This is a genomic window from Acetobacterium sp. (genome assembly GCF_036508315.1).
Taxonomy (GTDB): Bacteria; Bacillota; Clostridia; order Eubacteriales; family Eubacteriaceae; genus Acetobacterium.
This window is the reverse complement of the sequence record NZ_DATCHP010000008.1, coordinates 1-50,358: the sequence shown is the minus strand read 5'-3', so window position 1 is coordinate 50,358 and position 50,358 is coordinate 1. Positions and strand designations below refer to the sequence as shown.

The window sequence follows — 50,358 nt, the reverse complement described above, 5'->3', positions numbered from 1 at the left end:
CTGTTTAATGGTTGAAATCTTCACCTTTTGAGAATCATAGGAAACCGTGGCTTTTTCCGTGGCATAATTCACTGATGCCTTTGACACCCCGTCAATTTTACCAATGGCCTTTTCAACCCTTGCGGCACAGGCAGCACAGGTCATGCCTCCAATGGGTATGGTGACTTCATTTTTCGCTGTTTCTTCCAGAATGCCATACCCAGCTTTAATGATGGCTTCATTGATTTTGAGTCTGGAAACTTTCTCCTCGTCATATTCAACTGACAGCTTTTCTGTGGCAAAATTTACCGATGCATTTAACACGCCGTCAATTTTACCCACAGTTCTGTCAATCCGAGCGGCACAGGCAGCACAGGTCATACCGGTTATTTTGATTGTTTCTTTCTTCATAGAACCTTACCCACCCTTTCGAATCGAATTTACCTCTTCTTTGATAGTATACCCTTTTTGAGTTTATCTAACTAGACTATTGTTATTTTGGCAGCGTAACACTAAAGCAACTGCCTTGGCTTAAATGGCTTTTCACCTCAACCGCCCCACCATGGGCCGTGACAATGGACTTAACAATAGCAAGACCGATACCTGATCCGCCGGTCATACGGTTACGAGATTTATCCGCACGATAGAAGCGCTCAAAAATAAATGGGAGTTCATCTTCTGGAATACCAATGCCGTTATCTTTAATCCCAATCTTTACAGACTTCTCTGTTTCTGAAATGCTGATATGTATCTCTCCGCCATCAGGCGTGTATTTCACAGCATTGGAAATAAGATTAATGAACACCTGGCTTATTCTGTCTTTATCAGCAAAGATATCTGCACTATTGCTATCAATTGACAACTTCAGATTTTTTTTGCCGATATCAGCTTCAAAATTATTAACTGCTTTTTCTGCAATCTCTGTCAGATTAATCTTAGTTTTATCAAGCTTCAAGTTTTCACTTTCAACCTTTTCAAGGCTTTCCATATCCTGTACCATTTTACCGATGCGCAATATTTCATCATGGCAACTTTGAAGCCGTTCAGTGGTAGGTTCCCACACCCCCTCGATCATTGCCTCAATATGGGTTCCGATAGATGTAAGAGGGGTGCGCAATTCATGAGCGACATCAGCCGTCAGCCTTTTTCTTAATGTTTCCTGTTTTCCCAGAGAATCAGCTAATTGGTTAATTGAAACCATGAGCTCATCCAATTCTTTGGTATTTGAATTTTCTTTAATCCGAACGCTATAATCTCCGTCTGAAATCTGTTTAGTAGCACTGACGGTTTTCAATATAGGTCGGCTGAGACGCTTGGCCAAAAAAGCACCAATCACAACTGAAAACACAAGCGAGAAAATGCCAATTCCCAGAAGAATCAAGTTCAATGCACTTAAAAATTGAAAATCATTCTCACTTAGAAAATATGGCCCAAAATACCCGATGTTGACCGTTCCGATGACTGCATTATTTTTTGTGATATCAATGGTTTTAGATGTAAACTCACCATTTGCCTGGGGGTACTTTGTCTCCATTCGTTGAACAATATCATTTGTGACCTGGGAACACGTTGCCATATCACAGGTTTCAGCATCCCAGATGGTTCCCTTTTCCAAGTCATCGACCTTGATGATATACCCGTCGTACAGGGCGTTCATACCAATGGTATGAACAAAGTTCACATCCCAGGTTTTTGTGTTGACATCATATTGCTGACTGAGGCTATTGGCTATTTCCAGAGTCCTATGCTCTTGTTGACTCGCAAGATAACTGGTAAATTGTTTTTCAATAAAGAAATTTGACAACAGACTTATTAATGCAACCGTCAGCAGCATCACCAGGGCAATGGTCAGAGTCAGCTTTGTTCTTAAACTATATTTCATTTAATCGCCACCTAATATTTTATCTTCATCATCAACGATAAGCACTCTTTTATATCTTTCATATCTCTCACTTCTTTAAATTTGTTTATAGAGTTTAAACGCTTTTAACCTAAGTGCATTAGTGCTTACCGACAGCGAAATGACAATGGCTGTTTTCTGGGCAATTCCCATAAGCTTTTTAATGGCTTCGGAGGTTTTACCTTTGGATACCGCTTCCAGGGTATTTTCCAAGAAGTATCAGTGTAATAATAACACCGGCTGTTTTGAAATACAACTCTTTTGTAGCACAAGCAGAACATGTTATTCCCTTTATTTTGATTATTTCTTTCTTCATAAAACCTCTTCCACCCTTTCGAATCGAATTTATTGTCCCCCATTTTGGCACATGCTGCAGCCATTTCCGGCAGCCGAACCTGCATTATTGGAATATTCACTGATATCCTGACCGGTGATATTATTGATATCATCAACCACAGTAATGGTGCTTGTCACCATACCCATCCAGCAGGAATAGGTAATCGTGCCTGACGAATTCGGAGTAAACTCAATCACATTTTCACCAACGTTGAGTTTTTGATTTACAGCATAATCATTGATCACCATTGTATTATTGCAGCTATTGATGTCGCCATTTTTCGCGGTGATCGTCCACCTAAGCGGTACGCCCTTTTGCACAACAATCGGAGAATACTGTCCACCATCCAGTGTTGTTGTAACTGTTTGAGTCGTGCCCTCTGAGCTTGCCTTTGGAACTGCGTCCAGATTGGCAGCAGCATTATTTCCCGATGCCGCCTTTGTTGATTGGGCATTACCACTGGTTTGTGCACTTGTTATATTTGAATTAGCGGCATAGGGTCCCATCATTCCCGAACTTCTGCCAAACCCAAAAAATAAAGCAATTGCAATAACGCAAATGACTAAAATGCCGCCAACAATATAAACTGATTTATGCATCTTTCACCTCTTCCTTGATAGCAAACCTTTTTTCATCTTATTTGCTAAACAACTGTTATTTTGCTTTTTATCATACCCATCCAACAGCTAAAGGGTACTGTTCCGGTTTCGGTTGGAGTAAACTCAATAATGTTGTCCCCGGCAACCAATTTCTTTTCAATATTGTATTTAGGAACGAGAATCTGGTTGTTGCATCCATTGATGTCACTGGCATCCGCCTTGATAATCCACTTTACCGGTATCCCTACTTTTACAGTGATTGGTTCATAACTGTTTGGACTAAGCTTGGAGGTTACTGTTTGAACACCATCACTTAATACTGGAGCAGAATCGCTTTGGGAAACTCCAACCGCTGTTGGCGTTCCACTGGAAGCTGCGGCACCAAAAGCTAATGTAGGAAGGCCGATACCCGACAAACTCATTCCATTGCTAAACATAAACACGCCTAATATCAGAACTAACACAGCACTTGCGGTCATCATTTTACTGGTGAATTTTTTGCTTAGCAGTGAACTGATTGCTCCCAATCCAAACATCAGAGGTACCGTGCCCAAGCTAAATAATAGCATGGCTATAGCACCTTGTAATGGATCCCCGGTGGAAAGAGCATAGAGCTGCATAGCCTGTAATGGGCCACATGGCATGAGTCCATTTAACAGCCCTACATAAAGTGGGCTGTTACTTTTTTTCTGATCGTTTATCTTCCGGGCAAAAATCTTTGGCATTCTCAGGTTAAACTTCCGAAGCCATGGGAACAAGTTGAGCATATTAAGGGCCATGATCACCATGAATACCCCTGCAATGATTGCAACAAACCCCTTTGCTGTACCGGAAAACCCTACTACTGACCCTAAAGCTCCTACAATACCACCGACAATTGTATAGGAGATAACTCTTCCTGAATTATACAAAATACCCGGTCTTATGTTCGAACATTTTTTACCGTTTTTATTGGTTGTATTAGCATCTGGTACACATTGGGATAGGTTAATCCCACCACACATAGCAACACAATGAATGGATGTGAGTATCCCAATTAAAAATAATGCCCCATAGCCCAGACCCTGTTTTGCCTCTGGGAATGAGTTAAAAATATTAAAACCGCCAAAGTGATTAATGATCATGTATGCAGCAAAAATAATAAAGACAATCCCTAGAATTTCAGTTATTTTTGATTTCTTGCTGATTTCCTTATCTTTTTGCTTCTGTCCCATATTCTTCACTTTGTAATCAAGTTTCTCAATAATTTCCACAATAGTTGCCAAACTAATTACATCCGCATCAAATGCAAACTTCACCTGAGAACGAGTATAACTCGCAGTTGCGCTGATGATACCATCGGTTTTTTTAAGCTTGTTTTCAATGCGGTATTCGCAGTTTACACATGTCATTCCATTGATGAACAGTGTCTTTGTAATAGTCTTTGGTTCCATTTGAAAACCTCCCGTCAATTCCTGTCTGTAGTTATAGTAACAGTTAGTTTTGTAGAACTTATGGAGGTGAAAATTATTTTTGAATAATTCATTGCAAAATAAAATAAGATTAACGAATAAAAACGAAGTTTTATTCATTAATCTTATTGATATCTCTCAAATTAAATTTATTAGTCCAATGCTATCTTAGCGATAGCTTGCTTTAAATCTGCAATTATATCTGAAACATCTTCAATTCCCAGGCTAAACCTGAAAAAGCCGTGATGAAACTCGTCAGGATACAGATATTGTCTTTCATCATTTTCTCCCAGATATACAATTAAACTTTCATCGTGTCCCAGTGAAACAGCCGATGTAACAATTCTTAAATGACTGACAAACTCATTGCAGATATTTTGATCCGCCTTTAAACCAAATGACAATACCCCTCCGTAACCTTCATTCATTTGCTCTTTCGCAATGTCGTGTCCCTTATTGCTCTGCAAACCGGGGTATGCCACAAAACTCACGCATTCAAGATTTTCCAAAAATTTAGCAACAGTCATTGCATTTTCGTTGTGCTGTTTCATTCGAAGAGGAAAGGTCACAGCCCCTCTCATAATTAACCAGGCATTAAAGGGACTGATAGTTCCACCAAGATTCACCTGGGATTGAAAACGAATCTCGTCCAGGGATTCCTTTTTTCCTGCGATGGCGCCTCCCATGGCATCTCCATGCCCGTTAATAAATTTTGTAAGACTTTCAACTGAGAAGTCAGCTCCCAGTTCAATGGGTCTTTGGTTATAGGGAGAAGCAAAGGTATTATCTACTGATAAAAGTGAACCATTGTCGTGAGCCAGTTTTGCAATTGCTTTAATATCTGAGATTGCAATGGTCGGATTTCCCGGGGTTTCAATATGAATTAGTTTTGTATTGGGCCTGACTGCAGCTTTTACAGCTTCCAAATCGGTTGTATCGATGATTGTTGTTTCTACTTTAAATTTATTATTCAACAATTCATTTAGAAGCCGATAGGCAGCCACATAAGTTACATTAGAAAAAACCACATGATCCCCTGTCTCTAAGAGGGCAAAGAATAATCCTGAAAGGGCAGCCACCCCCGATGCTAATACAATGCAATCTTCACTTCCTTCAAATGAAGCAATTTTTTCCTCTAAATACTTTTGGTTTGTTCCACCATTTCTTGTATATAAACTTCTATCTGAACTACTCCAATTAATATCTGTTGGATCATAGGGTAATTCATAACTGTTTGCCATTGTTATCGGCCGCTTAATTGCACCTGAATCTTTATCCACATCATTTCCTGTATGTACTGCTCTCGTTTGAAAGCCAAATTCACTGCCATATTTTCGTTCGCCCACTGTCTGGATCCTCCTATGCTGTAGAATTATGTATCAACCTTAATATAATAATTGCATATAATACATATATGCATACTATATTAAGGCTTGTTCATGAAATAGTCAATAGACTAACGACTAATCTTTTGAATCCATTAATTCATACGGATGAAACATTAATTTTGTTTTATCATATAATTTACATATGTATTATATGTATTAAGTATTGCAAAAAGATATTCATACTGGTATAATTACTATTCATATGATATTACTATGTATTGATCGGAGGTGACCCCATGGCCCATCAAATTAATTGCAGTTTTTGATTTTTATAATTGTTAGCACATTGACTTGCTATGCACTTGTTCAAATCAAAACATCTGCATAAATTAAAAGAATTGATAGGAAATTGTGAAATCCATAAACACAAGTGTAAATCGCTTTGATGTCAGTTTTCATAAACAATTTTATAACGTATAGGCGAACAGTTCAACGAACTGTCCGACGTATAGTGGAAAAATTGTTTCATGTAAAACAGACAGCGAAGCTCACAGTACTTTCGCAATTACCTAAAAGAATGGAAATTGAAAGGAAATAAAAATGAATACTAAACGAATTATTGGTCTTATTGCGCTTTTAAGCATCTTACTGTTGGCTTTTACCGGTTGTTCTTCAAAAACTGCCGATGCCGATACTAAAAAAGCATTAAAAGTTGGTGTGTGTGCAGGTCCTTACGGTGATATGTTTAAAGAGGCGATTCAACCTTCCCTTGAAGCTAAAGGTTATGCAGTAGAGATAATCGAATTTTCAGACTATGTTCAGCCAAATAAAGCTCTGGCAGCTGGAGAAATTGATGTTAACATGTTCCAGCATTCAACTTACCTGAAGAACTTTTCTAAAGAAAATAGCTTAGATCTAACCGCTATAACAGAAATTCCTACTGCGGGAATGGGTATTTTCTCTGAAAAATATAAGTCGATTGATGCCATTGAAGACGGTGCAATTATTGCCATTCCAAATGATCCAACCAATTTATCAAGAGCCATCCGAATACTTGCTCAAACAAACATCATCACCATCGACCCGGCAGTTGATCCTACAAAGGCAACACAGTACACTCTTTCAAGCAATCCCAAGAATCTTCAATTCACTGAAATTGAAGCGCCCCAGCTTCCCAGAAGTCTGGACAGTGTAGGCATTGCGATTATTAATGGCAACTATGCTATAAGCGCAGGACTAAAACTTTCAGATGCAATTTATAACGAGAAAATTGCTGACGGCTATGTCAATGTCATTGCCGTTAAAACCGCTGATAAGAATTCTCAATTTGCTAATGATATTGTCGAAGTGGTTAAATCGGATGCTTTTAAAAGCGTCATCGAGGATCCATCGAAACAATATGTTTCATTCCAAAAACCAGCAAATTATTAAAATTCCCTTAAGAATCGGTTGTTCCTTTAAATCCAACCGATTCTTAACACAAAATCCATTCTGGAAAAGGATGTACCAATGATAGAATTCAAAAATGTATCCGTTAACTTCAAACTGGACAAAAAAACCTTTGATGCTGTAAATAACGTCAGTTTCAGAATCAATAAAGGAGAAATATTCGGAATCGCCGGTTCAAGCGGCGCTGGTAAAAGCACTCTTCTTCGCACCGTAAATCTACTCCAGCAAATTACAAAAGGCAATGTATTCGTTGACGGGGATAATATAACCTGCATTAAAGGCAATCAGCTAAGAATTCTCCGAAGAAACATCGGCATGATCTTTCAGCATTTTAATCTTGCCGGCAATCTGACAGTTTATCAAAACATCGCCTTTGTTTTAAAGGCTGCCGGCAAAACAAAAAAAGAAACGGATAGTCGGGTAAAAGAATTACTGGATTTAGTCAATTTAACAGAAAAAATAAATGTGTATCCTTCAAAACTTTCCGGTGGAGAAAAACAACGGGTGGCCATTGCAAGAGCACTTGCAAATGATGCGAAGATTTTGCTTTGCGATGAGCCAACATCCGCACTTGATGTCGAAACAACATCATCAATCTTAAAGCTTTTGAAAGAATTGAATAAAAAATTCGAGATTACGATCATCATTATCACTCATGAACTTGATGTTATTAAAAGTGTCTGTTCAAGGTGTGCCATTATGAACAAAGGTGATGTTGTTGAAATTGGGGATGTATACGAAATTTTCACTAAACCTCAACATGATTTTACCAGACAATTGATCAGCCACACCTTTAATTTTAATTTACCTGATGATATTATTGAAAATATGCAGGGACCCATCATCAAGCTTACATTTCAGGGTGATAATGCCAATAATCCAATCTTGTCCTATGCTGCCAATACGTTTCAAATAGGTTTCAATATTCTTCTTGGTAAAGTTGAGTATATAAACGATTTACCCCTTGGCGTTATCTATGTTCATTTAATTGGCGAAGAGGAAGTTTTAAAACTGGCAATTGAATACCTTGCCGAAAATACAGCAAATTTGGAGGTACTATACAATGGGATTTGATTTAAAATCCGCACTTATCCTAACCTTTGGACAAACAATGCAAATGGTTGTCATCTCCCTGGTTGCGTCAGTGATTATTGGCGGTGGAATCGGACTTTTACTCTTTCTAACGTCCAACAATCTCTTCATCAAAAATAAAATTGTCAATCAGATTGTCGGAGTCATCATTAATATAACCCGTTCCATTCCGTTTTTAATCCTTCTCGTATTGATGATTCCAGTATCAAAAGCCATTGTACGTACATCAATCGGACCAAACGCTGTGGTTATTCCGCTTGCGATTGCTGCCATTGCTTTTTTTGCAAGACTTTCCGAGGCATCCTTTTCAGATGTTGATCATGGCATATTGGAAGCAGCCATTGCGTCTGGGGCAAGTAAATTTTCAATTGTATTAAAAATTCTTATGCCTGAAGCCTTACCATCCTTGATTAAAAATATTACCGTGACCGCTGTTTCATTAATCGGGTTTTCCGCAATGGCAGGTACGGTTGGCGGCGGCGGCCTTGGGGACCTTGCAATTCGCTATGGTTACCAACGGTATGAACCTGCAGTTATGCTGATCTGTGTGGTGGTACTTGTCTTACTCGTACAATTCTTCCAGATCATTGGTGATGTATCAGCCAAGAAACTTGATAAAAACAACTATTAACAGTATTTAAAAGAATAGAGGCTAAATTTATGATTGAAATAAGATGGCATGGACGTGGTGGTCAGGGCGCATTTACTGCTGCTAAAATTTTAGGAGCAGCTGCAGTAATGGATAGTAAATTTTCATTAGCTTTTCCTTCCTTTGGTCCAGAGCGCAGAGGAGCACCCATTTCGGCATTTAATAAAATTGATTCTAAACCTATTATCAACCGCAGTGTAATCAGAACCTGTGATTACATGATTTTTCTGGATGATAGTTTGTTTGATGTCAGTTATTTGGATGATCTTAAAAAAGACGGCATGGTGCTCATTAATACTCCCTTAAATGAGAAGTACAGTGATTTTCCCCAAATTACTGCAATCGACGCAAATAAAATTGCAATTGAAATAATAAACAGACCTATCTGTAACACGGCAATGCTTGGAGCCTTGGCCCATTTCTCAGATGATGTTTCTTTTTCTTCTATCCAATCATCAATTGACTTGTATTTATCAAAGACCAACCCGGCCAAAAATCATCTCATTTTTGAAAAGGCCTATGATTACTTTAAGGAGGTGCAAAAATGAGTAAACCCTATTTACGAAAATATGAAAAACCGAAAAACATATCTGATTATCCTTTAGGCACATCCTATGAAGCAGGATTTTTAGTCACTAAAAATGACGGATGGCGAAGCAGTCGCCCTATTATTACCGATGAATGTAGCGTCTGTCTACAGTGTTATATGTATTGTCCTGATGGAGTCATTTACAAAACAGAAACGGGTATTGATATTGATTATGCCTTTTGTAAGGGTTGTGGCATCTGTGAAAAAATATGCCCTAAAAAAGCAATAAAGATGGAGGTGGAAAAATAATGTCAAAGGAATTTTTATCAGGCAATGATGCTTTTGCAGAAGGTGTAAGATTAGCCCGGCCGCAAGTCATTTCTGTTTATCCAATCACACCTCAGACAACGGTGGTGGAACGCCTTTCTGAAATGGTGGAAGATAAAAGTTTAAACTGTGAGCTTATTCATGTTGAATCTGAACATTCAGCCTTATCATGTGCTATTGGTGCCAGTGCAATGGGCGCAAGAACTTTTACTGCCACTTCTTCCCAGGGACTTTTATACATGGCAGAATGCCTGCAATATGCCAGCGGTGGTCGATTTCCCATTGTTATGATGAACGCCAATCGCTCAACTGCCCTACCCTGGAATATTTATGGCGATCAGCGTGATTCCCTTTCACAGCTTGACAGCGGCTGGATCCAAGTGTATGTGGAGGATGCCCAGGAAAGCCTTGATATGGCCCTTCAAAGTTTTCTTATTGCAGAAAACCCATTGGTATCCACTCCGGTTATGGTGAACTTAGACGGATTTTTACTGACCCATACTTATGAAACAGTGGAAATTCCAAGTCAAGCAGATGCCGATCGGTTTTTACCATCCTTTCAAACAGAAAACAAAATGAGTTTGGATCATCCCAAAAATTTAGGGTTTACCGTTGGCCCTGATGATAATCAGGAATTCAAGTATATTCAACACAGAGCTATGCTGGAAAGCAAGCGTATTATTGCCGAAACGGATGAAAAGTTTGGGGGAATATTTGGCCGACGCTACGGTGGACTCACGAAGGGTTACTTAATTGATGATGCGGACTACATTTTAATTACACTTGGCAGCATTACAGGGCTTTGCCGTGAGGTAGCCGATGAGCTGCGCTCTAAGGGTGAAAAAGTTGGTGTTTTAAAGCTTCGGTTTCTCAGACCTTTTCCTTTAGATGAACTTGCTGCTGCTCTTAAAAATGCAAAGGCTATTGGCGTATTGGAAAAAGACATTTCATTTGGCTATGAGGGAACCGTTTATACCAATGTAAACTCTGTGATTGCCCAAAACGGCTTGTGTTTGCAGACCTATAATTTTATTGCTGGTCTTGGCGGCCGGGATATTACCAAAGATAATATCAAAGAAATGTTCGATCAACTTAAAACAGGCGGCGACCGAGTGAATTTTATTGGAATGGGGGTGAACATTAATGAGTGATAAAATAACAGCTAAAACGATTACCGACAGCGAATTTTTTTATGGTCATAAAGCATGTGCCGGCTGCGGTGGCAGCCTGGCCGTACGAATGGCCCTTAAAACCCTTGGAGAAAGGGCTATTTCAGTACTTCCGGCTGGATGTATGTCAGCGGTAGGATTTAATTTTCCTCATTTATGTTTTAGCAATAACTCGATTATTTCCACCTTTGCAGGAACAGCTTCCATGCTCACCGGTGTTGAAGCCGGAGCAAGAGCACTTGGAATAAAAGATTTTAAAGCAGTGGGACTGGCTGGTGACGGCGGCACGGCGGATATTGGGATTCAGGCGTTATCCGGAGCAATCGATCGCAACGACGATATTATTTACATTTGCTATGACAATGAAGCGTATATGAACACCGGGATTCAAAAAAGCGGCCTGACACCTTTTGGCGCCAAAACAACCACCACCCCAACCGGTGAAAATATCCATGGCAATATCCGCCCTAAAAAGAATATGTTTGATATTGTAGCCGCTCATGGAATTCCCTATGCCGCTACAGCAAGCATCGGTGATATTGGGGATTTTATAAATAAGGTTCAAAAGGCATCTGAAATTAAGGGAACCTCTTACATTCATGTCATTGCGCCCTGTCCTATTGGTTGGGGAATCAATGTCAGTGAAACCATCGAAATCTCAAGAAAAATGATTGATTGTGGTTTGTGGTATTTAGCAGAATATGAGGATGGAGAGTTTAAATTAAACAAAAATCCTAAGGAATTTACATCAGTAAAGGATTATTTGCTTTCCCAGGGCAGATTCAAGCATTTGACGGATACCGACATTGAAATAATAGTGGCCCAAAGAGATGAAAAATGGAATCGCATACGAAAAAACTGGATTAAAAAATAGGAGAAATGATATGATTGAAAAGAAATTCTGGGATGAAAAAATTGAAACCATGCCCCGATTGAAACTGGAAGACCTACAGAAAAAAGAACTAAGAGAAATGCTTGAGTTTGCATATAACAATTCACCTTATTACAAAGAAGCCTTTGATAAAGTTTCTTTAACACCTAAAGATTTTAAAGAATTAAGGGATCTCGAAAAATTTCCTTTTACCAGTAAGGCAACTGAAAGAGAACGCCAGGGAAATGGCGGACTTTTAGGAGATATGATTGCGGTGACTGAAGATGATGTGGTCTTTGTCTCGGCTTCAAGTGGCTCTACCGGCGTGCCAACCCTCAGTCCTTTTACCAAAGAAGATTTTGATGACTGGCAGGATGTTGAAAGCCGATTGTTTTATGGCGCCGGCATGAGAAAAACCGACCGATACGTTCATGCTCTGAATTTTTCTTTATTTGTAGGCGGACCTGATGTTATCGGCGCACAAAATTTAGGCGCATTATGCATTTGGGCAGGAACGGTTGCCTCTGAAAGGTTGCTCTTTATATTAAAGGAGTTTCAGCCCACAATCATTTGGACGACTCCGTCCTATGCCCTGTATCTTGGAGAAACTGCTCTTAAAAACGGTATTGACCCTGCAAAGGATTTAGCGATCAATAAAATTATTGTAGCCGGAGAACCTGGTGGCTCAATTGATACGACAAGAGCAGCCATTGAAAAAGTTTGGGGCGCGGATCTCTATGATTTCTTTGGCTTATCGGATATTTTCGGTGCCTGTGCCGGCATGTGCGAAGCAAAAAATGGTCTGCATATTGCTGAAGACCATATTTTGGTTGAAGTCCTTGATGTGGAAACCCTGAAACCTGTTGCAGATGGTTTACGCGGTGAATTAGTCTATACAACCCTTCGAAAAAAGGCAAGACCAATGATTCGTTTCCGCAGCGGGGATATTGGCTTTGTCAATCGCGATCAATGTTCCTGCGGCAGAACCCATACCAGAATTAATATTGTCGGTAGACTTGACGATATGTTTATTGTGTCCGGCGTCAATGTTTTCCCCAGTGATATTGAATTTGTGATCAGAGGAATCAAGGGGATTACCGGAGAATATTTAATCCGGTTGTATGAACAGAATCATTCCGTTAAATACAGAATCGAAATTGAAAAATCTGACGGGAGTAACGAAGCCGATGAAAGCATAAAAGAAAGAGTTTCATCATTACTTAAAACACGTTTAGGTGTAAAGCCCGGTGAAGTGGTAATATTAAAGGATGGCGAATTGGAGCGGGCAACACATAAGGCAACCCGGTTAATTGATGAAAGAACGCTTATTTATGAGATTTAAGGAAGGTTATTTATGCAACCATTAAGTAATAGAACAAATAATTTTACCGACTCTGTCATCAGAAGAATGACGAGAATATCCAATCAATTCAATGCGGTTAATTTATCCCAGGGGTTTCCAGACTTTGATCCTCCCAAAGAGATACTTAAAGCATTGGAGCAAACAGCACATCATGGTCCCCATCAATATTCCATTACATCGGGTGCCCAAAATTTTAGAGAGGCTCTTTCCCAAAAGCAGTCAAAATATATGGGAAGAAAAATTGACCCCGATTCTGAAATTGTTGTTACCTGTGGCAGTACCGAAGCCATGATGGCAGCTATGCTGACTGTTGCAAATCCCGGTGACAAGGTCATCGTATTTTCACCATTTTATGAAAACTATGGGGCCGATGCTATTTTATCAGGGGCCATACCACTTTATGTGCCCCTTCATCCACCAGCGTTTAACTTTAATACCGATGAACTCGAAACAGCCTTTAAGCAAAATCCAAAGGCGATTATTTTGTGTAACCCATCCAACCCAACCGGAAAAGTATTTACCCGGGATGAACTCACGATCATTGCGAATTTAGCAGAAAAATATGATACCTATGTTATAACGGATGAAGTTTATGAGCATATTGTCTATGAGCCTTATGAACACATCTATTTTGCATCTTTGCCAAATATGTTTGAGCGAACCATTTCCTGCAGCTCTCTATCAAAAACATATTCAATAACCGGCTGGCGTTTAGGCTATATTATAGCACCGGCACGTATTATCGATGTTGCAAAAAAGGTCCATGATTTTTTAACTGTGGGTGCAGCGGCGCCACTTCAGGAGGCAGCCATTACCGGACTAAAATTTGGAGATGATTATTATACCGCCTTACGAAAGACCTATACACAAAAGCGTGATCTGTTTTTAAAGGGTCTGAATAACATTGGCCTGCCCTATACAACACCACAAGGTGCTTATTATGTTATGATCGATATTTCAGAATATAAAACAGATGATGACCTGACTTTCTGTACCTGGCTTGCAGAGCACGTTGGTGTTGGTGCCGTTCCCGGTTCAACTTTTTTCAGGGAGAATGTCAATCATTTAATTCGACTCCATTTTGCTAAAAAAGAAGAGACCTTAAATGAAGCTCTTAACCGGCTATCCGATATACGCAAAAAATGGAACAGCAACTCCTATTAGAAAGAAACCTTCTAATCCTTGATCTTATCTTTAAGAAGTTGATAATTTAGTTGAATTCCATACTATTGCCATAGTATAATTATGGTATACTATGGCAATTGCGAAAGTACTGTGAGCTTTGCTGTCTAGTTTACATGAAACAATTTTTTCACTATACGGCGCACAGTTCGTTGAACTGTTCGCCTATACGTTACAAAATTATTTATGAAAACTGACATCAAAGCAATTTACGTTTGTGTTTGTAAATTTCGCAAATACCTAGCATACTTTTTTTATATGGAGGTTTATCATGTACAATGATACCGTGCTCGACCACTTTGCCAACCCCAGGAATGTTGGCGATATAACCGATGCTGATGGCATCGGAAACGCAGGAAATCCTGTTGATGGCGATAAAGTTACAATTTATATTAAAGTTAATAATAAAACATTGGCTGATGTTCGATTTAAAACCTTTGGATGTGGTGCTGCCATAGCGGCCAGCAGTATGCTCACCGTTCTTGCCATAGGGAAATCTTTAGAGGAAGGCATGAACATAACCAATGATGATGTTGCCAATGCTTTGGGAGGTCTTCCACCGGAAAAACTCTTGTGCTCAAATATAGCAGCAGACGCCCTTCATGCAGCAATCAATGATTATCTGAATAAAAATAAGGTCGGCTCTTCTGAATCTGAGAATATTTCAGAAAAAGCACCCGGAAATTTTCCGGATACAACTGAAACAAATTATGAAGCAATGAATAAAAACCAGATCCAACGGTATTTGCGTCATATTATTATGCCCAAGATAAGCGGCCCAGGCCAAAAGAAACTCCTGGAAACCCGTGTTTTAATCCGTTCACAATCGGTAAGTGCATGTGATGTACTTCTGACTTATATGACTGCATCCGGTATCGGACATATACATTGTTTGCTGGAAAATAAACTTGGATGGGATTCTTTATTTTCACACGTCCATGATCTGAACCCGGATATTACTATTGAGCTTGTCGAAACCACTGATGTACCTGTGGATTTTAACATCATCATTGGAGATTTTGATTTTGCAACCCGAATGAACGACAACCTTATTCAGTCGCTTTCTCATGAATTTATACCAACATTCATTTCAGTTGTTTGTCCCTGGCAAGGTTATGTGAACTGTTGCAGTGATGCCAATTCAATGAAAGACTTTTTAGCTGAGGTTTCAAAAAAACATGTCCCTGCCGAAACTATCCCTGATCAGGAGTGTTTTGAGCAATCCGGCTTGTCCATGTCCACTGCTTTTTTGGGAGCATTTTTGGCAATCGAGCTCATAAAAGCACGGCTTAATATCGGTCAGCCACTAACTGAACCCTTTTATTTTAATTTATGGGAAATGTTATTTATCAATAATTTTTCTGGTTCTGAAGGTAGCTTTCACAATTCACAGTATTCATTTGAACATTTAAAAGACTCATTAATCCAGGCAAAAGTATTAGTTGTCGGTACCGGCGGACTTGGTTGTCCGGCTGCTTTATCTCTGGCTAGAGCTGGCATCGGAACCATTGGACTCATTGATTATGATCATGTAGAACTCAGTAATTTAAACCGGCAAATACTTCATACAACATCTAAAATTGGGTTGCCCAAAGTTGAATCAGCCAAACAAAGACTGAAACAGATTAATCCTAATTTGAATATTGAGCTCTATCCAGTGGCATTTTCCAAGGAGAACGCACTTGAAATCATCAATGATTATGACATTATTATTGATGGCCTTGACAACCTTCCAACCCGTTACTTGTTAAATGATGCCTGCTTCTTTGGGAAAAAACCGCTGATTGAAGCAGGAGCTCTGGCCTTTTTCGGTCAGTTAACAACCATTGTTTCCGGTGACGGCCCTTGTTACCGATGTATTTTCCCAGAATCAACAACATCCAAACCTGCTTTAGGTTGCTCCGAAATCGGTGTTCTAGGCCCTGTTCCAGGGCTAATGGGTGTGCTTCAGTCCGTTGAAGCGCTAAAAATTGTTATGGGTTTTAATTCCCGGTTAAAGGGAGAACTGTTAATGTATGATGCCTTGGAAACAGATCTTGAAATTGCCAAGTTTCGGAAAAATAGCAGCTGCAAATTATGTGGTGAGCATCCCAGTATTTTAGAACTTGGTGAGTACACTTTCGTTTGTGAGGATAAAAAAGACAGATAATTATTTTTTAATATTTTAAAGCCCCGGAATCGCTTCCGGGGCTTTAATTGTATTAGGTAGTTGCGAAATTCATAAATACAACCGTAAATTGCTTTGATGTCAGTTTTCATAAACAAACATCGAAGCTCACAGTACTTTGGCAATTGCTTACTTTAATCATACATGTTTTTGCTGAAATATCGATCGCCTCGATCAGGAAAAATCGTTACAATATTTCCGGCATCGATTTTCTCCGCAATCTTTAGTGCAGCAAATAGAGCTGCGCCAGAGGAGGCACCTGCAATGATACCCTCTTTTTTGGCCAGCAACCTGGCCATTTCAAAGGCATCATTGTCCTTTATTTTTATCACGTCATCCACCAGGGACATATCCATGGTATTCGCGATGAAATCATTACCTATGCCTTCAATATCATAGCAACCGGCAATACCACCGCCCATGATTGAACCCATCGGATCAGCAAGCACACCTTTTATTTTCGGATTTTTCTCTTTCAAATAACGTAGCACACCGGTATATGTTCCACCACTTCCGGCACCTACAACCACATAATCTATTTTGCCTTCAAGATCATTGTATATTTCCGGTCCGGTTGTTTCATAATGGGCTAAGGGATTGGAAGGATTATCGAATTGGGCCAAAGACATTGAATTTGGAATTGTTTTAAGTAATTCCTGTGCTTTAGCTGTGGCACCAAGCATTCCCAGATCCCGGGGTGTACTGACAATTTCCGCACCAAAAGCACGCATAAGGGTTAGCTTTTCAGCCGAAAATTTAGTTGGCACGACAAAGATAACTCTGTAACCTTTATTAATAGCAGCAAGGGCAACACCAAGTCCGGTATTGCCTGCGGTTCCTTCAATGATCGTGTACCCTGGCTTAAGCAGCCCTTTTTCCTCGGCATCTTTGATCATATAAACACCGATTCTGTCTTTTACGCTTCCGCCGGGATTCCATAATTCCAACTTTGCAAAAATGTTAATATTATCTTTTATTCCGAGATTATTAAGTTTAACCATGGGAGTATTCCCAATTAATTCTCTAATATCATTATAATAAGCCACTTTCTATGCCTCATAGCTCTTTAAAAAAGCCTGTTCTAAATCTGCTAAAATATCATTCTTGTTTTCTATTCCAACTGAAATTCTAATCAGGTTTTCAACAATGCCAACTTTTTGCCGAATTTCAAAGGGTATGCAAGCATGTGTCATACTGGACGGATGACATATAAGCGATTCAACCCCGCCTAAACTCTCAGCTAAAGTAACAAAATCCAGAGACTCAAAAAATTTGTTGATATTATATTTCTCACCAAGTTCAAAAGAAAGCATTCCACCCGGGCCGCTTGCCTGTTTTTTATTGATTTCATATCCCTGACTCTCTGGCAGACCAGGGTAATATATGGCCTTTACAGCACTATTCGTTTTTAAATGCTCGGCAATAAAGGTTGCGTTTTCGATGTGTCTGTCCATTCTAACACCAAGGGTTTTAATTCCCCGAATCAATAAAAAACTGTCAAATGGCTGCAAAACGCCTCCGGTTGCATTTTGAATAAACCCTAATCTTTCGGCTAACTCGTCACTATTCACAACCGCAAGTCCGGCGACTAAATCACTATGGCCACCAAGATATTTTGTTGCGCTATGAACGACAATGTCAGCTCCAAGAGAAATGGGTCGCTGTAAATATGGGGTCATAAATGTATTATCAACAATGGTTAGAATATTATGCTTTTTCCCGATTAATGCCACTTCTTTAAGATCCGTAATCGTTAAAATCGGATTTGCCGGGCTTTCTATGAAAATCGCTTTGACATTTTCGTCAATGCTTTTCTCGAGCAGATCTAAATCTGATGTTTCAATAATTTCATAGGTAATACCGAAATTATTAAATACCTGGTCAAGCACCCGAAAAGTTCCACCATAGACGTTGCTGGAAATAATAATTTTATCCCCGGTTTTAAAAAGACTGAGCACTGCTGTGGTTGCTGCCATTCCGGATGCAAAAGCAAATCCGGCAACGCCACCCTCTAAATCAGAAATTAAAGATTCCAATGCCGCTCTTGTGGGGTTTCCGGTTCTTGAATATTCATACCCCCTGTCTTTACCCAAGCCATCTTGTTTATACGTTGATGTTTGAAAGATCGGTATATTCACTGCACCGGTATTTTCATCGCCATCAATCCCACCGTGTATTAATTTAGAATCAATATTACTATAATTACTCATTTTTTTCACTCCTTAATTAACTTTATTTATATCATACTAAATAGATATGATTTATATAAATAATATCATCGCAATAAATATTTGTCAAACTATTCTGTCATTAAGAGATGACTTCTTAGAGCTCTAAAACCGCTTGTGTCATCGCTTTTATGTTAACAAGAGGCGTCGATGTGCTAAGGCCGCAGGCCGGAGCGATAATATTTGTTTTATCATTCAAAAGTCTTTCAGTCATTGTTACAATTTTATTTGGATTGCTGAATTCAAGAGCAATTGTGCTTACATTGCCCATTGTCACTGCTTCTGGAATTTGCAATTTAATATTTTTCAAACTGACAAAAGCATCAACACTTATGGCATCTGCCCGAATCAAGGCAACTTTTTTTATAACAGGATCCATTTTTCCGCAAATATGAACAATCACAGGTTTTCCAAGATCGTGAACCGCATCGATAATCTTATTAAGATAGGGCACGGCATACTCTTCAAACATTTTCGGGCCTAAAATCTCCCCTGTGGCTGTAGGGTCGGCAATTGATATTGCGGTTGCCCCTCCTTCAATCATAAGCCTGGCATACTCAATTAAGTGATCACTCACATAGTTAATCACTTTGTGTGAATTCAGCCTATCTTTTCGAAGCTGTTTTAAAAACTGCATCGGGTCAACCAGGGAGGCACTGGTACTAATCGGTCCGGTTATGCTGCCAATGGTCGGGATATCCGAATATTGTTGCGAAAGATAACTAATTGACTGTGTAATAGCTATCACCCGATTATTTTTTCCCATTACCGAAACCGGTTTAAACGCCACATCACCTGTATTAAAGTATTTCTCTTTCTGAATCTTTGGTTCGCACTCCAAGGAACCATAATCAATTTCACTGCCAAGCACCTCTGCTTCCACTGTCATACAAAATGGGATTCCAAAATTTTCAAATCCGGTTTGATTCTGGACATCTTTTGCCAAACTTGACATCAATCGATCGTCATGATGTGCCATCGGAAGGGTATGACCTGTAGCATTCATAATCTCTACTATGGCCGCATTCATCATACCGCCGGGACAAATAACCGGGGGACGATCCACTGTCTTTTTTTCGAAGGTTCTAAGCAATCGTTCTTTTGGAGACAACTCATTTTTCATCAGTACACCTATTCCATTCTTTCCATACTCAGGAAATTATTCATCGGCTAAATTTTCAATCACTTCAAGTGTCACTTGCCCATTTGATGTATCAGAATTTTTCAAAATTATTTCTATTTTCTTAATCATTACATCGGGTTTGATGGGCAACTTTAATCATTGCCTGGACATTCTCTATTTTCGTTTTTGGAGCAACATCGCACCCCGGCATGAGTACATAACCGTTAAGACCGGCATCGGTAATGCATTTTTCGGAAGCAGTTTCAATTTCTTCTGGTGATCCTTCAAGCAGTACTTTAATGGGGTCCAATTGTCCCCCAAAAGCAATTTTTCCGCCAAGCTTTTCTCTGGCAATTGCCAAGTCGACCTTATAGTCAAGTGAAAAGAAATCTGCCCCTGTCTGGGGAATTAAATCCAATATTTTAGTTGTTTTGCCGCAAATATGCAACATTTTTGCTTTAACCCTACCATCAATCCCATTGTTGGCAGCTTTAATATAAGGAAATGCCAATTCTGTAAATGTTTTTTGGGAAATCATGTCCCCGGATGAAACTGGTTCTGACTGGCAAACAAGCTCTGCACCGGCTTCAACAAACAAACCCCAATATTTTATCAAAAGCTTAGTTGTAAATTCCAGGACATGCTTTACCCCTGATTTGTCACGAAGGGCTTTTGACAACAAATTATCTATTCCCATCAGCTGGCCGGCAAGGGTAAATGGACCCCATTGACTTATTCCGATTAAATACTCGTTGCCCACTCGATCTGCAACAATTTTTGTGACCTTTAACAGATTTTCAATTTCAGGGGAATTTTCCAAATCATCGATTCTCAGGTGATCAACATCGGAGGGTTTTAAGATAAGCGATTCATCAACCGTAGCCGGCCCTCCCAATACATTAAATGTGCACTTAGCGCCAATGGCCCGAAGTGCGACATTACTGCAATCAGCTGCCATCCATATTAGATCAGAGCCAACTTCTTTATTGTTATTTATTATACAATCCGCCAGTTTTTCAGGGGCTAATTCAAAGGTATCCTGTAAAGTAAGCCCATTTCTATCATCTGCCCAGACGCCGCTTGAAGGGATTATCCCAGGCAACCGAGGGGTTGGTTTTAAACCGATTCCTGATAAAAGTATTTCTTTAGGTGTCAAAATATCATCTCCTTACTAAATAGTCTTTTAAACAATTGCGAAATTCATAAGCACAAGTGTAAATTGCTTTGGTGTCAGTTTTCATAAACAATTTTATAACGTATAGGCGAACAGTTCAACGAACTGTACGACGTATAGTGGAAAAATTGTTTCATGTAAACAGACAGCGAAGTTCACAGTACTTTCGCAATTGCCTAAAATAGTCCTTATTCCGGGACTATCATTTTTTATCCTGGTTATTCTGCCCAAGTAAAGCAAAGCGTTTTGAGACAACTATCCCAAAACGCTTTGCTTCATTTGTTTTTGGTATGCGTGAGTTCCTCTAAATCATATGGGGTTTGTTGGTATACATAATAATTCAACCAATTTGAAAACAGAAGCGATGCATGACTGCACCAACTGGTATGTGGAATAAAGTTTGGGTTTTCTTTTAAAACATAATTTTCCGGAGCAGTTGGATTTTTTCCTTTAATAAAGTCCCGAATATACTCTGCCTTCAAAGTATCTCTATCATATTCACAATGACCGGTCACAAACAAATGCCTATTGCTTTTATCTGCTACTAAATAGACGCCGGCTTTTTCAGATTCAGCTAAAATATCAAGTTCCGGAATTTCAAGAATTTGTTCTTTACTTATATAAGTATATCGGGAATGTGGGGCCATGAACGAATCATCAAAACCTCGTACCATGGGATGTTCACATCGATTGACTGTATGCAAATAGATACCTGACAGTTTAAAAGGAAGATTGTATTTTTCTATTCCAAAATGATAATGCAGCGCAGCCTGTGCACCCCAGCAAATATAAAGCGATGCATAAACGTGAAGTTTAGCCCATTCCAAAATAATGCATAATTCATTCCAATAATCAACCTTCTCAAATTTTAATTGTTCAATAGTTGCACCAGTTATAATAATACCATCATAACTATTGTTTTTAATTTCATCAAAAGTCTTATAAAATTCCAGCATATGTTCCGATGCCGGCTGATTCGATTCATAAGCTGACATTTTAAGAAATTCAACACTTAATTGTAAAGAAGTATTGCTTAATAATCGCAATAACTGTGTTTCCGTTGCAATTTTTTTTGGCATCAAATTTACAATCAGGATTTTCAAGGTTCGCATATCCTGATGATTTGCCCGATTTTCTCCCACTATGAAAATATTTTCGTTTGCAAGTGTTTCAATTGCCGGGAGACCTTCTCTAACACGTATTGGCATATACAAACACCTCTGATATAAATAAATCATCTGCTGCACTCAAATTTTATTATTTTGAGAACAGCAGATATTATTATAATTTTCTTAAGCAGTAAATGCTTTGTTGATAGCTTGATCAATATCAAAGATTAAATCATCCACATCTTCAACACCAATGGATAAACGAATAACATCTGGTCCAAATCCGGCAGCGGCCTGTTCTTCAGGACTGAGCTGTTGATGGGTTGTTGATGAAGGATGGATCACCAGGGATTTTGAATCTGCAACATTGGCAAGTTGTGAAAATATCTCTAAGCTGTCAATAAATTTTTTCGCCTGATCAATATTTCCGTTAATTGAAAATGTAAAAATTGAACCTGAACCCAGTGGTAAATATTTTTGTGCTAAATCGTAATATTTATTTGATTTAAGTCCTGGATAATTGACTTTCTTAACCTTTGGACTTTTTTCAAGAAATTCCACAATTTTAACAGTATTAGCAACATGTTTTTGCACCCGAAGAGATAATGACTCCAGGCTTTGCAAAAATAAGAACGAGTTAAATGGCGATAATGATGCTCCGGTATCGCGCAACAGTTGGGCACGAATCTTAACTGCATAGGCTACAGCACCCAGGTCAGAAAATTTTATACCATTATAGCTTTTATCCGGAGTTGTGAAATCAGGGAACTTGCCACTGGTCCAATCAAAGTTACCACCATCAATAATAATTCCGCCAATGGAAGTACCATGTCCACCAATAAATTTGGTTGCAGAATGTACAACAACATTAGCCCCATGTTCCAATGGTCGAAATAAGTAAGGGGTTGCGAAGGTATTGTCTACAATCAGTGGGATTTTATTTTCCTTGGCAATTTTGCCAACAGCATCAAAATCGATGAGATTATTAGCTGGATTACCTAAAGTTTCAATGAATATGGCCTTTGTTTTTTCAGTAATTGCTTTTCTGAAATTTTCAGGATCATCCGGGTCAACAAACACAGTGGTGATACCAAATTTAGGTAATGTTTCGGAAAACAAATGATAAGTTCCACCATAAAGCGTACTGGCGGAAACAATTTCATCCCCTGCTTTTGCGATATTCAAAACTGAATAAGTAATGGCTGCTGCTCCTGAGGCGGTTGCAAGTCCGGCTGATCCTCCTTCAAGGGCGGCGACTCTTTGCTCAAAGGCATCGGTAGTTGGGTTTGTAAGTCTGGAATAAATGTTTCCAGGATTTGTAAGTGCAAAACGGCCTTCTGCTTCGGCAGTATCTTTAAATACATAGGAAGTTGTTTGATAAATTGGAACTGCTCGAGCTCCTGTTGCTGGATCAGGTGTTTGACCAGCATGTACTTGTAATGTATCGAATCCTAATTTTCTCTCGCTCATTTTAATCAACCTTTCTTTTTGTGTTGTTTGATTTTTTGTTTCTTTGTTTTTAAATAATCTCTTAAATAACCCTTGTTTATTTTTACTCAATTTCTGCACCATCTTTCTTCTACATTCTTTGCTATTTGACTCATTGACGTTTCCCCTTTTTATGCACCTACTGTATAGCAAAGATAATGTAAAATGAAAGCTGGTATGCTTAATCCCTACACTTTACAAAAGAAACCAACAAATCCCATAATTTGTCGGCTCAAGTGTTTTTATTTATTGCAAGTAATTCTCACAATTGACGACAAATACAATATTTCATTTAAGTTTAATGGAACACATAGAACAATGCATGTTGCAACACATGTACTTAGTGCCCTCTTTTTTAATGCCAATTTTTCTGTTTTCCATATTGTTCTGCCCCCATATTTTATTTACATATATAACCTATATGTTTTGTATGTTTAATATACACTATACTGATTTATTTGTCAATATTTTTTATTATTATAAGCAGAATTTTATTATTATTAAGCACTGCATGCAACTTCTTCTATTGTGTTAAAGGATAAACTTTTAACGAAAATCCGATCAAAATTCTCGCCATTTGATAATTCAACAACATCAATTTCTTTAACAAGTTGCTCCATTTCCAGCCGATATTGTTTATTCAATAGGAACGCATGTCCTCCTGATTTAGATGTATTTCCGACAAAATCAATTTTGCCTTTAAACTCTTTTGGCAATAAACCAATATTAATAAGGCTTTTGGCTCTCAGATGATAACCGAATGAGCCGGCTATCTGTATTTTATCAACATCTTCTGCTTTAACCTTTTTATTGCTCATGAGAAATTCAATTCCTGATCTTACAGCCCCTTTTGCAAGTTGAACCTGTCTTATATCCTTTTGCGTCAAAAAAACACCATCTGCTATTTCAAAGGCAATTTTCCCATCGACTTTTACCAGTCTCTTTCTCAGCACAATAGGTAAATCTGATTTTTCCGGTAATGCAAATCTGCCATTTTTACCAATGACCTTATTGGCAACCAGCTCTCCAAGAATATCCAAAAGACCACTTCCGCAAATTCCAATAGCCTTTCCATTTTCAATGGTCTTAATCTCGATGGACCCATCTTTTTCGATGTTAAAATATTCGATGGCTCCTCGCTCAGCTCTCATACCATAAGTAATATTCATTCCCTCAAAAGCCGGCCCGGCAGCAGTGGATGTTGATGACAATTTCCCGTCTCTGGCGATGATCATTTCGCCATTTGTACCTATATCAACAAATAATGTGGTGCCCTTTCTATCTTGAAGTCTGGTGGCTAAAATCCCGGAGGTTATATCAGGGCCTACATAGGATGAAATAATAGGGGGTAAATAGATTAAGCCCTTATCCGAAATATTTAGTTTATGCTCGCTGGCACTTAAATAGCTTCCACCTTTTAAAAGTGGGGTGTACGGATATTTACCTAATGAGTAGGGATTTACATTGGCAGCCAAATGAATCATACAGGTATTCCCACTGAAAATCGCCTCATAGATATATTTCTTATCGATTCCAGTTTCTTTTGTGTTTTTCGCTATCATACTGTTTAACTCTTTAATCATTTCAGAATACATGGTGTCTAAACCTTTTTCATCCGAGGCGAATTTTATTCTGGATAAAACATCCTGGGCATAAATACTTTGAGGATTTAATGCAGAAACTGAATGGAGTTCTTCTCCGGTGTTAATATCAACAATAGTTGCCACTAAGGTTGTTGTCCCAATGTCCACCACTACGCCATAATTTAGCCCAGTTGTATCCCCTTCTTCTTCTCCGATAATGTCGTCCCCAGCATAGACAACAGTTCTGCCGTTTTTATTATATTCTTTTTTAATATAGCTATCGCGTTCGATGACGAAGCTTTCCCCGTGATTTAGTATCTGAAGGTTTTTATTCAAATTCTCTGGAATTTCTTCTATATTGACATCAGCCATTACCTTTGCCTGACAGGATAGTACAAAGCCCTGAGCCTTATCTTCATCCGACAATTGATGTTTGCCATCATCAATGATCCCTGTCAGATTGCTCTGGGATACTTTGACCTTGCACTTACCACAGGCACCTTCTGAATTACAGGGAGATTCTATAACAATGCCGATTTCCCGTGCTGCTTCTAATATTGTCATTCCTTTTTTTACGGATACTGACTTGTCATTTGTGAGAAAATTTACTGTTACCATTACGATTGACTCCTTTACTGTTTTTTTTCATTGATTCTTTTTTCATTTTACGCGGATCCGAACCTTTGCAATCATTTTGCATTAATCCCAAAGTCTTCTTCCTTAATCATCCCTGATTGAGGGATATTTATAAAATTCACATCATCCCATGGTCCTCTGACAATTTTTTCGAAAAAGGCCGTCTCCCCTTGAACCGTTTTATATTCAGCGTTGAATAATTGTGCTATTTCTTTGGATTGCTCAATCACTTCATCTTGAGGATGAGATCCTGTGGTGATGAACAGGACTTTTTTATAGCCTTCATAGGTCCTGTGTAAAACACTTAAAGCTTTTTTTGAACCAAATCTTTTAAGAACTCGCTGATGTTCGGATAGTATTGATTTCTCAGTAATCATCCATCCATTACTGAGATAAAATGTTCCCATTTCACTTTTGAAATCACATAAACGACATTTGTCTGAACACAAAAATAATGGAATGCAATCATGAACTTTTGGTAATGTAATCCTGGAATGAGTTGCCATTAAACCCCTTGTAGCACCACCGCACAAACCGAATGCCAAAATAATTCTGTCATAACCCAAAGATCGGTCAATGATCTTCTGCAATTCAGCTCCAAGCTTTTCCGGATAAAGATGAAAGTCCATTGAAACAAACTCAAATTCCTGATCAGCCAATGGTTCAATTCCCTGAATTTCTTCTTTCATCACTTCACATGCAATTACTTTTATTTTCATTTTAAAAAGCAGTCTCTAGTTTCTCTTTATTTAAATCATGTCCAATTACAGTAATTCGACCGACCTGATCCGGTTCTGATTCTCTGATCTCAAATTGTTTGGGGACAAAATCAAACTCGACCCAACGATTGTCATCCACCTGGACTTTGCCTTTTGACCGTACGACTTTTCCATAGATATCTTCGTCTTTTAATCCATTGAAAATGCTTTTCAGAACATCTATGGGAAAAATCTTGGGCGTTTCGATACCCCAGCTTGAAAAGATGTCATGGTTGTGGTCGCTTTCTAAATCATCATCGTGGTCATGATCATGGTGATGTTCGCTTAGATCGATCTCACCCAAATTATGAATAATTGCTTCTTTCTTTCCATCAGCTTCTGACAGTCCAAACAGCTCAACGCCACTTAAGTCATCCCAGGGCGTAGTAATGATCCTGGCATTTTCATTTATTTCTCTTATTTTAGAAACAACCAGTTGTAATTCCTCAGCTGTAGCACTTTGGGTTCGACTTAAAATAACGGTGCTTGCGTGAATAACCTGATCTTCATAAAATTCGCTGAATAGATTGATAAATTCTTCATACATGGTGACATCAACTGCTGCGATCACCAAATTAAGGTTCACGTCATTATCGGCTTCGAGTTTTTTCACAATTTTAACGATTTCTGACAGCTTTCCCACTCCAGATGGTTCGATGATAATTCTTTCTGTTTCTCTCGAATCAATGATTTCTTTAAGGGTATCGTTGAAATCATTAACAGTTGAACAACAAATGCACCCGGCTTTGATTTCTTTTATTTCTATATTGAATTTTTTTAAGAATGTCCCATCAATTGGGATCTCACCAAATTCATTTTCTATAAGCGTTACCTTTTTAGAGTACACCTTTTCATTGATCAACTTTTTAATCAATGTCGTTTTGCCGGCACCAAAAAAACCAGAAAAAATATCAATTTGTATGGTCATCATTTCACTTCCTAATCATTTAATAATTGTATCTAGTATTAATGACAATTATTGATCATTGAGTGCGCAATGCTTAGAGAAGTTTCTTCAGCCTTCCCTGATGCACACAGTCAGATAAAATAATTGTCATCAATTAAAGATCTAAATCTTCATTTTATTTGCTTGTTCGTCCATATCTTCTTGACGCTTCCACCATTGCCGCAGCATTTAATAAATTGCCATTGGGAGGAAATTCACAACCGGTGGAAAGAATAAATCCGGCATCATGCTTTTTAAACAAGTCGATTTGCTTTTTACAATCTTCCAGAACTTCGTCTGCTGTAAAAACTAAGCCGGTATTTGCAGGATCTGAGCAACCAATGGTAATCACTTTCTGGCCCCATGTTTTTGCATGTTCTTCCCAATCTTTGGATCCATGAGCTGGATGAGCCACTGATATGGCAACAGGATCTGCCCATTTAATGACTTCTTCAAAGTATACCCCACCACCACAATTATGAATGGCTACCCCTGCACCTGCTGTGCGAATAGCATCTGCAATCCGTTTAAGGTAGGGTCCCTCGAATTTTTCCCATGTTGTGTTTCTTAGAACGGTTCCTGAAGAATAAAGGGGATCCACACACACTGCATGGGCGCCTGCTTCAACCTGGGCAATAGCATACTCCACCAGTACATCAGTTATCACATCAACTGCTGCTAAAACCTCTTCAGGATGTTTGATGAGATCAACAAATAAATCCTTGTGACCTCTGATCTGGGATAAAACCCCTAATGGACCATAAATAAATCCCATAATGGCCACTTCATTGCCTTTTTCTTTTGATAAACCTTTGATAATATCAATAACTTGTTTCATCCGTTTGGTTTCTCTTGGATTTACTTTTTTGATCTTTTCATATTCAGCCGGTTTTTTTATATACTGATTGTTAAAATCCGGATAGGCTGTGCTGTATCTTGGAAATATTAACTCCTGGCCAAAATCAGCCGCTTCCACTGAAAGGTCCACCAGTAATAAAAAAGCATCCTGTCCGATTAATTCCTGCGCAGCAAGCAGACTTTGGGTTGCTATTTCTGCATCTTGAGACCATTTATCATAGCGTGTTCCCAAAACCCGATATGAAGCGCCGCAAACAAGGGGAATTGCAGGTATTCTATCAACTTCTTTACGCTGCAGTGTAAGGCCAACCCGTTCCAGAGATGTTAATTCTTCATTTCTTTGTATCAATGACATAAGTGATTTCCTCCAATTAATAGTCTTTGTTATTAGATTTCGTTTCCATATGCTATTACTAGCTTGTTTACTAATTTTACGGCCTCTGCAGCATTTTCTGCGTAACCATCTGCACCTATTTTATCTGCATATCCCTGGGAAATTGGCCCGCCGCCAATGAGTACTTTATAATCATCTCTTATATCTTCTTTGACTAAAATCTCGATGACTTCGTTCATACCTTCCATTGTGGTTGTCATCAATGTTGAAATAACAATGAATTCCGCATTTTCTTCTTTAGCTTTTTCCACAAATGTTGACGGTAAAACATCTCTTCCTAAATCAACAATATCATAGCCTCCGGTTTCAAGCATAATTTTTACAAGATTTTTCCCAATATCATGGGTATCCCCTTCAATGACACCAATCACCGCTTTTCTTTTTATCTCATTTTCGCCGACTTTAATATGTGGCTTTAGAATGTCTAAACCTGCATACATTGCATCTGAGCATATTAAAAGTTCTGGTACAAAATATTCTTCTTCGTCAAAAAGTTTTCCTGCCTGATTCATACCAACCGTCAAACCATTCACGATTGCATCATAGGCATCGAAACCTTCCGCTATGACCTGCTTGCTGATTTCTATGGTTAGTTCTTCATCCATATCCACAATGGAATCGGCTAACTTTTTATACAATTCATCTTTATTAATTGACATTTTTATCCTCCGTTTATTTATTGCATATATACCCTATATGTTTTGTATGTTAAATATACACTAAGCTATTTTCTTTGTCAATATTTTTTATTTTTTTTCATAAACAGCTTTGTATTGAGATGAACAAAATATAAATAACCGCTAATCGAGGGTCATCAAACTTCGATTAGCGGTTATTTCATAGATCTTTTAGCTTATACTATATATATTTTTCAAATCCAAAATATAATATTGAATATTTGTAACCCTTCAAGATTAAAGGGTTTGATTAGAGTAATTATTTATAGAAACCCAGGTATAAATCGGCGAATATATGCATCTTTTGTCCTAAGCAAATATAATCTTAATGGATTTCGTCAGAAAACAAGGTTATTTATTATATTCCACAAGTGATATCATTTCATAATTCCTTAGCTTTTCTTTTCCATTGAGACTTGTAATCTCAACAATGAAAGCCAAAAACGCAACTTCACCCCCGGCTGTCTCAACGAGCTTGGTAACTGCCTCAACTGTTCCACCTGTTGCCAATAAATCATCTACTATTGCAACTCTTTGTCCCGGCTCAATGGCATCTTTATGAATTTCAAGGACATCACCACCATATTCTAATTCGTATTCTACTTGAATGGTTTCGCTTGGTAATTTTCCTTTTTTTCTTACCGGTATGAATCCGACCCCAAGACTATAGGCAACCGGTGCACCAACTAAAAAGCCCCGTGCTTCCGGTCCGATAACCACATCAATATTTTTATCTTTTAAAAAACCGGAAATTGATCCAATCGCATATTGAAAAGCCTTTCCATCCTGAGCTAACGTGGTGATATCTTTAAAACTGATACCTTTTTTTGGATAGTCTTCAATAATTCTAATTTTATTTTTTAAATTCACTGTCTGCCTCCGAATTTGAATTTATTATTCCGGGTAAATCAACCTGCTTTTATTAATTTTCTTCAAAACTTCCTTCAAATATTTTCGTGCTGAATATTGGGCCATTGAAAGATTCATGTCCAGATAATTTCCACAATCCCTTGGGGCTGCCCCTGGAACATCACCTTCATAATTGGCTATAAATTCGAATAGATTAATTAACAATTCTAAAATCTCACTGGATTCTAAGTTTCCTGTTAGCAGCAGATAGAAACCGGTTCTACATCCCATGGGGCCAAAATACAGGGTTTTAGAACCAAACTCTTTATTATTTCTCAAATAAGTTGCGGCTAAATGTTCAATGGTATGAATCTCAGCATTATTCATTACCGGCTCAAAATTCGGCCGTGTCATTCTTATATCGAAGGTTGTAACCGTATTTTCTCCGACTTTATCTTTTCTCGAAACATATACTCCTGGCTGCAGTCTTAGATGATCAATAGTAAAGCTTGTAATTTTTTCCATTTAATTTCTCTCCCTATCTGCATGTTTTTATTTCAACTATTCCAAAGGATCATCCCAACTCTCTAATCATTTCTTTAACAATGCCTTTTGTGAAATATCTTGCCGTTTTGTCAATAAACCGATTAAAATTAATATTGGCATTTTCATCTGCATTATCCGAAATAACCCTGAATACCATATATTTCACCCCATATTCATAGCATACCTGGGCAACAGCAGCACCTTCCATTTCAACGCATTGAAGGTCCTCAATTTCTGAAGACAGTATCTTAATTTTAATGCCATCAGAAATAAACTGATCGCCACTGGCTACTGTACCAACTACCACCTTGGGAACTTTTATTCCGAATTCATTTAATAATTCAGCATTAACATCTTTCTTCATATCATGATCAATGTAATAACGGGCAGATTCCAATGCTTTATTTAATAGGGAATCATCAACCTCAAAGTAAGATTTTTTCAGTAACGGGATTTCAAATTTTCCAAAACCTGAAAGTCCGGTTGCATCCATATCATGCTGAACTAATCTTTTTGATAGGACAATATCTCCTATCTTTCGTTCCTTGTTTGCTCCACCTGCAACTCCGGTAAACAAAATCAAATCGACTCCAAACTGCTGAATTAAAGTGGTTGCCGTCGAAGCCGCCGCCACCTTTCCGCACCTTGAAAAAACCAGGGTCACTTCTTTACCAAATATTATTCCATTATAATATTGTCTCATCCCGATTGTTTCTTCTGATATAATTTCTATTTCTTCTCTTAAAAGCTGAATTTCTTCCTCAATAGCACCAATAATTCCAATTTTCATAAAATATTACTCCTAAATGTCCTATTCTAAATCGCGTAGGTAAATGGAACTTCAACCTCATCAAAGAATTCATAATATATCTTTCTTTTTTCCTTAACGAATTGATCACTCACTCTGTCTCTTGGTCTTGAAATATCCACTTTGCATATTTCTTTTATCTTACCTGGACGACTCGACAGTACAACGACTTGATCCCCTAAATAGACTGCCTCTTCAATATCGTGTGTCACGAGAATAATTGTTATTTTTTCCTGCTTCCATATTTTTAGAATCTCTTCCTGCATATTAATACGTGTCATCGCATCCAATGCGCCAAATGGTTCATCAAGTAAAAGGATCTTAGGTTTGTTTGCCAGCGCTCTGGCAATGGCAGTACGTTGAGCCATACCTCCTGACAATTGATTTGGCAGTGATTTTTCAAACCCTCTCAGTCCCACAAGTTTAATAAGATCCTGTACCAACTCATTTTTATTCTTCTGCTTATCCGGAACCCCATAGCCAATGTTTTGCTCCACTGTCAGCCATGGAAATAACCGGTGATCCTGAAATACGATGCCTTTATCTAAAGATGGTTTTTTCACCTGCTGACCATCTAAAAGAACTGATCCTTCATAATTTGTTTCAAGTCCTGCGATTATTCTTAAAAGCGTACTTTTTCCGCAGCCGCTTCTACCCAGAATTGATACAAACTCGCCCTCATTAATGGTCAGGTTTATATCGTTAAGCACTCCCAGCCTTTGGTTTTTGTCTCCAAAATATTTGTTAAGATCTCTAATTTCCAATTTTCCCGGCATGCTGAATCACCTCCAAACACTTTTAATTATGTGATTGCCAGTACACGGTTTTGCGTTCTATTATTCCCAAAACATCATCCATTAATTTTCCGATAATACCGACGATTAACATGGCCAGGATTACCACGTCCGGCTGTGAAAGCTGTCTTCCGTCCATAAGCATATAACCAATCCCACTTGTTGCCGCAATCATTTCTGCTGCAACAACACATATCCATGCATTTCCCAATCCTATTCTTAAACCTGACATAATTGAGGGTAAAGCTCCTGGAATCACAACTTTTCGAATAAATTTGAGATCCGGGATTTCATATACCTTTGAGACTTCAACATATCGTTTGTCGATTTGCTTAATCCCATCAACGACATTAATAAATATGGGAAAGAATGCTCCCAGAAAAATAATAAATATTTTCGAAGGTTCTCCAATCCCAAACCAAACGATGGCAATGGGTATCCATGCAATCGGTGGTATCAGTTTTAGAACCTGTAGAACAAATCTAGTCACTATTTCAAAATTTTTCGAAAGCGAAATAGCAATTCCGATAATGATTGCCGCTAGCGCAGCCAATGAAAAACCGGTAATGACTCTTATAATACTTGCCAGTATATTTTTAAATAGACTGGCAAGTATTATAAGAGTCATTACCGGTTTTTTGTAGTTCTTCTTCAAGATATCCTTTCTCTTTTGCAACAAATATTGATGCGGCAAAGGGGGAAGGTTGGGTTGCAATTCTTACTTCAGTGGCTGTTACCCCTGAATTGGCATCCTTTGAATTCGCACTAGCGTTGGGATTAGTACAACCAGCTAATCCAAAACTTAATAAGATACCAATTAATATTATCGTAAACAGACTCTTTTTCTTCATAATATTCGAACTCCTTAATTTTTTATTACTTCCTTTTTCAGTTGCAAATCTAATTTTTAATATCATATTTAACTATTTTCCCGAACAAAATAATGAGCTGTCAGCTTAGATATTTTTCAATAAGCATGGCTCCAGCACCAACAGACATTGCCCTTTCGCCGTAATAGCCACCTCGATTAAAAATGACTCTCTTTCTTTTATCAGGCTGTAATCTTCCAAGGGTACTTTCAACGCAACTATCATAAAACAGCTTTGATTGAATCATTAAGGGACCACTTAAAATAACCAAATCCGGGGTTAGAAGCTTAACGTAATTGGCCAAACCTGCGCCTAAAATTAATGCTGCATCTCTCAATATTTCTTTAGATAACGCATCTTTTTGTTCTGCTGCTACACAAATATCCTTATAATTAATCGCATTAATATTCTTATTAATTGCAGTGGTTCTGCCCATTTTGATTTCATCTGAAAAACTTTTGATAATAGCATTGATGGATGAATAGCATTCAATGCATCCAGAGTTGCCACATCTGCATTTTTTTCCTTTAATATCAATGACCATGTGACCAAATCCCTCTTCTTCATCATTGATTGCTCTAATGAGATTTCTTGAAGAAATTGTACCGGTTCGTAATCCCACTCCACAATTAAAATATGAAACATTGGAAACGTCTTTGCCAATGCCAAATAATGTCTCCGCAACAACCCCTGCATTGGCGCCATTTTCAACGATGACGGGTGTTCCTAGTTTTTCTTCCAGGATGTCCTTTATAGGAACATTGAGCCAATCTGGGGCATAAAAATTTGTTGGATTTTTAATAATTCCATTTTCAACGTCTAACGGACCCACTGATCCTACCCCTACACCGATGAGGTTTAACCGATCCAATCTCAAATCTTTGTGTGCCTTTTTAATTGCTTCCACAATTTTATTAATGGTTTTCTCTGGTGTACAAGAATTATCCATAGTGAATAATTCTTCATAGAGGATCTCCATCTTGAGATTGGTAAAAACTATTTGTGTGTACATAATCGATACATCAATTCCAATGACGTAAAAATCATGTAAATTAACACTGTATAGCACCGGTTTTCTTCCACCTGATGACTGCCCTAACTTTTCCTGAACAATTATTTTATTTTTTTCTAATGGCTCCATAATATAGTTAAGTCTGCTTAATTTAATATTTGTTGATAGTGAAATATCATTTTTTGACATATATTCATTCTTTAACAGCAAACTTATAATTTTTTTTTCATCGGAGCTTAAATTTTCCAACAAATTTGAATGATTCATTCCAGATACACCTTCTTTATAATCCTTAGCTCTCTTTGCTCAAACGATCTAAATGTTTGTAAAATAACCGTGTTTTTTCCTGGTCTTTAAATTTTTCCTTTGGGGAACTGTCTTCTACTGATTCTGGAGCAATGGTTACTACTGCCGCAATATCATATCCTTTTTCTTCCAATACTTTTGTATAAACCGCTTCATATTCTCTTCCGGCAATAAGGATTCTCTCGGTTTCTCCAATGATTTCATAACTTTCCTTATCTGGACTGAGGATTAAAACAGAAACTTTTTTATTGTACCAAAGACTGGCTGTTACATTTCGATAACTTTCTGAAGATTCAAATAACTCGATGTACTCAATTTTACCTTCGTCATTAACATGAAGACTTTGTTTCACAGCAGTATGTGGTACACCATCAACGCCTACCGTTCCAACTATTTTTACTGTTTTTGGATCATTGATAATTTGTTTAATCTCATCTATATTTGCCATTTATTTTTCCTCCCTGTCATATTCTTAGTAAATCAGAATTGGGATGATTTCCACACCGACGATAATCATCAAAATCCATTGTCAAATCATATTTATGTCTTAAATTGTTAAGTCCAATTGTCAAATTAACATAATACTCTAAAGATGCATTCTGCTGGTCGCTAAAAAAAGAAAGTGGTCTCGGAACCCATACAATATAAACAACAGAAACGCCCTTGCTTATTAAATCTTCGGCCTCTTCCAGGGTATTTTTTAACCCTTCAGCTTCAGTTTTAAATCCTTTGGGTTTTGCTAATTCCACGCCTCCGACAATGCCTGTATTCACATTTCCTTTTCCAAATATATCAACGGCTGCAACAAGTCGTCTTTTCCATTCCTTATACCCAATCCATTCGGCTTTCCCAGGACAAATCCAATTGAATAGGTCTTCATTTAATACTTCAATATCAGAGGTATAACTTGCCAAACCTGTTTCATTGTATAAGCGACTAAGCTGGTCCTCATTTAAGGCGGTTGTAATGACCTGACTGGGAAATCTTCTGCCTTCAAAATTTTGTCCAATGGCCTTCAAAATTTCAATGTAATAATCCGCCTCTGCATCAAAGGGTGTCTTACCATTAACATCTGAACCCATGGTCATACAAATATTGGTATATCTTCCTTTTTGCTTTATTGCCTCTTTAACTGTTTCATAAGCATCCTGTGGGGTTAATTTCTTTTTAATGACCCCATCCTCTTTGAGATGCGGTACTAAATCACAATATTTACACCCATTGTCATTTTTCCAGAAATGGCAATAGGAAGATGGTGTGATATTTAAACGTTGGGGTCTGCCAAAAACAATTGAATCCATCAGGGTTCCACTACTTGTAAATTTACCGTAGAAATCAGGTTTTTCCCAGAAGCCGACTTCTTCTATAATTTCATCATTATCTACTAGCACAAATTTTCCATCCCGATAATCGACAATATAAGGATTTTGTTCTAGTGGTGTGGGGTCCGTTATGATTGTTGTACCATCCCTTAAAATCAGGGATTCGGGAACAGACTTTGTTTTTTGGTCTCTTGCGCCCAGTGCTGCAAAGAATATATTATCGCCTGTTAATTGATAAATATCAGGGTCTATTTTATCCAGGGCATTTTGAGTGTAATATACCCCTCTGCGTTGGACATCTGTTTTAAGGATAATCAGTCTTGGAATTTCGGGATACTTCTCAACAACTTCCTTAAATTTCAATTCATGTTCTCGACCAATGATTATTGCCATTGTAATACCTCCATTTTGCTATTTGTCACATCCGGAAACGCCTTTGAGTCCGAATGTGCTTTCTTTCTTTTTTCAAATCCATTCCAACTCTTTTTGCTTTGAAATCATTGAAAATATATGCATATTTATGTGAATATTTGTGTGAAAACCTTCATTTCTTCTGGATTTTCTAATTGCGATCCGTCTTATCATTTAGGTATAAAAATATTCGTTAATTTCTTTGTATAATTCTTTGACTCTTTTCGCAGGGATCTCACTAATGCCTTCATAGGCTTTTGTAAAATGTATGGCCTCAAATTCAAAATTAGCCTTTTTAACTTTTCCTTCATTTACCAATTCATTATAGAGAAGTGATCCTGGCAGCGGACTATAAATACTCCACGCACTTGTATCCAGGTTCAATTCTTTGGCCAGTTCAAAGGTTTTAAGGACATCTTTTTCTGTTTCTCCGGGAATGCCAATCATAAAGAATCCAAATACTTTTACATATTTATGTGCTATTTTTATTTTCTCTCTGATTTCATCAACTTTGATGTTTTTATGCAATCTTTCTAAAATACGATTTGAGCCACTTTCAACCCCAAAGTCAATCTGAGTTAATCCGGCTTTTTTCATTAATTTAATTTGTTCTTCATCAACCAAATCGACTCTTGTATTGATTTGCCATGAAATATTAACATTCTTTTCAATGAGCAGATTACAAAATTCTTCAATCCATTTTTTATTGATATTAAAGATACTGTCTTTAAACCAGATGCCTTCTAACTGATATTTTTCTTTGAGCTCAATAATATCATTGACCAATAATTCGGGAGACTTCACTCGCCATTTTCTTCCCATTACCTCATGAACTGCACAGAAAGTACAATCATAGGGGCAGCCTCTTGAAATAAGCATTGAAATACCTCTAATGCCTCTAAGATATTCATTATGTTTTATATATTCCTCTGCGGGAAATGAGCCATAGTCAGGTGTTTGCAAACTGTCTGCATCCAAAATAACAGCCTTATCTTTAATAACAACATTTTCTGCCCCTCGATAACATAAACCATCGACTTCTTCAAAAGATCCCTGGCCTTTAAGTGCTTTCACTAATCCAGCAATGGCTTCTTCCCCTTCTCCACGGATCACAAAATCCACTTCTTCAAATGATAATGTTCCTTCCGGGTCAAGTGTGGGGTGAACACCCCCTAGCACAATTTGTGAGTGTGGCAATTTTGCTCTTACAATACGGGCAACTTTAATGGCCGCTGGAAAGGTGGTCGTCATTGAAGTAATCCCCACCAGATCTGCATTGGATGCTTCCACTCTTTTTGCCAGCTCAACACTGTCCATCATTGATCCCTGCATATCAATTAATTCTACATTTTCTCCCCGTTGTTTTAGATATGCGGTAAGATATGCCAATCCCAAGGGTGGCTCAAATGGTGCCACATACAGATTCCCGCCTTTTACCCAGTCTAAATAATCTCTGTATCTATTTTTGAATTCTGACTTATCATAGAAAGACGGGTTAATTAATAAAACTTTCATTTTCAACCTCTTCTTTTAGTTTTTTCTTTTCCATTGATGCTCAGACATTACTTTTGTATTTTTTAATAAAAGCAATGTCTGAAAAATAGCTTTTTTTACAGATAGCTCTTAATTTCTTCAACCTTATCAAGTTTTTCCCAGGGCAAATCGATGTCTGTTCTTCCAAAATGTCCATAGGCTGCTGTTTGTTTATATATAGGTCGTCTCAAATCAAGGGCATCAATAATGGCAGCCGGTCTTAAATCAAATATCTTTTCAATAATATCCACGATTTTTTCTTCGGTTATAATACCGGTTCCAAAGGTTTCCACTGCAATAGATACGGGTTTTGCAACACCAATGGCATAAGCTAGTTCAATTTCAGCTTTTTGGGCCACTCCCGCTGCCACTAAATTTTTAACAACCCATCTGGCTGCATAGGCTCCGGAGCGATCTACCTTTGTTGGATCTTTTCCTGAAAAAGCGCCTCCGCCATGTCTTCCTGTTCCCCCGTAGCTGTCAACGATAATCTTTCTTCCCGTTAATCCGGCATCTCCCTGGGGTCCGCCAATAACAAACCGTCCTGTGGGATTTACATAATATTTTGTCTTGTCGTCTAATAAGCCGAAGGGAATCACTTCTTTAATAATATGCTTGATGACATCCTTTTTAATCTGTTCCAAGGTAACTTCTTCAGTATGTTGGGTGGATATGACAATGGTATCTATTCTTGCCACTCTTCCATCGTCATCAAATTCTACCGTAACCTGTGATTTTCCGTCAGGTCTCAAATATTCCAATGTGCCGTTCTTACGAACTTCCGTTAGTTGTCTTGTTAATTTGTGAGCAAATGAAATAGCAGGTGGTAAATACTCTGCTGTTTCGTTTGTTGCATATCCAAAAATAATGCCCTGATCTCCTGCCCCTGTACCAAAATCTTCTTTGACGCCTTCCTGTTTTGATTCATAGGCCTTGTCAACACCGAGAGCGATATCTGCTGATTGTTCGTCAATGGAAGTCAGCACTGATATGGAATCTGCGTCAAATCCGCCATTTTTTGTATAGCCGATTTCTCTGATTGTATTTCTTACGATCTTTGGAATATCAACATAGGCATTTGTTGTAATTTCACCCACGACTAAGGCCAATCCTGTTGCTACGGTTGTTTCCGCCGCAACTCTGGAGTATGGATCCTGTTCAATTAAGGCATCTAAGATTGCATCTGAAATTTGATCTGCTATTTTATCTGGATGTCCCTCTGTTACTGATTCTGAAGTAAAATATTTTCCCATATTATTTTTCTCTTTTCATTTTATTTTTTTGATTGTTCGTCAAAACATTTAAATTTAATCCAGGTACCGTATTCTTGAAAGCCGTCTTCTGTTGGTCAAAAAAAATTGAGCCGACAAATTCAATGATTTGTCGGCTCAATTTTTCGATTTATTGTAAGCAATTTTTACAATGGACGACAAATGCTATATTTCATTTTGGTTTAAAACAACACAAAGAACCCTTTATTTTGCAGCACAAACACGTGCAGGTGCATGTACACGTACATAAACACAAACACACACTGTTACCTTTCATGATGTTAATTCCTTTGTTTTCCATATTGCTTTGCCTCCTTGTTGTTATTACATATATATCCTATATGTTTTGTATACTTAATATATACTAAACAATTTTACTTGTCAACATCTTTTTTCAATTTTTCACAAAAGTTTTTGCTATCATAACCAAAAGGCAATTCTTTGTGACGTGTTGGGTAAATACAAAAAAGCACAGTCTTGATGACCTGTGCTTTTTTGTATGCTATTAATTCTTCTAATCGTTAAATAATCGTTCTCCAGTTTCTATCCAAAGCAACTGCTTTGAGCTTAACGTCCGGATTAACAGCTACAGGTTGGCCTACCAATTCAAGGAGATCCATATCGGAGTAACTATCTGCGTAAGCTCGACTGAAACTCCAATCAATGGCCTGGTAATGAAAATATTCAAGAATTTTCTCTTTTTTCATTGCACCACTGATTACCTCCACTTCTATATCGGGATCAAATATGTTATTCGAAAAATGCAGCTGTGTACCGAATACTACATCAAATCCCAGGTGTTCCCCAACATATTTTAATAGGTCATGATGTGCCCCTGAAAGAAGGATCGTATAGTAACCCTGTGAACGACACACTTCTATCTCTGAAACCATATTTTTAACCAATAACGCGATTATTTTCTCAGAGCAACCGCAAAAGAATTGACTGGTTTCTTCCTGTGTCATCCCTACAAAGATCTGGTTAAATTTTTTTACAGCCAATATCCTCATCTCTTCACGAGACATCTTGAAATTTCTCTCGGATTTATATTGGATATATAAAAAAATCAAAGAAAAATAAGTTCTATAGTATTTTATTTTTGAATATCTTTGTTCTTTCCAATGGCGAAGTACAAATGGTAACGAATCTTTAGGGACAAGCGTTCCATCAAAATCAAATATTGCTAATTTCAAAAAAATCCTCCTGGTATAATATTCATGTATTAATATAAATGTCTTCTGCATGTTTCATTTGTTGAGCTAATCGTCTAATTCGGGAACCAACGGTTTTTATTGCCAATGAGATTTCAATAGCAATAACTATTACGCAACCAATTTATAACGGTATCTTATAAGATCTATATACCCATTAATTTTGTTATGAAACAAAACACGACTTTCAAACTTTCGGTCAAAATTTAATATTTGACTATTTTATAGAAAAACCTTTTGGCTATTTCTGCTGTGATAATATAGCAGGCAACAATTCCTAGGATGATCAACAGAACCCATATTGGAAGCGGTTGAAAACCCAACAAACCCGCCAATGGCGTGTAGGGCAATAGAAAGGTAATAATAACTATTAGGAACGTTGTCAGAATAAGATATTTTCCAGGAGTACTTTTGTAAAAGGGCTTTCTGGTTCTGATCACCAGAATAATTAAAGCTGCTGAAACAACAGATTCAATAAACCAACCGGTACGAAATTGGATTTCGGTTGCCTGAACTAAATAAATCAGCACACCAAAAGTCAGGTAATCAAAGAGAGAACTGACCAAACCAAATGTCAGCATAAATTTCCGAATAAACTTTATATCCCACCGTCTTGGCTTCATGATCAGCTCATTATCAACGGAATCCGATGCAATGGTCATTTCCGGAAAATCCGTTAATAGATTCGTCAATAGAATCTGTTTCGGCAGTAAGGGAAGAAAGGATAAAAACAGAGACGCACCAGCCATGCTGAACATGTTGCCAAAGTTTGCACTGGTGGCCATAAATACATACTTTAATGTATTGGCAAAGGTTATTCTGCCAACTTTGACACCATCAATCAGCACTGCCAGATTTTTTTCAAGAAGGACAATATCCGCAGCCTCTTTGGCCACATCCGCGGCGCTGTCCACTGAAATACCCACATCGGCAGCATGCAGAGCAGAGGCGTCATTAATACCATCTCCCATATAGCCCACCACATAGCCGGCTTTTTTAAGGGCAATGATAATCCGTTCTTTTTGGTTTGGCTCAACCTCGGCAAAAACGGATATCTCAGAGACCTTTTTCAACAAGGCATTGTCACTCATTTCATGTAACTCCGGTCCTGTTAGAATTTTTCCATTCATGCTACCTATTTGAGAAACCACATTGGCCGCAATTAACCGATTATCTCCCGTGATAATTTTTAAATTAACGCCTAATCCCTTCAGTTCATTGATGGTATCAAGGATATTCGGTTTAAGAGGATCGAATAAAGTAATGAACCCCAAAAATATCATCTCTGATTCGTGTTCGCTTTCATGCAATGACTCGATTCCAAGCTTATATGCGATACCAAGGGTTCGATAGCCCTGATTACTATATTCCTCATATTTTTCCTGAATTTGATCCTGAAACTGGGCAAGATCGACTATTTTACCATCTCCCATTTCAACCTTAGTGCATACGGATAACACATTTTTTAAGGCTCCTTTGGTAATGACTATTTGGACTTTCCCATCATGGGTGAAATCCGGTGGCTCTGTGAGTAGTATGCTCAATCGCTTTCTAATAAAATCGTAGGGTTCTTCGCCTATTTTAGTATATCCTGAAATATCGAATTTTTTATACGTTCGAATGGCCTCATCAATCGGATTGACAAAACCGGATTCAAAGGATGCATTTAAATAAGCATAGAAAAGTATTTTTTCACTTTGATTGCCATTGATATCCAGTGTTGACTGCAATCGGACGATGCCATCGGTGAGCGTCCCTGTTTTGTCCGAGCAAAGTACATCCATGCTCCCAAAGTTTTCGATAGAAGCAAGGCGTTTGACGATAACCTTCACCTTTACCATTAATTTTGCACCATGGGCCAGGTTAATGCTGATAATGGCAGGCAATAATTGGGGAGTCAGACCAACTGCCAATGCCAGTGAAAATAGCAGAGAATCCAACACTGGTCTGTTTAAAAATACATTGATTGCAAAAATAATAATGACAATGGTAAGCGTAATCTCCATCAAGAAAAAGCCAAATTGTTTTACCCCGCGTTCAAACTCGGTTTCCTGGGGTCTAAGCTTTAATCTTTCGGATATTTTGCCAAATTCAGTGTCCTTACCCGTAGTTAGAACGACTGCTTTTCCATTTCCACTGATCACATGGGTACCCATCCATAGGGAATTTTTCCGCTGAGCAAGGGCTGTGTTTTCAGGCAATATTCCTGTCTGTTTTTCAAGTGGAAATGTTTCTCCCGTTAACGTAGCTTCATCGATAAAAAGGGCATTGGACTCTATGATCAGGCAGTCTCCGGGGATCACATCCCCGGCTTCTAATATCACGATATCCCCTGGGACTATTTCTTCCACGCTGACTTCGGTGGGTGATCCATTTCGAAGTAGCGTTGCCTTAATTTGAACCAGTGCAAGTAGTTTCTCAACCGCATTACTGGCACCATATTCCTGCCAGAAGCCCAATAATCCACTTCCCAGGACAATGATTAATATAATGATTGCATCTGCATTATCGTTAAGAAAAAATGAAAGCCCAATGGCAAAAAACAGAATTAAAATAATAGGGCTTTTAAACTGTGAAATTAAAAGCCCTAAAGCACTATGTCTTTTTTTAGGTTTAATAGAATTTGGCCCTACTATTTCAAGCCTTTTTTGGGCCTCTTCATTTGTTAATCCGTCCTGACCGGTTTTCAACTTTGTGATGACATCGTCAACTGGCATTGTCCAAAATTTTAGTTTAGTTTCTAGCATAGACTCTCTCTCCTAGTATGATCAATGGTTTTACTTCGTGCACTGGCGCTCTCATATAGTTTATGTCGATACATTTCATCTTCAGCATTTTTTAATATTTCTTAAATGTTTTCCTTTTCCAACTTCTTCGTTCCATTACCAAAAGAAATTGAAATCTTAATAGCACCTACTTTTTCATTTTCTGCATTCTTTTTTATGGTCTTTAGGATTTTTCTTGAACTCGATGACATTTTTTTCAACAGATTCTCTTACTATCGTTAATTTATTCAACCGTTCTATTCCGAGAATCCCAAACATTTTCCATGTTCCATTTTTCCGGGGTTTCTGATTGCCCTTATTCTAACTTGCTTTCATCTATTTGTCTGTATAGTTTTAAAGTTAAAAAAACTAAAAAATTCCCTCAGACTATTTATCTGAGGGAATTCACAATGATCCATTCTATTATTTGAAGTAAATGGAATCATCTTATACCTCAGTCTTTTATCATCCCAATTAAGACAGCATATCTAAATTTTTATTATTTTTAGTTCCGAAGCGATTAATCAAAAGAATTATCTTATTTTCAATAATAGTTTAATGACTTACTTCTTTCCAATTGCTTTTTAGCACTTTCATAGATTTCATTTATATCCTCTGTTTCTTCGTACTTAGTAGAAAATCCAAAAGAAACCGACAATGTTATTGAATTGATCTTTACTTCATCCATGCTTTTTTTAATCCGTTTAATGGCCCGTTCCACTTTCCCGCCGACTGTTCTTGGCATGATAACAACAAATTCATCACCATCCAAACGAGCAACAACATCAAAGCCTCTGCAACCATTTTTAAGTATCTGAGCTACCTTTTTAATGAAAACATCGCCAACCGTATGCCCGTATTGCTTATTTACTTGATCCCTGGAGTTAACATTCAGTAAAATAATTGAAAGCGGATAGTATGATTTTTCATCGAGCCTTATTAATTCTTTTTCAAAAAACTTTCGATTGTAGGCTCCTGTGAGCTGATCACAAAAAGTCAAAGATTCTATAGTATCCTGGTTTTTTCTTTCTTCAAGCATTTCTTTTAAAAATTTCTTTTTTTCAGTTGCATCCTGAATAAAGCAAACTAAACCTGTAATTTCACCACGATTATTTTTTATGGGAGCCCAATGATTTTTGCCCAATACAATTCCACCATTTTCATCATTATATTCTTCAATGGAAGAAAACTTTTCCCCTGATAAAACCCGGTCAAAAAAACTTTTCATGTTTTTGCGTTCTTCATACTCATCTATTAAATCAAGAAATTTCATACCTAAGGCAATGTTTGCACCCCATTGGGACTTAGCCATTTCCTTGTGTCGATTATTAAAGCTTAAATACCGGTATTCTGTATCTAAACCAAAAATAATAAATTCATGGGTTATTTCAAGAATTGTTGTTAAAAGAGTATTTGCAATCTCCAACTTTTCAGATAAAGCAAGAGCACATTCTTCAATCGATTGTTTGCTTCGTTTATTTCTTTCATCTTCATTAATTGTCTCCATGCTAATTGTTTCTTTATCGTTTTTCACTAAGCATCACCCTTCTCAGAAATATTAATTCTAGTCTTCACGTTAAATTAAATATATTTTCAACTTAATCCAGTTCAATGAGGAAGTTCGAAATCTCTTTCTGCATTGTAACATTTTCATCATCAACTATCTACTTTTTTATGCATCAATGTATAATTCCCAATAAAGAAGATCTATTCTGTTCTAGCCCATCAAATGGTTTTAGTAAAGTAATCATACCCTAGCGGTTTTGCAATAGCAACGCTCTGTTTATGATGGTATTCTATCATAAATGGCGTTCGTTTTCGAGACTAGACTGTGAATTTATTTTAAATCTCGGAAGGTGGATTATTAATTGAAAAACATGGTGTTATTAGTCATTCCATCGGTTCCAAAAACTGTCTGAATCATGGATCCATCTGAATTTACCCAAATACGGATACTACTCAGCTTATTGTTGTCGAAAGGAATTTGAGTGGTGCTTACTTCTATACCTTCTCCTCCAAGCAAGCTTTTCACCTGATCATAGGTTAAACCATCTGTGATCTTGTCTGCTTGTTCCTGAGTAACTGGTTTGCTAGTCAAAAACGCCAATTCTTCCCGAACTGGATAAAACAGTGTTTTACTTGCAGCTTGATTATTTTCATTGAAAAGAACACTGACCCCAAAACCTGTATTTTCATCTGTATACGTAAACGAATTTTTCAATTGAGAACTTTCTGTTGGCACAACCCCCAACTCCGCATCAACCTGATCCTTTGTCTGGTCAAGCTGGACTTTGTTATAGAAGTCAAAAACAGTTTCCTTTGATAATTTAGTTTGATTTGTTTGATCTGTTGAACCTGTATTGCCGCTGCAACCGGAAATTAAAACCAGCAGTGATACCATTGTTACCATAAGTGCGAGGGATATAAATCTTTTCATAAAACCGTGCCTCCTTTATTATCTAATTCCAGAAATATGTCTTTACCGTTGAGTTTAAGAGAATAGCCTACTCGTCATTAGAATTAATCTCACCTTTTAAAAATGCCCTTCTTTTACGATACTCTATGATTGGGGCATCCCCTTGAATGAGATTTTCCTTCATTTTAAGTTCGGTTTTTTTTGGCTTTTGAGTTAGAACAACCCGTCTGTCCTGATGAAGAATATAGCGATTACCAATATTACTTAACCTGTTAAAGACTTGTTTTAACACCGGCTGCTTAAGATTTCTTTGATAAAACCTTAGGTAGATCCGGGTGTTTTCTTCATCAATTGGAGCAAAAACAGCAACAATTCTTATATCGCGACTAATTCTATTTTGCCACATATTCGGCATTTGAAACTGAAGACTGAAGTAGTCCTTATAATTTTCCATTTCACTGGGTTTTAGGGGTTTTGTCAGGCCATCATCTTTCACATTGTGAACGTAAAAAGTCATTAGGTTATCCTGCGACTTTACAACCGGACCATTCACCAAGGTCTTATGACCTCTGCCAATGCTGTTACCATGAACAAAAGGTAAATGAACAACATCCAATTGATTTTCTACAGCTCTTGTATAATGAACCGGCCAGACTTCTGAAAAGCCGCCATAAGAGAAGCCTTTACGTAAGTATTTAAAAAACGGGATTTCAGGGAGTTCGGCATTATAGTCGCCATACCAGAGCCATATAAAACCGTATTTTTCTTTCACTTGATAAGCATTGACTTTAAATCTCTCTGGCACAGGGGTGTTTTTACCATTCGCCGGTATTTCGATTACTCTGCCTGTTGCATCATAAACTAATCCATGAAATGGGCATCTTACAGTATCCTGCTCTAATTTTCCAGCACTTAAAGAGGCTCCTCTGTGGCAGCACTTATCAAAAATACAATGAATGTCACCGTTTATGTTTTTCCAGATGACCAGCTTTTCACCCAGTCTTACAACACCAATAGGTTTATTGGCCTTTATCTCTTTTGCATCCAGTATTCCATACCATTGGTTTCTAATCATCTTGAAGCCTCCTTTTTATCAACTAATTCTGTTTTTTAATAAAAATTTCTTCATGAACATTGCTTGCGTTAATTTAAGGCTTATGATGAAAGAACATCCCGGCGGATAGAATATGCTATATAACGCTTTATTTCTTATCTTTTTTACGCAAATGTCCGACATGATTTTCATCATATTCAATAACATATAAATTTTCATCTTCTTTTTCAGGTTCATCCCCAAAATCGATGTGTCTCTTTGAAGGATACTCTTCAAAGATTGTAATTCGCTCTAAATTTCTAATCGCAGGTTTATAGGAAGGATCAAGGGCATAGGCGGCTCGATAATGCCTGTGTGCCAGATTATCTTCCTTTAAAAGTTCTTCCAATATACCATACAAATTCTGCACAATAGGCGAATGGGGATTTTCAAACATGGCCTGTTTAATTTTTTCCTCTGCCCATGGATAATTCCCCTCTTTTAGAGCGTTTTTAGCCAAGGCCACATATTTTTCGAACTCATTTAAAATATCACTCATATTCTTCCTCCATCTTTTTCATTGATTCCAATCATTGCTATAATGTTTCGAATCATCTTACTATTCACATTAAAATTTCTGATATTCACTTCATATTCATAATACCCATATAAGTTAGAAATAAGCAGATACCCATGGGAGATTTTCTGTCCTATGGGTATCTACTTTAATAATTTCGCCAGTCATAACCATTGATCTATGCTATTACTTGAGCTTTAAACCTTTTTTACTTTTTTTAAGATAAACCCCGGCACACAAAAACCCTGAGATCAATAGCCAGGACCAAACCATTAAATTTCTACTGGAATCTCCTGTCTTTGGATTTTTAGTGGAAGCAGACTTCACAATGACCACTGTATCCGAAACATTGGAGCCTGAATCGGTAAAATTCGAGTCAGTTCCATTTGAATCTGGATCAGTTAAACCTGATTCTGACACAGGAGTATAAACCAAAGCAAAACTGCTGAAATATTGGGATTCAAAGCTTAAAATCGACCCATTCAATTGACTTGGAATCTCTTCTGCCACTCCATTATGAATGCGTATCAATCTGAAATCCGTTCCCTTATTAATCAAATTTCCAATATCTATGGACAATTGAATGGGTTGACTTAACTCGGACAATTCCCTTACACCGTAGGTATTCAATAGGTAATTAAACAGCAACATATTTAAGCGAATATTGAAACACTGTCCCACACTCTGTCCATTGGCAACACTATTAATCAAGAACTTATCCCAAACACTCATATCCGATGGATCGATTTTATCCAATATTAATTGGGCATATGCCGTTGTATTTTTTGGAATACCCGATCCGGTTAAAATACTTTCCAAATCACCGGTTACCGTTACATTTAAACCCGAGTTATTCTGTAAAATGGGTTGATACCGATCCGCTCCATTAACATCAGGAGGATTTAGCGAGAAATGAGCCTCTGCTCCAAGATTGGTCGATGCACTAAAGGTCCAACTGGCATCCGTACTGGCACTGACCCCATTCACAAACCAGCCATCAAATTGATAACCATCATTGGCCGCAGCTGTTAAAGTGACCGAATCCCCATCCGAGAAGAATCCCCCTCCAGTTACGGTTCCCCCCTGAGTTGGTACTGCTGTCGCGGTTATTTCATGCTCGATTTCTATAAAATGAGCGGTATAGGTTTTGGTTCCATTGACCACCGGTTTGAAAACCGGTGACACGGCTCCTTTGATGCGTCCGTTTTCATCTGACCAATATGCAAATACATAATGTAGTTTTATGGGTATTGCCGTTAAAGTGGCGGTTGCACCATAGGTATAGGTCTTCTGTCCGAAAACATAACCGGTTCCTTCCGGATCCACATTGGCTCTGATATCATGGGTTGTTTTTTCAAATACGGCTGTTAAGGTCGTATCTTCAGATATTCTGAAGAGATAACTTCTGGCGTTGGAGACCTTCAAACCGTTTTGGTTTACCCAATGGAGAAACTTATTCCCGGGGTAGGCCACAGCATAGGCCATGACATACTGACCTGATTCAACTTCTTTTTCTCCGGCGATGACAGCGCCTACTAAAAAGGCTTTCCCCTGTAAAATGGATTCTTCGGTTACAGTGAGTTTAACGGTTTCTGTGGACTTAAAATGTGCCATCAAAATAGTACTTCCGGTAACTGTAAACTCATACACAGCTTCCTGGCTGACTACATTCCCTTTGACATCTGTCCAGTTGGTAAACTCATAACCGTAGCCGGGTATGGCCTCCACACTTGTTGTTTCTCCAACAGTAGCATCCAAGCGGATGCCTCTTGTCATGTTGCCACGAAGATATTCTTCTGGAATGGGGATAATCCTCGCTCCATCCGTGCCTGCAAAGGTTGCCGTCAGACTAATATCGCCTGAATTAATCCAATCTTCATTTAAAGTAAAGGAATAATCCAAATCTGCTGAGATACAGGACTGATTGCCCTGGGCATCCGTCATCATCCAACCGGCAAAAGCATATCCCATATCAGCCTTGGCAGACAGTGTGACAACTTCACCGAAATTATAGGGTCCGTTTCCAGTGGCGGTTCCTCCATTCCCACTGGTGACATTCACCTGGTAAACATTCGGTGTAAAGACCGCCGTCAGGTTGGTGTCTTTGGTAAGGGTGATGGCATCACTGCTTTGGGTGGAAACCTGTTCCCTGGTATCCGCATCCAACCAGACTGTAAAGGAGTAACCTGGTGAAGGAACCGCCGATATGCTGGCCTGATCAGCCGCGGAAGATGGATTGTAACCGCCTTCCCCTGATACGCTTCCCCCTGAAACCGGATCTGCCATGATGGTCAGCACAAATGCTTCATTGCTGAAATCAACCTCAAGGTTGCGATCGGCAGTGGCAGTAAAATTATAGGTACTTTCCTGACTGACGCATTGACCGTTTTCAAACCAGCCCACCAGCCGGGCACCTGCCAAAGGTGAGGCTACAAGCGAAACCGATTCCCCGGCGGGAATCGTTCCGGCATCAGACACGCTGCCCAGGGTTGGATCATTGACGGTGGCCGTTACATTATAGGTTTGCGGTGAGAAATTCGCGGTTAACTGAACCGCTTCCCGGGTGGTAAATGTGTAAACAGAATCCGCACACACAAGATTTCCGGTACTGTCTGAATAACCATTGAAAACATAGCCCACTTCCGGTATTGCCGTTAAGGTCACCGGTTTTCCATAATCATAGGTACCTGTTCCGGATACGGTTCCTCCTTGAGCCGGCTCAATATCAACTGCCACATCATATTGGATGGGCTGGAATTTTGCAAAAAGAATATGATCAATATAGCCGACAAAATCATATTCCGGTGTATCACAAACCTTGATCCCCAGCAAATCATACCAGCCAACAAATTCATAACCTGTTAATGGCACTGCATTAAGATAGAATTCGTCCTTTGTTTCCGAAGGTTGGTAAACCTTATAAACACGGCCTCCCTCAATGGGATCCGGAAAAGCTAACAGCCACAATCCATTATGGGAAAAAGCCGCCACCAATGTTCGATCTTTTGCGGCTACAAAAGTATAGGTGGCTTCTTTCTCAACTTTTTTCCCATTCTCATACCAGCCTTCAAATTCATAATCTTTCTTTTCTTCTGCTTTTAGGGTAATGGACTCGCCCGCAGTGGTAGCCAGTCCGGTTTCGGGTATGGCCACATCATCCGAGGTGACAGTACCACCCTCAACATAATCACATTGCACTTGTATCTTAACCGAATTGCCTACGAAGTTAGCGATTAGGGTTGCATTATCGGTTACCTCAAAGGTGTACT

46 protein-coding genes are annotated in these 50,358 nt (G+C 38.2%); 10 read left to right on the top strand and 36 right to left on the bottom strand.

All coding sequences use genetic code 11. From position 1 onward, the window contains the following. The 6 genes from VIK44_RS01160 to VIK44_RS01135 all read right to left on the bottom strand — a co-directional run. A partial coding sequence (locus VIK44_RS01160; protein WP_331551999.1) for a copper ion binding protein occupies nt 1–390 on the bottom strand: 390 nt, incomplete at its 3' end. 82 nt (nt 391–472) lie between these two features. After that, nucleotides 473–1,861: a sensor histidine kinase gene (locus VIK44_RS01155; RefSeq protein ID WP_331551998.1), complete on the bottom strand. Its 1,389-nt coding sequence runs from the start codon at nt 1,859–1,861 to the stop codon at nt 473–475. Nucleotides 1,862–2,057: 196 nt separating this feature from the next. Next, nucleotides 2,058–2,195, bottom strand: coding sequence for a hypothetical protein (locus tag VIK44_RS01150; RefSeq protein ID WP_331552001.1), 138 nt, complete (start codon nt 2,193–2,195; stop codon nt 2,058–2,060). Nucleotides 2,196–2,224: 29 nt separating this feature from the next. Continuing rightward, nucleotides 2,225–2,815, bottom strand: a complete 591-nt coding sequence (locus VIK44_RS01145; protein ID WP_331551997.1) for a hypothetical protein — start codon at nt 2,813–2,815, stop codon at nt 2,225–2,227. Between the two features lie 44 nt (nt 2,816–2,859). After that, a complete protein-coding gene (locus VIK44_RS01140) occupies nt 2,860–4,248 on the bottom strand; it encodes a sulfite exporter TauE/SafE family protein (RefSeq protein ID WP_331551996.1) in 1,389 nt (462 codons plus the stop codon). A 170-nt stretch (nt 4,249–4,418) separates the two neighbouring features. After that, entirely contained in the window at nt 4,419–5,612 is a 1,194-nt protein-coding gene (locus VIK44_RS01135) for an aminotransferase class I/II-fold pyridoxal phosphate-dependent enzyme (RefSeq protein ID WP_331551995.1), read from the bottom strand. Between the two features lie 582 nt (nt 5,613–6,194). Here VIK44_RS01135 and VIK44_RS01130 point away from each other — a divergent pair. From VIK44_RS01130 to VIK44_RS01085, 10 genes are all read left to right on the top strand, one after another. Next, the gene (locus tag VIK44_RS01130) at nt 6,195–7,025 is read left to right on the top strand and encodes a MetQ/NlpA family ABC transporter substrate-binding protein (protein ID WP_331551993.1); all 831 of its coding nucleotides are present in this window, start codon (nt 6,195–6,197) and stop codon (nt 7,023–7,025) included. 78 nt (nt 7,026–7,103) lie between these two features. Then, nucleotides 7,104–8,117, top strand: coding sequence for a methionine ABC transporter ATP-binding protein (locus VIK44_RS01125; protein ID WP_331551992.1), 1,014 nt, complete (start codon nt 7,104–7,106; stop codon nt 8,115–8,117). Further along, nucleotides 8,107–8,766 carry a methionine ABC transporter permease gene (locus VIK44_RS01120; protein WP_331551991.1) on the top strand — a complete coding sequence of 220 codons (660 nt, stop codon included), beginning with the start codon at nt 8,107–8,109 and terminating at the stop codon, nt 8,764–8,766. The genes VIK44_RS01125 and VIK44_RS01120 overlap by 11 nt, the downstream gene beginning before the upstream one ends. Before the next feature lie 29 nt (nt 8,767–8,795). Next, on the top strand, nt 8,796–9,332 hold the full coding sequence (locus VIK44_RS01115; RefSeq protein ID WP_331551990.1) for a 2-oxoacid:acceptor oxidoreductase family protein: 537 nt from the start codon (nt 8,796–8,798) through the stop codon (nt 9,330–9,332). Continuing rightward, on the top strand, nt 9,329–9,622 hold the full coding sequence (locus tag VIK44_RS01110; protein WP_331551989.1) for a 4Fe-4S binding protein: 294 nt from the start codon (nt 9,329–9,331) through the stop codon (nt 9,620–9,622). Before VIK44_RS01115 ends, VIK44_RS01110 begins: the two co-directional genes overlap by 4 nt. After that, nucleotides 9,619–10,791: a transketolase C-terminal domain-containing protein gene (locus tag VIK44_RS01105; RefSeq protein ID WP_331552000.1), complete on the top strand. Its 1,173-nt coding sequence runs from the start codon at nt 9,619–9,621 to the stop codon at nt 10,789–10,791. Before VIK44_RS01110 ends, VIK44_RS01105 begins: the two co-directional genes overlap by 4 nt. Further along, complete coding sequence (locus VIK44_RS01100) at nt 10,784–11,683, top strand: thiamine pyrophosphate-dependent enzyme (RefSeq protein ID WP_331551988.1); 900 nt, start codon at nt 10,784–10,786, stop codon at nt 11,681–11,683. The genes VIK44_RS01105 and VIK44_RS01100 overlap by 8 nt, the downstream gene beginning before the upstream one ends. A 10-nt stretch (nt 11,684–11,693) precedes the next feature. After that, entirely contained in the window at nt 11,694–13,022 is a 1,329-nt protein-coding gene (locus VIK44_RS01095) for a phenylacetate--CoA ligase family protein (RefSeq protein WP_331551987.1), read from the top strand. A gap of 12 nt (nt 13,023–13,034) precedes the next feature. Continuing rightward, on the top strand, nt 13,035–14,207 hold the full coding sequence (locus VIK44_RS01090; RefSeq protein ID WP_331551986.1) for a pyridoxal phosphate-dependent aminotransferase: 1,173 nt from the start codon (nt 13,035–13,037) through the stop codon (nt 14,205–14,207). A gap of 289 nt (nt 14,208–14,496) precedes the next feature. After that, a complete protein-coding gene (locus tag VIK44_RS01085) occupies nt 14,497–16,374 on the top strand; it encodes a ThiF family adenylyltransferase (RefSeq protein ID WP_331551985.1) in 1,878 nt (625 codons plus the stop codon). 152 nt (nt 16,375–16,526) lie between these two features. On the opposite strand, the gene VIK44_RS01080 is transcribed toward VIK44_RS01085, so the two are convergent. From VIK44_RS01080 to VIK44_RS00935, 30 genes are all read right to left on the bottom strand, one after another. Further along, the gene (locus VIK44_RS01080) at nt 16,527–17,438 is read right to left on the bottom strand and encodes a cysteine synthase family protein (RefSeq protein WP_331551984.1); all 912 of its coding nucleotides are present in this window, start codon (nt 17,436–17,438) and stop codon (nt 16,527–16,529) included. A gap of 3 nt (nt 17,439–17,441) precedes the next feature. Then, complete coding sequence (locus tag VIK44_RS01075) at nt 17,442–18,602, bottom strand: trans-sulfuration enzyme family protein (RefSeq protein ID WP_331551983.1); 1,161 nt, start codon at nt 18,600–18,602, stop codon at nt 17,442–17,444. Between the two features lie 115 nt (nt 18,603–18,717). After that, entirely contained in the window at nt 18,718–19,743 is a 1,026-nt protein-coding gene (locus VIK44_RS01070) for a uroporphyrinogen decarboxylase family protein (protein ID WP_331551982.1), read from the bottom strand. A gap of 121 nt (nt 19,744–19,864) precedes the next feature. Further along, nucleotides 19,865–20,899 carry a uroporphyrinogen decarboxylase family protein gene (locus tag VIK44_RS01065; RefSeq protein WP_331551981.1) on the bottom strand — a complete coding sequence of 345 codons (1,035 nt, stop codon included), beginning with the start codon at nt 20,897–20,899 and terminating at the stop codon, nt 19,865–19,867. 293 nt (nt 20,900–21,192) lie between these two features. Then, nucleotides 21,193–22,125: a homoserine O-succinyltransferase gene (locus tag VIK44_RS01060; protein WP_331551980.1), complete on the bottom strand. Its 933-nt coding sequence runs from the start codon at nt 22,123–22,125 to the stop codon at nt 21,193–21,195. Nucleotides 22,126–22,209: 84 nt separating this feature from the next. Next, nucleotides 22,210–23,496, bottom strand: coding sequence for an O-acetylhomoserine aminocarboxypropyltransferase/cysteine synthase family protein (locus tag VIK44_RS01055; protein ID WP_331551979.1), 1,287 nt, complete (start codon nt 23,494–23,496; stop codon nt 22,210–22,212). A 518-nt stretch (nt 23,497–24,014) separates the two neighbouring features. After that, a complete protein-coding gene (locus VIK44_RS01050; protein WP_331551978.1) occupies nt 24,015–25,715 on the bottom strand; it encodes an ASKHA domain-containing protein in 1,701 nt (566 codons plus the stop codon). Between the two features lie 71 nt (nt 25,716–25,786). Then, nucleotides 25,787–26,452: a DUF1638 domain-containing protein gene (locus VIK44_RS01045; RefSeq protein ID WP_331551977.1), complete on the bottom strand. Its 666-nt coding sequence runs from the start codon at nt 26,450–26,452 to the stop codon at nt 25,787–25,789. Nucleotide 26,453: 1 nt separating this feature from the next. Continuing rightward, on the bottom strand, nt 26,454–27,422 hold the full coding sequence (locus tag VIK44_RS01040; RefSeq protein WP_331551976.1) for a CobW family GTP-binding protein: 969 nt from the start codon (nt 27,420–27,422) through the stop codon (nt 26,454–26,456). Nucleotides 27,423–27,573: 151 nt separating this feature from the next. Further along, nucleotides 27,574–28,650 (bottom strand): uroporphyrinogen decarboxylase family protein, encoded by a 1,077-nt coding sequence (locus VIK44_RS01035; RefSeq protein WP_331551975.1) that lies wholly within the window; start codon nt 28,648–28,650, stop codon nt 27,574–27,576. A gap of 32 nt (nt 28,651–28,682) precedes the next feature. Then, the gene (locus VIK44_RS01030; protein ID WP_331551973.1) at nt 28,683–29,348 is read right to left on the bottom strand and encodes a corrinoid protein; all 666 of its coding nucleotides are present in this window, start codon (nt 29,346–29,348) and stop codon (nt 28,683–28,685) included. A gap of 369 nt (nt 29,349–29,717) precedes the next feature. Then, on the bottom strand, nt 29,718–30,236 hold the full coding sequence (locus VIK44_RS01025; protein WP_331551972.1) for an adenine phosphoribosyltransferase: 519 nt from the start codon (nt 30,234–30,236) through the stop codon (nt 29,718–29,720). A 24-nt stretch (nt 30,237–30,260) separates the two neighbouring features. Beyond that, nucleotides 30,261–30,740: an S-ribosylhomocysteine lyase gene (locus tag VIK44_RS01020; RefSeq protein ID WP_331551971.1), complete on the bottom strand. Its 480-nt coding sequence runs from the start codon at nt 30,738–30,740 to the stop codon at nt 30,261–30,263. Between the two features lie 49 nt (nt 30,741–30,789). Continuing rightward, nucleotides 30,790–31,551, bottom strand: coding sequence for a 5'-methylthioadenosine/adenosylhomocysteine nucleosidase (locus tag VIK44_RS01015; protein ID WP_331551970.1), 762 nt, complete (start codon nt 31,549–31,551; stop codon nt 30,790–30,792). Between the two features lie 26 nt (nt 31,552–31,577). Next, nucleotides 31,578–32,345, bottom strand: coding sequence for an ABC transporter ATP-binding protein (locus VIK44_RS01010; RefSeq protein ID WP_331551969.1), 768 nt, complete (start codon nt 32,343–32,345; stop codon nt 31,578–31,580). Between the two features lie 22 nt (nt 32,346–32,367). Then, nucleotides 32,368–33,018 (bottom strand): ABC transporter permease, encoded by a 651-nt coding sequence (locus tag VIK44_RS01005; protein WP_331551968.1) that lies wholly within the window; start codon nt 33,016–33,018, stop codon nt 32,368–32,370. Further along, nucleotides 32,960–33,214 carry a hypothetical protein gene (locus VIK44_RS01000; protein ID WP_331551967.1) on the bottom strand — a complete coding sequence of 85 codons (255 nt, stop codon included), beginning with the start codon at nt 33,212–33,214 and terminating at the stop codon, nt 32,960–32,962. Before VIK44_RS01000 ends, VIK44_RS01005 begins: the two co-directional genes overlap by 59 nt. Before the next feature lie 100 nt (nt 33,215–33,314). Beyond that, nucleotides 33,315–34,511 carry an ROK family transcriptional regulator gene (locus VIK44_RS00995; RefSeq protein ID WP_331551966.1) on the bottom strand — a complete coding sequence of 399 codons (1,197 nt, stop codon included), beginning with the start codon at nt 34,509–34,511 and terminating at the stop codon, nt 33,315–33,317. Nucleotides 34,512–34,536: 25 nt separating this feature from the next. Continuing rightward, nucleotides 34,537–34,998, bottom strand: a complete 462-nt coding sequence (locus VIK44_RS00990; protein ID WP_331551965.1) for a pyridoxamine 5'-phosphate oxidase family protein — start codon at nt 34,996–34,998, stop codon at nt 34,537–34,539. Between the two features lie 16 nt (nt 34,999–35,014). Beyond that, a complete protein-coding gene (locus tag VIK44_RS00985; protein ID WP_331551964.1) occupies nt 35,015–36,265 on the bottom strand; it encodes a radical SAM protein in 1,251 nt (416 codons plus the stop codon). 192 nt (nt 36,266–36,457) lie between these two features. Further along, nucleotides 36,458–37,798 (bottom strand): B12-binding domain-containing radical SAM protein, encoded by a 1,341-nt coding sequence (locus VIK44_RS00980; RefSeq protein WP_331551962.1) that lies wholly within the window; start codon nt 37,796–37,798, stop codon nt 36,458–36,460. 95 nt (nt 37,799–37,893) lie between these two features. Further along, nucleotides 37,894–39,069 (bottom strand): methionine adenosyltransferase, encoded by a 1,176-nt coding sequence (gene metK, locus VIK44_RS00975; protein ID WP_331551961.1) that lies wholly within the window; start codon nt 39,067–39,069, stop codon nt 37,894–37,896. A 539-nt stretch (nt 39,070–39,608) separates the two neighbouring features. Continuing rightward, a complete protein-coding gene (locus VIK44_RS00970) occupies nt 39,609–40,280 on the bottom strand; it encodes an HAD family hydrolase (RefSeq protein WP_331551960.1) in 672 nt (223 codons plus the stop codon). Nucleotides 40,281–40,504: 224 nt separating this feature from the next. Continuing rightward, nucleotides 40,505–43,045, bottom strand: a complete 2,541-nt coding sequence (gene mgtA / locus VIK44_RS00965) for a magnesium-translocating P-type ATPase (RefSeq protein WP_331551959.1) — start codon at nt 43,043–43,045, stop codon at nt 40,505–40,507. Nucleotides 43,046–43,146: 101 nt separating this feature from the next. Beyond that, entirely contained in the window at nt 43,147–43,284 is a 138-nt protein-coding gene (locus VIK44_RS00960; protein ID WP_331551957.1) for a hypothetical protein, read from the bottom strand. A gap of 323 nt (nt 43,285–43,607) precedes the next feature. Next, nucleotides 43,608–44,597 carry a diguanylate cyclase gene (locus VIK44_RS00955; protein ID WP_331551956.1) on the bottom strand — a complete coding sequence of 330 codons (990 nt, stop codon included), beginning with the start codon at nt 44,595–44,597 and terminating at the stop codon, nt 43,608–43,610. 330 nt (nt 44,598–44,927) lie between these two features. Continuing rightward, on the bottom strand, nt 44,928–45,500 hold the full coding sequence (locus VIK44_RS00950) for a hypothetical protein (RefSeq protein ID WP_331551955.1): 573 nt from the start codon (nt 45,498–45,500) through the stop codon (nt 44,928–44,930). Between the two features lie 67 nt (nt 45,501–45,567). Beyond that, nucleotides 45,568–46,554, bottom strand: coding sequence for an aromatic ring-hydroxylating dioxygenase subunit alpha (locus VIK44_RS00945; protein ID WP_331551954.1), 987 nt, complete (start codon nt 46,552–46,554; stop codon nt 45,568–45,570). Between the two features lie 127 nt (nt 46,555–46,681). Continuing rightward, entirely contained in the window at nt 46,682–47,071 is a 390-nt protein-coding gene (locus VIK44_RS00940; RefSeq protein WP_331551953.1) for a hypothetical protein, read from the bottom strand. Between the two features lie 204 nt (nt 47,072–47,275). Beyond that, a partial coding sequence (locus VIK44_RS00935) for an InlB B-repeat-containing protein (protein WP_331551952.1) occupies nt 47,276–50,358 on the bottom strand: 3,083 nt, incomplete at its 5' end.

Coding starts and splice junctions, on each gene's coding strand:
- VIK44_RS01155 (WP_331551998.1), bottom strand. CDS start 1,861: ATGAAATATAGTTTAAGAACAAAGCTGACTCTGACCATTGCCCTGGTG.
- VIK44_RS01150 (WP_331552001.1), bottom strand. CDS start 2,195: ATGAAGAAAGAAATAATCAAAATAAAGGGAATAACATGTTCTGCTTGT.
- VIK44_RS01145 (WP_331551997.1), bottom strand. CDS start 2,815: ATGCATAAATCAGTTTATATTGTTGGCGGCATTTTAGTCATTTGCGTT.
- VIK44_RS01140 (WP_331551996.1), bottom strand. CDS start 4,248: ATGGAACCAAAGACTATTACAAAGACACTGTTCATCAATGGAATGACA.
- VIK44_RS01130 (WP_331551993.1), top strand. CDS start 6,195: ATGAATACTAAACGAATTATTGGTCTTATTGCGCTTTTAAGCATCTTA.
- VIK44_RS01125 (WP_331551992.1), top strand. CDS start 7,104: ATGATAGAATTCAAAAATGTATCCGTTAACTTCAAACTGGACAAAAAA.
- VIK44_RS01120 (WP_331551991.1), top strand. CDS start 8,107: ATGGGATTTGATTTAAAATCCGCACTTATCCTAACCTTTGGACAAACA.
- VIK44_RS01115 (WP_331551990.1), top strand. CDS start 8,796: ATGATTGAAATAAGATGGCATGGACGTGGTGGTCAGGGCGCATTTACT.
- VIK44_RS01110 (WP_331551989.1), top strand. CDS start 9,329: ATGAGTAAACCCTATTTACGAAAATATGAAAAACCGAAAAACATATCT.
- VIK44_RS01100 (WP_331551988.1), top strand. CDS start 10,784: ATGAGTGATAAAATAACAGCTAAAACGATTACCGACAGCGAATTTTTT.
- VIK44_RS01095 (WP_331551987.1), top strand. CDS start 11,694: ATGATTGAAAAGAAATTCTGGGATGAAAAAATTGAAACCATGCCCCGA.
- VIK44_RS01090 (WP_331551986.1), top strand. CDS start 13,035: ATGCAACCATTAAGTAATAGAACAAATAATTTTACCGACTCTGTCATC.
- VIK44_RS01085 (WP_331551985.1), top strand. CDS start 14,497: ATGTACAATGATACCGTGCTCGACCACTTTGCCAACCCCAGGAATGTT.
- VIK44_RS01075 (WP_331551983.1), bottom strand. CDS start 18,602: ATGAGTAATTATAGTAATATTGATTCTAAATTAATACACGGTGGGATT.
- VIK44_RS01070 (WP_331551982.1), bottom strand. CDS start 19,743: ATGAAAAATGAGTTGTCTCCAAAAGAACGATTGCTTAGAACCTTCGAA.
- VIK44_RS01060 (WP_331551980.1), bottom strand. CDS start 22,125: ATGCCAATACGTGTTAGAGAAGGTCTCCCGGCAATTGAAACACTTGCA.
- VIK44_RS01055 (WP_331551979.1), bottom strand. CDS start 23,496: ATGAGCGAGAGAAAATTAGGATTCGATACATTACAAGTACATGCTGGT.
- VIK44_RS01050 (WP_331551978.1), bottom strand. CDS start 25,715: ATGGTAACAGTAAATTTTCTCACAAATGACAAGTCAGTATCCGTAAAA.
- VIK44_RS01045 (WP_331551977.1), bottom strand. CDS start 26,452: ATGAAAATAAAAGTAATTGCATGTGAAGTGATGAAAGAAGAAATTCAG.
- VIK44_RS01040 (WP_331551976.1), bottom strand. CDS start 27,422: ATGATGACCATACAAATTGATATTTTTTCTGGTTTTTTTGGTGCCGGC.
- VIK44_RS01035 (WP_331551975.1), bottom strand. CDS start 28,650: ATGTCATTGATACAAAGAAATGAAGAATTAACATCTCTGGAACGGGTT.
- VIK44_RS01030 (WP_331551973.1), bottom strand. CDS start 29,348: ATGTCAATTAATAAAGATGAATTGTATAAAAAGTTAGCCGATTCCATT.
- VIK44_RS01020 (WP_331551971.1), bottom strand. CDS start 30,740: ATGGAAAAAATTACAAGCTTTACTATTGATCATCTAAGACTGCAGCCA.
- VIK44_RS01015 (WP_331551970.1), bottom strand. CDS start 31,551: ATGAAAATTGGAATTATTGGTGCTATTGAGGAAGAAATTCAGCTTTTA.
- VIK44_RS01010 (WP_331551969.1), bottom strand. CDS start 32,345: ATGCCGGGAAAATTGGAAATTAGAGATCTTAACAAATATTTTGGAGAC.
- VIK44_RS01000 (WP_331551967.1), bottom strand. CDS start 33,214: ATGAAGAAAAAGAGTCTGTTTACGATAATATTAATTGGTATCTTATTA.
- VIK44_RS00995 (WP_331551966.1), bottom strand. CDS start 34,511: ATGAATCATTCAAATTTGTTGGAAAATTTAAGCTCCGATGAAAAAAAA.
- VIK44_RS00990 (WP_331551965.1), bottom strand. CDS start 34,998: ATGGCAAATATAGATGAGATTAAACAAATTATCAATGATCCAAAAACA.
- VIK44_RS00985 (WP_331551964.1), bottom strand. CDS start 36,265: ATGGCAATAATCATTGGTCGAGAACATGAATTGAAATTTAAGGAAGTT.
- VIK44_RS00980 (WP_331551962.1), bottom strand. CDS start 37,798: ATGAAAGTTTTATTAATTAACCCGTCTTTCTATGATAAGTCAGAATTC.
- metK (WP_331551961.1), bottom strand. CDS start 39,069: ATGGGAAAATATTTTACTTCAGAATCAGTAACAGAGGGACATCCAGAT.
- mgtA (WP_331551959.1), bottom strand. CDS start 43,045: ATGCTAGAAACTAAACTAAAATTTTGGACAATGCCAGTTGACGATGTC.
- VIK44_RS00950 (WP_331551955.1), bottom strand. CDS start 45,500: ATGAAAAGATTTATATCCCTCGCACTTATGGTAACAATGGTATCACTG.
- VIK44_RS00945 (WP_331551954.1), bottom strand. CDS start 46,554: ATGATTAGAAACCAATGGTATGGAATACTGGATGCAAAAGAGATAAAG.
- VIK44_RS00940 (WP_331551953.1), bottom strand. CDS start 47,071: ATGAGTGATATTTTAAATGAGTTCGAAAAATATGTGGCCTTGGCTAAA.